Here is a 57,671-nt window from a genome sequence, read left to right on the forward strand (position 1 = left end):
ACTTGGTTGCGGGCATCGGCGTCATCGCTGAACACTAGGACATCGCAGTCTGCCTTGCCGCCAGCATGAAGCTTCTGCGAGCCGACATTGTGGAAGGCGCCGACCACGCGCGAGCTTGGATCAAGCAGCGACTGCGCTATCAGGGCTGCTGAACCAGCACTTGGGAGATGAACGACGGATACTTTTGGCGGCACGAGGGGCACTACCGCGGTGACGACAATCTTGCCCTTGGCAGGATCTTTGATCTCGGCCAGGCTTGCTTCATAGTTGGAGAAAGGAACCGCAACGACGACGATGTCGCTCTTGGCAGCTGCGACAGCGTTGGTGTCGCCGCTGACATTGGCGAACCCTTCCGACTTCAGGAGCGAGACTGTCTCCTGAGCACGGTCAATTGAGCGGGATCCGAGAATGACGGAATATCCGGCGCGACTCCAGCTGCGCGCAAGGCCAGACCCGAAATCGCCTGTGCCGCCGACGATTGACAAAATAGGACGGTTAACGTTCGACATGTGGATTGCACCTTCTTTGCTTACGGCATGACGTCTTCCGCGAAACTCTGCTTTGCTTGAGTGTGCCGGACCGTATTCACACCAGACCGAACACTCAACAGGTGAGTGGCTGCCGCATCATCACGTGCACAGGCTCTTCAAATCCAGCTCGCCGGCAGGTCAACAGTTTTGAGCCCCTCCTGGACGAAAGGATTTCATGCTAGCCACCCTCGAGATAGGGAAAGAAATTGAGTTCAGCACCGTCTTCGACTTCGGCGGACAACGGCACCACCACGTCACCAATCGACGCCAGCCAGACCTCATGCTCGGCGCTCAAGGAGTCGATCACGTTGAGAATCGTTGTTCCGTCGGGCAGGTCAAGCTGAATGGATCCAATTCCGTCGGGCAAGAAACGACGGAGGTTTCCATGCATATTGATCTCAACGCGGATCATGAGTGTTGCACCTGCATAGCGGCGGCAATCTTTTCAGCTGTCATGGGCAGCGAATTCGGCCAACAGCCGGTCGCCGCTGCGATCGCATTTCCGATGGCAGCCGGTGGCTCGATACAGGGCGGCTCGCCGACGCCCTTGGCCCCGTAAGGACCGGCAGCGGAGCGGCATTCCACGATGATGCTCTCGATCTCCGGGACATCCATCGCTGTCGGCATCTTGTAATCGGTCAGGTTCGCATTCATGACGCAACCGTCCTGATAAACGATCTCTTCCGACAGTGCCTGGCCGATACCTTGCGCCACTCCGCCCTCGATCTGGCCCTCGATATAGGTCGGATTGATCGCATATCCGACGTCCTGGGCCACGACATAGCGATTGATGGTCACTTTGCCGGTTGCTTGATCGACCGACAGGTCGACGGCATGGGCATGGTAACTCGGCGTATTCCATACAGGCAGCGGATGGTTCTGAACACGCGTTGGATCATAAGCGGGCGCGGGCGAAATGGCCGTGCCATGCGCGATGAGCCCGCCGCCGGCAAGACGCGAGATGCGCGCCAATTCCGCAATCGAAATCGACTTGTTGCCGGCCACCACATGCTTGTCCTGCAGCTTCATGTCCTCAATCGGTGCTTCCAGCTGCTTGGCTGCGAGCTCGAACATCTGGCGCCGCAGCTCGCTAGCTGCCGCAAGACACGCATTGCCGACCGAGAACGTCGTGCGGCTTCCTTGAGCGCCGAAGTCAAATGGAGCGGCCTGAGTGTCGACCCCGGTTACGTTGATGTCCGTCAGATCGAGGGACAGCTCCTCGGCCAGAACCTGAGCAGCGCCCGTGATGGCGCCGGTGCCAATTTCGACGGCGCCGCTCACAAGCGTCGCACTTCCATCAGGATTGATCTTAACATAGACGCCGGACGAGCCACCGGTTGTCATCCACCAGCTGCAGGCAATCCCCTTGCCACGTCCTGGCTCGGGATTGCGATCGTGCCAGCCGATCGCATCGGCCGCTTTGCGCAGGCATTCCTCGATGCTCACAGATCTATGAATCTCGCCGGAAGGACCTGGGTCTCCCTCCTTGACGACGTTCCGCAGGCGCATTTCGAGAGGATCCAATCCGAGGTCCTTCGCGATCATGTCGATCTGGCATTCCATCGCGAAATTCGCCATCGGCCCGGCAGGAGCGCGGAACGAGCCCGAATGGACCTTGTTAGTGTAGACAGCGATGCTTTCGAACGCGAGCGCTCCGGTCTTGTAAGGACCCGCCATGACCTGCAGCGCGATTGCAGCCGTGCCCGGACCTGAGCCTGCATAAGCGCCACAATCCACGATGATCCTGCCGCTTCGAGCGAGAAGATGTCCTTCCTTGTCGACAGCAGTCTTAAGCAGAACGATGGAGGCCTGACGGGGAAGCGCGGCTGTGAGCTCTTCTTCGCTCGTCGACATCACCTTGACAGGGCGCGCGGTCTTGCGCGCCAGGAGAGCCGCGAAATGCTCAACGCCGATCCTTAGCTTGCCGCCAAAGCCGCCACCAATGCCTGGCACGGTCACCCGCACACGCGCGGCCGGCAGATCAAGGATCTCGGCCAAAGTCGTTTGCGTATCGAACGGCAATTGTGTGTTACACCAGACGGTCACGATTCCATTCGCATCCCAGTCGGCGGTCGCGACCCGTGGCTCTGTATATCCAGGATGCTGCAACGCGGTTGAGAAACGATGCTCGTAGACCTTATGGGCTTTTGCGAATGCCGCTTCGGCATCGCCGACGCGAATGCGCGCTTGACCTGCGATATTGCGGTTTCTCGAAATGATCGGGAGCGCCTTGTAAGTTTCCCAATCCGGATGGATCCGGATATCGCTCTTGAGCGCCTCCTCCGGATCAAACAGCGGTGGCAAATCCTCGTATTCGACCTCAATGGCTGCAAGCGCGCGCTCGGCGATCTCGAGAGAGGTGGCGGCAACAGCGGCTATTGCGTGTCCGGTGAACAGCGCGCGATCAGTTGCGAACACAGTTGTATCGCGCACTGCCGTTCCGTAACGGATCTGTGGAATATCGGCCGAGGTGATGATTCCCCGCACGCCCGCCATTGCAGCCGCTCGGGAGGTATCGATCTTTTTGATCAGCGCGTGCGCTCGCGTACTGCGCAGAACCCTGCCGTAGAGCATGCCGGGGAGCTTGAAATCTGCGGCATAGACGTGCTTTCCGGTAACCTTGCCGACGCCATCCCGTCGGGGTAGGCGGTGACCGGCAACGCGATGGGTATGTGCGCTCATTGCTTGGCTCCCGAGAGTGCGATGCGGTCTGCCGCGGTTGCCACGGCATCAATGATCTTGCGATAGCCGGTACAGCGGCACAGGGTCCCTGCGATCGCTTCCCTGATTTCGTCGCGCGAAGGCCGGCAGCCCGGATTTTCATCGAGGAATGACTTTGCCGTCAGGATCATTCCCGGGATGCAGTAGCCGCACTGAACAGCACCGCATTCGATGAATGCTTCCTGCAGGGGATGCAGATGCTCGGGATCGCCAATCCCCTCGATCGTTGTGACAGAGCATCCCTCGACCTGGGCTGCGAGCAGGATGCATGAATTGATGGCCTTTCCATCGAGCAGCACCGTACAGACGCCGCACTCTGCTTCCAGGCAGTTCTCTTTCGTGCCCATCATGCCGATCTCGTTGCGCAGGACCTGCAGCAGCGTCCAATGGGGCTCGATGAGCACTTGATGGCTCTCGCCATTGACAACGATATTGAGAATTTTCCGGTTCATTGATCTTGTTCCCGAATTCGTTGCAAACACGTCGTCAGCGCGCGCTCAACCATGACGGCGACAAGACCGCGGCGATAACCGGCCGATGCGCGGACATCAGAGATCGGACTGCAAGCCTCTGCCGCGAGCCTGCCCGCCTCCGCAAAGCTTTCTTTCCCGGCAGGTTTGCCGATGAGGTAGCCTTCTGCCTGTTCGGGCCGGAACGCCGTGGGGCTTGCGGCGCCGATGGCCAGGCGCACGGAAGCGCAACGCGAGGTCGAAGCCTCTAGCGTCAAGCAAGCAGCAACACAAACGATCGAAATCTCCATCGCACGCCGACGCCCTTCCTTCAGGAAGGCGGTTGCTGATCTGGCTGGAAGCTTGGCAAATCGGATGCTGGTCACGATCTCTGCCGGTGAGAGATTGGTTCGTCCCGGGCCAACGATGAAGTCGCGCAAGGCGACAGAGCGCCGTCCCTGCGGGCCGGTAATGTCGAGACTCGCATCGAGCGCGAGCAGCGGCGGCACAAAATCGGCGGCTGGCGAAGCATTGACGATATTGCCGCCGATCGTGGCGATGTTTCGGACCTGATGCCCACCAACCACACTTGCAGCTTCCACCAGCACCCGCAAATCACCCCGAAACGCAGGATGGGTTTCCACGCTGCGATACTTTGTCAGCGCGCCAAGGGTGAATGCGTCAGTGGTCTCAGTGATCTCGCTCAGGCCGGGCAGGCAGGCGACATCGATCAGATGCGCGGGATCAATCTTCTTCCGATTGATCTGGATGACCGTATCGGTCCCGCCGGCGACATAGCGCGCGGTGGGCGCAAAACGTTGAGCGAGGTCAATGGCCTCCGTGACTGTCGCCGGCCGATGAAGATCAAAGCTCATGGCTTCACCCCTTCGTTAGCCTGTACAGCAGGCCAGACCTCTGAGCCCATCTTAGCGATCGTGTCCTCGATTGTACCTCCTTCGGCCGCGAAGGGCATGGTGATGATGCCATCAACCCCGGCATGGCGCAGTTCGATCACACGCGCCGTCACTTCCTCGACATTGCCGGCCAGAGTGAAGGCGTTGATGTGGCGGTCGGTCACGTATGGCAGCAGAGGAAGATAGGGCGTCACGCCGGCGGCGTAGTGGGCACCCTGAACGGTGGCGAGTATATCCTGCGGCAATGTGAGCCCCTGCTCTTCAGCTGTTTCAAACTTAAGACGTCCTGCACCGAGCAAGCGTGCAACCGTCGGCCGCAGAGCGTCACGGGCGGCCTGACTATCTGACGCAATACAGGCATTGAGCCGAACGATCAGTTTGACGGATTTGGGATCGCGGCCGGCCTTCCTGGCGCCCTCATCCAGTCTCGCACGGAACGCCTTGACTTCCGCGGCGTTGCCGCCTGCCTCCATGAACGCGGCATCGGCGCAAGCGCCCGCGGTCCGTTGGCCGAGCGGCCCGTTACTAGCCACATAGATTGGGATATCGGCGCGTATCGGGGTGAAGTTCAGCTTGCCCTCCCTGAACTGAATGACTTCACCTTCATAGGCGACAGTCTCGCCTCGCAGAAGCATGCGAATGACCTCGATCGCTTCGCTTATAGCGCGCGCGGGCTTCTTCCGATCGATGCCAAGCTCTGCAAAGCCCGAAATCCCGGCGCCGATACCCAGAATTGCGCGCTTGTTGGAAATCTCGTCAAGCGTCGCAATCGCCATAGCCGTCAACGCGGGGTGCCTTGCATAGGGGTCCGTTACACAAGGTCCGAGCCTGACCCGCGACGTGTTTTGAGCAAAGTAGCTCAGGCAGGAATAGACCTCCCGATAAAATCGTTCATCGGCAAGCCAGACCGTATCGTAGCCGCTCGCTTCGGCGAGCTTGACGCGATCAAGCATCTTGATCATGGGCGCGTTGCCGAGAATAAGCAGATCGAGGGTCATCTTGGTGTCCTGTTTTGCGGCTTCCGTCTTGGGTCAGGCAGAGCTCAATGCGACGAAGATGTCATTCTATCTCATCGCTGACGAAATAGATGTTCTTCGAGCGATCGAGAAACTTGCCATAAAGCTCCTCTCGCAGAGCAACGCCGGCCGGCGAGGCCAGATCCTTGTCATGTTGCTCGAGGCTCTTGACTTCGATCCGCTCGATGTACTGCCACGTTGAACTTTCGGCACCCTGGATGGGGCGGCGAATGCGGTGCACCTTGTAGCTCACATAATTGTCGAGGCTGCGCACAAGAGCGTAGTCGCGTTCGCGCACCCAGGCCTCGTATTCGGCTGGATCGACCCCAGGCTTTAGCGTGCTGATCAGGAAACGGACTGGCATGCGACTTTCTCCTTGGCTGTTTTCTCAGTACGGGTTGACTGAATATCTCCGACGACTTTGACGCGGACGCGCATCGCATTTCCTGGCAGATAGGCGATTGGGGTGTCCTCTGCCTCGACCAGAGCGAGCGAGGCCGACTCCGCACCCGCCTCCACCGCCCGGGTATCGGCAAGCTTGCGCGCCGAGGCGACGGCCTCATCTCGCGTCAGACCCTGGAAGACCTGGTCGACTTCACCACTGACCTGGGCGATGGCCGCGCCAACTGCATTTGCGCAACCTCCGTGCTGAACCCGGACAACACGCCCGACGCCCTGCAATTCTTCAGGAACAAGAAACGCGCCGCCACCGACCGCGATGAGGGTGACGTCTTCGGCGCTTGTCTTCATCCGATCAACGTTCTCTTCCAACATCTCCTTGCAGCGACGCAAAATGTTGCTCACCTCACCGGCAGTTATGTGCGCCACACGCTTGCGATCGCCGAGGTCGATCAATCCGGCGGCGACGCCAATGTCAGTTGCCGTCACGGTGTCCCCTCCAAAGACAAGCGCCTCCTTGGACAGGCGATACCCAACACTAAGTGGGCCGATCGTGCCCCCATCAAGATCGACATGGCTGCCGCCCCCAAGTCCGATGGACACGAGGTCCGGCATACGGAACAGCGTCCTGACACCCCCAATATGCACGACCGCGTTGGCCTCACGCGGAAAACCATTCCGCAGGTGGCCAAAATCAGCTGTCGTGCCGCCGACGTCGACCACCACCGCTTCTTTAAGGCCAGAAAGATAGGCCGCGCCGCGCATGGAGTTGGTCGCGCCAGAAGCGAAGCTGAACACCGGGTATGCGGCGGCACGTGACGCTTCTGCGACGGTGCCATCGTTCTGCGTGACAAAAAGAGGAGCGTTAAGTCCGACCTTTGACTTGGCGCGCTCGAAGGCCGTGATGGTCTCCTCGGCAAGCGCAATGAGAGAGGCGTTAAGAATTGCCGCATTCTCGCGTTCGAGCAAGCCGATCCCGCCAAGCAGATGTGCGCAGGTGATCGACACATCCGGGATTTCCTCGCGCAGGATCGCGGCAACCGCCTTTTCGTCAGAAGGGTCGAGCGGAGAGAATAGTGCGTTGACGACGACGTATTTGAGACCGCGATTGCGGATCTCGCGCGCAGTTTGTCTGGCCGCAGCGATATCGAGAGTAGCGAACCTGCGCCCATCATAATCGTGACCACCTTCGATTTGCCAGACGCCGCCATTGGCAAGCTCAGCGAGGCCAGCCGGCCAATCTGTGAAGGGCGGCAAGGAGCTGGTGGCGGGGAGCGCGATGCGGATCACCGCAACTTTCGTGAGATGGTGACGCTGAACTACCGCATTGATGAAGTGGGTCGTACCGATCATCAGAGCGTCAATGCCGGCAGTAAGGTTGGCAGTCAGATCGAGCGCCTCGATGGCCGCAGCCACGCCGCTGGTGACGTCGGCAGTGGTGGCGACCTTCACGCCTTGGACGACCTTTCCGTCGTCGATCAGCACGGCATCCGTGTTGGTGCCACCCACGTCAATACCAATGCGTCTCATGAGCAGAATACCGACTTGAAATCGATGTCATAGCCGAAGGCACGGGGGCCGACATGGTCGAGCCCGCGCGGCGAAAGGAAAACCGGAGCAGCCGGAAGGGCGATCACCGTCGTCCGCTGCCCGTAGCGAATGGTTTCAGTTCCGATTGCTTCACCAGATTCACTGTCGAGAACGCAAATGAGGTCGGGCGTCGACACGACCGCCTGTCCATCACGCCACACGACGATCCACTCGTTCTGGAAATCGATGCGAATTTGGCTACCGTGATTCTCGCCAAGCCCTTTGAGGACGGAGCGGCCGCGCAAAAAGCCCTCCGTTGTCCGACGCTCGACCTCGACGACTTTGCCTGAGAACAGGAGCTTTCCCGATTCCGCTTTCAGAATGGCGGCAATCGGATCGGCATGCTGCCGATTGGCTTCGACGACAGCCCTTCCGAGATTGATAGCCTTGGATGTGGTGCGCGGGATTGCCCATTTCTTCACTTCCGCACCAGTGCGCGGTGCCTTGCAAGTCGCAACAATGGATCCGAACTCTGTGCAAAGCTTGCGGCTCACGCGCTCCATCCATTTCCAAGAAGAGGTCTTGCCAACGATGGCCTCATTGCCGCGCGGATCGATCGAGGTCAGCGGATAAGGCGCGAGATTGCCAACCGCAAAGCTCGTCATCTGCGCTTCAGGGTAGGCGCGGCCCATCGCATCGGCATCGACAACCGGAATCTTGAGATGGACAGCAGCAAGCAAAGACTGCATGCCATTGCCCCCACCGATCTCGACTGGCATCACCGCCCTGAACTTGCGGCCAAGATGCTCCTCCATGGCCGAGACGGCGCGAGCGATCAGCCTGCTGTCGACCAGCCGCTCCTGGAAAACGAGCGGAGCACCCATGACCGAGACGACCGCAACCGCATCGTCATCATCCAACTCGTCCGGGTCAATGAGATTGATGCGAACGCCGTCATTGTAGAAGCGCCGCAAGTTCAGCAGCGCGTGATACGGACTTCCGCCACCACCCGTTCCGAGAATCCAGGCCCCGACCGAGAGCGCCTCGATATCCTCTGGACTCAATTGCCTCATCTATTGCCTCCAAGCCGCACCACTTGCAGCGATAAAACAAGTTCACGCGGCAGCCCCACCCCCGCCCAACGCGCGCTGCGCCCGCTGAGCGAGGAAATGGTCCCCGAAGCGGTGCGCGATACGCTGGGCAGCAGTCGTAAGCAGCGTGATCATGCGACTCCTCTCCTCGTCGCTCAGGTGCGAGGCGGGATAGGAAATACAGAAACCTACCGTCTCGCCGAGCTCCGGATCGGAGACACTCACGGAGATCGAACCAACTCCGGGGATCGCCTCATCGACGGCCTCGGCCCAGCCGAACCGACGCGGCTGGTCAAGAGCTGCCACCAGCTCATCGACATTTTGAGGCGCGCGCGGCGAAGGCGGAGCGACGCCTTCTGCATGAAGCGAGCGCACGACATTATCCGAAAACCGCGCGAGCAGGCTGCGCCCAATGGCAGTCGCAAATGCGGGGGCGCGCTGGCCAAGCGGCGTAAACACGCGCAAGGCGTGAGACCCCTGATACATCCGAATGACCAAAACATCCGCGCCATCAAGGATCGAGACATACCCCGTATGCCCGGTCTCTCGGCTGATCTCTCTCACGGCCTCATCGACCGCATCAATCAACGAAGAATTCAGCTTGTAGAGGCGCGAAATCTCAAAAAGCAGATTTCCGACCTTGTAGCGCGGCGGGTTCTCCGAGCGCGACAGCAACCCCTCTTGCAACATCGTTTTCAGCAGTCGAGATGCTGAACTTTTAGGCATCTTTAGCAGCTGGGAGACGTCTGTCACCGACACTTCGAGCCTGCTAGGCCCAAAAAGTCTAAGTACTTCAGCAGCGTTCTCGATTGCGCCCACTTTATAATCACCGTGTTTCGTATATTGAAACTGAGTTGACAATAACAGGACGATGACAATAATGCAAGCATCGCGCACCGGATGACCGGCAAATCTTCGCGCAACGTCGGGAGGGGAATTGAGATGAGAAGCACGCGCCGTCGGGATTTCTTGAAGCTTGCCGCAACCAGCGTCGCGACCCTCGCCTTCACCGGCACGGCCCGTTCGGCTGCCGCGCAAGAAAAGCGAACGCTGACAGTCGCCTGGGATGCCGATATCGACACGCTCGATCCGGCCTCGTTCAAGACGTCGGCAGGCTACACTGTGCAAGCCAATGTTTACGACAGTCCGCTGATGTGGAGGGTGCAGCCGGTCGCGGGAAAGCCGGGAGTGTCGCAAGCAAAGCCGGGCGAGATCGAGGGCGGCATCGCCCAGTCCTGGTCTTTCGAAAATGGTGGCGCCACGCTAGTGCTGAACATCCGCAAAGGCGTGAAATTACCGAGCGGTCGCGATGTCAACGCAACGACTGTGAAGTATCTCCTCGACCGCGGGCTGCAGTCGCCGGGCTATATGCGCATCCTGTTTCCGCGGCTTCTGGGCGTAACGCACCCCGAGCACTTCAAGGTGCGTGACGAGTTTACGATCGAGATCAACATGCCCTCGCCAAGTCCGATGGCGCTGGACACGATGGCGCTCATGAACAACGCGCTGCTTGATCCGGATGAGGTCAAGACGAATGGGACCGCGGAAGATCCCTGGGCTGCCAATTGGTTGAAGCGAAACACCGCTGGGCTCGGACCCTATCAGCTGGTGAAGAACCAGCCCGGGGTCGAGGTCGTCCTGGAAGCGCAGGCTGATCACTGGCGTGGTCGGCCCTATTTCGATCGGGTGGTCTTCAAATATGTGCCGAACGAAGCCGATCGCGTGCTGCTGCTCAAACGCAAGGCCATCGACATGGTGGTCGGCAGATCAACCCTGTCTCCGCGCAATGTGAAGAGTCTCGCGGCCGAGCCAGGTTTGAAGACCGTCTCCGTGCCGGACACCCTGTGTCACTGGCTTTGCATGAACACGCAGAAGGCGCCGCTTAACAACGTCAAAGTGCGTCAGGCCATCAATTACGCGATCCCGGTTCAGGCCATCATCCCGAGCGTGCTGTATGGCTATGGTACCGAGATGAAGAGCCCTGTGCCGAGTTTGACGCCCGGTTACGATAGCACGATTAGCCCCTACAAGTACGACATCACAAAGGCCAAGGAGTTGATGCGCGAGGCGGGCTTTGGCAAGGAGCCGGTTGCGATTGACCTTGCGGTACGCGCTGGATGGCAACCGCACGAGCAGGCTTCGATCTGGCTCCAGACCGAGCTGGAGAAGATCGGCTTCAAAGTGAGCATCGTCAAGGAAACCGAGGCCACCTTCCGCCAGATCGCGACCAAAGGCGAACACCAGCTTTCGATCGAGTCGTGGCAGTCTTGGATCAACGATCCCTTTTATCACCTGTTTTTCAACTTCCACAGCACAGCAAAAGGCACCAACACCTCATTCTATTCCAATCCGGAAGTAGACAAGCTGATCGATGAGAACATGCACGAAACCGACATTGGCAAGCGCCTCGCAGCAGCAAAACGCCTGCAGGAGATTATCATCGGCGACGCTGTCTGGGGGCACCTCTGGTACGAGAACTGGACCCGCGTCATGCGATCCGACCTCGTTGGCATTGAAAAGCGGTGGGATAGTTATGAGCGCTTTTTCAGCATGAAGCTCGCCTGAGCATCAATTCTCAATCGGGAGAGCGTTCCAATGGTTTTTTTCAATTATGTGGCGCGACGGTTTGCGCTGGCTCTGCCGACATTGTTCGGCGTCAGCGTGATCTGCTTCACCCTCACGTATTTGCTTCCCGGCAATCCAGCCATGGTGAAGGCGGGCCCCTTTGCCACGCCAGAACATCTCGCCGAGATGGAACGCCAAATGGGATTGGATCGTCCGTTTCCAGAGCAGTACTACCGGTACGTCTCCGGCATCTTCAAAGGCGATCTTGGCGAGAGCGCGTCGACGGGACGGCCGGTCTCGCAGGACTTTCTGCAGCGCCTGCCCGCCACTCTCGAGCTCAATCTGGCGAGCCTTCTCATCGCGATCGTGATCGGATTGCCTCTTGGCGTCTTATCTGCGGTGCATCGCGACACCTTGGTAGACCATATCGGACGAGTCGTCGGCATCATGGGGGTCGCGATGCCGAGCTTCTTGACCGGGCTGTTGTTCGTTTACGTCTTCTTTTACATGCTCGATTTGGCCCCCTCACCTCTTGGACGGCTGGGATCCGGCATCGAACCTCCCGCACACGTCACAGGGCTCTATGTGATCGACTCCCTGATTACCGGAAACTGGACCACCCTGCGATCAAGCCTGCATCAGCTCATGCTCCCTGCGGGGACCCTAGGGCTCAGCGCGATCGCGCCAGTCGCTCGCATGGTGCGGTCCACCATGCTTGAGATCCTCGAGTCCGATTACATTAAGGCGGCGTGGGCGGCCGGATTGCCGCGGCGCACGGTCATCTACAGGGATGCCCTGCGAAATGCGCTGATACCGGTCATCACGATTTCCGGAATCGTTTTTGGATTCCTGATGGCCGGAAATGCGGTCGTGGAGAGCGTGTTCTCATGGCCAGGTATCGGCAACTACGCGGTGACCGCACTGCTCACGAAGGATTCGGCTCCGATCCAGTCATTCATCCTCTTTGTCGCCGTAACGTGTGTCATGGTCAATCTAGCGGTTGATATTGCGTACGGCCTCATCGATCCCCGGATAAGGTTCAGCTGATGTCTTCATCGTTGTCTGTGTCCTCCTCGATTTCCAAACCAGTGGCTTCGTCTTTGGTATGGCAGCGGCTTCAGCGAAATCCAGTTTCGTTTGCGGCACTCTGCGTGATCGTGCTGATCGCAGCGGCTGCGATACTCGCGCCAATCGTGGCGCCCTACGCGCCCGATGCCACCGATCCCGCAGCTTCCCTGCAGCCGCCCTCCTGGCATCATCCGCTTGGCACTGACGAGTTCGGCCGGGATCAACTCTCGCGAATCATTTTCGCCGCACGCGTTGACCTGCTGGTTGCCTTTGCGGCAACATTGATTGCTGTCACAATCGGAGGGTTGCTTGGAGCGGTCGTGGGCTATAGCCGAGGTTGGGCTGATACTCTCGCGATGCGCGTAGTCGACGCTCTGATGGCCTTTCCAGCGTTCGTATTGGCCATGGGCATCACAGCTGGCCTTGGCAATTCCATCACCAATGTCGCGATTGCTATCTCGATCACCCAAATCCCGGCATACTTGCGGCTCACGCGTGGAGAGATGCTTCGGCTTCGCGAAATGGAGTATGCCGATGCAGCACGCACTCTCGGTAATCCAACCTGGAGGATCGTGTTGATTCACTTGCTGCCCAACTGCCTTCCGCCGCTGATCGTACAGGCCACCCTCTCGACGGGTTTCGCGCTTCTGACAATGGCGTCGCTATCCTTTATCGGGCTCGGAATTCAGCCTCCGCAAAGCGAATGGGGCGTTATGACAGCTGAAGGCGCCTCACAGATCGTCACAGGAGAATGGTGGCTCTTCCTGTTTCCTGGTCTGGCGATCATGGTTTCCGTTCTCGCATTCAACCTTATCGGTGATGGACTGCGTGATTTGCTGGACCCGCGCATGAGGGGGCTGAGATGACCGAAATGCTTGAGATCTCGGATCTGACGGTTCATTTTCAGATCAATCAAGGCGCGATTGAAGCCGTCGATCACATTAACCTGACGATTCGCCGAGGAGAGATTCTTGGACTGGTCGGTGAGTCCGGGTCTGGGAAGTCGGTGACGTCTTTCGCCATCCTGCGCCTGATCCGCCCGCCAGGGCGTGTGGTTTCAGGAAGCGTCCACTTCGACGGCATTGATCTTGGCTCGCTTCCTGAGGAGCAGATGCGCCGAATGCGCGGCGCGAAGATCGCGATGGTCTCGCAAACGCCGCGCACCGCGCTTAATCCGCTCCTGACCGTTGGAAGGCAGATTTCGCGCTTGCTGATGGTCCACGCAGGTTTGTCGACGCGAGAGGCCGAGAAGAGGATGCTGGAGATGCTGCGCCTGGTGCGCATTCCAGCACCAGAGAAGCGGGCCAACCAATACCCGCATCAGCTCTCGGGGGGAATGTGTCAACGCGTCATGATCGCGATGGCGCTTGCAACCTCACCTCAGCTTCTGCTCGCAGACGAGCCCACCACTGGTCTCGACGTGTCGATCGCGGCTAAGATTCTCGATCTGTTGCGTGAATTGAGCGCTAAGACGGGAGCTGCCATCATGCTCGTTACGCACGACCTGGGCGTTGTTGCCGATATCTGCGACCGCGTTGCCGTCATGCATGCGGGCCAGGTCGTTGAATGCGCGCCGGTGCGGGAGCTGTTTCATAATCCGGCTCATCCATACACGAAAGCGCTCGTCCGATCGATCCCGAGGGTAGATCGCGATGTCGTTCTTGAGCCGATACCGGGCTCGGTTCCTTCTTTGGTCAACCCGCCAAGTGGGTGCCGTTATGCAGGGCGTTGTGAGTGGGCGATGGATCGCTGTCGCGTTTCGCGGCCCCCGATGGTCGAGGCCGCTCCCGGCCATGTTGTAGCATGTTATGGATTTGAGGAACGTCGTGGCACTTGTTGAGATTCGTGATCTGCAGATGCACTTTCCGCTGGGCGGGATTAGCGGCACGCTCGCGCGGCTACGTGGTCGAGACGAGCCTGTGTTGCGTGCGGTCGATTCCGTCTCCTTCGACGTAGAGGCCGGCGAAACCCTCGGACTGGTAGGTGAGTCAGGCTGTGGCAAATCGACCGTCGCGCGTTGCCTGGTACGGTTACTGAAACCGACGGCGGGATCTGTCCGCTATGCCGGCAAGGAGATCGCGACGCTTGACGCGCAGACAATGAGGCCATTCCGCCGGGACATCCAAATGGTGTTCCAGGATCCCACCGCCTCCCTCAATCCCAGGCTTTCGGTGAGAAGCATGGTCGAGGAGGCGCTCACGCTTCATACCAAATTTGACGCAAAGGAACGCCGCGCACGGGTCGAAGAGCTCATGCAGGAGGTGGGTCTTGGCCGCGATCTTTTGGACAGGTATCCCCACGAGCTTTCGGGCGGCCAACGCCAGCGTGTGAATATTGCCCGAGCGATCGCGACAAATCCTCGCTTTGTTGTTCTCGACGAACCGACGTCCGCACTCGACGTCTCGTTGCGGTCGCGAGCGATTCTCTTGCTGGAGAAGCTGCGCGAACATCTCGGGCTATCCTACCTCTTCATTTCGCACGATCTGGCCACGGTGAAGTACCTCGCGAGCCGCGTTGCAGTAATGTATCTCGGCAGCATCGTTGAATTATCGGACACACGCGATCTGTTCGCGAAGCCCTTGCACCCCTACACGCGAGCGTTATTGGCGGCCGTTCCGGTGCCCGATCCCGACGCAAGGCGGGACGACTTCACGTTGGCAGGCGAAATTCCAAGCCCCATTGATGTCGCGACCGGATGCAGGCTGCGCGGGCGTTGTCCACTGGCCAAACCTATCTGCGCAGAAAAACCACCGTTGAAGGAGATCGCGCCGGGGCGATTCGTCGCCTGTCACCTCGTCTCAGAGCTCTCCCCTTGACGTCAGGTCCACCATAACAAAGAGTTACGATCCATCATGGCGATTGTCCGATTTGAGTTTGCCGCATTGAAGCCTGGTGTCAGTGCGGCAGACTATGAACGCTTCGAGCGCGAGGTAGACTATGTCACCTCCAAATTATTATCGTGAGCTATCGCACGCACCGCATTACGAAAACCGGAGTTTGCCTATCGGGCGGACCCTGGCACTACGTCGACCGCATTGAGGTGACCGTGCAGCCTATGAAGCTGAACTTGCCGTTGGCGGCAAGGGACTGATCGACGAATTTTACGAGAAGTATCTCGACAAATCCAATCCAGTATCGGTCTGGTCAGAGCGTATCGAACCCGGATCAGGTGAGCATGCAGCCATTTGCGGCGCTGAAATACCATCCCCACTGTATCAAACAAAATAAAACCTGTTCCAGTGACATCTATCTAAGCCCGCCTATTCTACGGTCGCCGATTTAGCGAGATTGTGCGGCTGATTCACGTTGGTGCCCATCACCACCGCGGTGTGATAGGCTAAAAGCTGCATCGGAATGTCATAGACCATCGGAGTAAAGGTTGCCGGCATGTCTGGCAGCACGATGGTCACGAGCGGGTCTACGATCGCCTCCCTCGCGCCCTTTGCATCGGTCATCAGGATGATATTACCGCCTCTTGCTGCAACTTCCTGCATGTTTGAGACGGTCTTTTCGAACACCCCGTCATAGGGCGCGATGACGACCACAGGCATGGTCTCATCGATCAACGCAATCGGGCCGTGCTTGAGCTCGCCGGCGGCATAGCCTTCGGCATGGACACAAGAGATTTCCTTCAGCTTCAGCGCCCCTTCCAGCGCCAGCGGGAACGAGGTGCCGCGGCCGAGATAGACCACGTTGCGACATTTCGCCATGTCGCGCGCGAGCTTTTCGATTTGTGGCTCGGTGGCGAGCGCGGTCGCCATCAGCCTCGGAACCTCGATCAACCTTTGCACGAGCCTGGTCTCGTCGGCGTCGGACAATTCACCGCGCGACTTGCCGGCGGCGACCGCGAGCGCGGCGAGCACCATCAGCTGACAGGTGAACGCTCTGGTCGAGGCGACGACGACTTGGGGCCCGGCCAGCGTCTGCAGCATGGTCTCGCTCTCACGCGCAATGGCCGAGGTAGGCACGTTGACGACCGAGAGCGTATGGAGCCCTTGCGCCTTGGCGTAGCGGAGCGCGGCCAGCGTGTCGGCCGTCTCGCCCGATTGCGAGATGAAGATGGCAAGATCGCCTTTGCGCAACGGCGCCTCGCGGTAGCGGAATTCGGAGGCGACATCGAGCTCGACTGGGACGCGGGCTAGACGCTCGAACCAATATTTGGCGACATAGCCAGCATAACTCGAGCTGCCGCAACCCGTGATCAATATGCGGCCAATGTCGTTGAAGTCGAATGGCAGTCTCTGCGGCAACGCGATCCGCTCGGCGGCCATGTCGACATATCGCCGGAGTGTATGGCCCACCACTTCCGGCTGCTCGTGAATTTCCTTGGCCATGAAGTGAGGATAATTCGCCTTGTTGACCAGGAATGACGAGCCCCCTGATTTCACCACCTCGCGATGGGCAACGGCGCCTTGCGCATTAAAGATCACGCCGGTCTTGCGGGTGAGCACGGCCCAATCGCCGTCCGCGAGATAGGTGATGGTGTCGGTGAACGGTGCAAGCGCAATCGCATCCGAGCCCAGATACATCTGGCCATCCCCCTGACCGATCGCAAGCGGCGAGCCCTTTCGGGCGCCGATCATGAGATCGTCATGGCCCTTGAACAGGATGGCCAGCGCGAACGCGCCACGCAATTTCGGCAGCGACGCTTTCACCGCTTCCGAGGGTGAGTAGCCTTTCGTCAGATAGGATTCGACGAGATGAGCGACCATCTCGGTGGTTTCGGAGGTGAATTGGGCGCCCTGCTGTTCCAATTCGGCACGCAGCTCGCGGAGATTCTCAATAATGCCGTTGTGGACCACGGCTACGTTATCGGTCATATGCGGATGAGCGTTACTCTCGGTCGGCTTGCCGCGGGTGCCCCAGCGGCTGTGGCCGATCCCGATATGGCCCCACAGCGGCTCGGCGCGCAGCCGGTTCTCAAGGTTTTTCAGCTTGCCCTCGGAGCGCCGCCGATCGAAGTGATCGCCTTCCAGCGTCGCAACGCCCGAAGAGTCATAGCCGCGATAATCCAGTCGCTTCAGCGAAGCGACGAGTTGGTCCGCGACCGGCGCGCGTCCCACAATGCCGACAATCCCGCACACGTAGAATCAACCTCCGCCAGCCGCTGCATTTGAACGATATCGTCGTCCCGCTTGAAAATGTGGGTGGCAAGCTAACGTGGCGCTGTCCGTCAGATTATCATGCCTTGCCACTTATTTGTTGAGCCACAGGCAGGCAATTAGCATGCCAGCACCAGCGAATTGATGATGTTATGCTTTTCGAGACGCGGCCGTTGACCTTACGACGTGTGTTGGGTCTCCGATACGGCGTTTGAGGGATTGCGGCGATTGATCGGCTGCCTTGCGGATCGCGCTGATCAAGTGTGACGCCCGCAACAATTGCATCGCGCTTCGCGCCGGCCGATCCGCCCGCAGCTTGGCTTCGATCGAGCACGATTTTTGAAGACTGCAATTGAGAACACCGGCGCTCTGGCCGGCTGAAGGAGGAACGCCTCTCACCGTGATAAAGGGCGGAACGAGGGAGGCGGGCCGGCTCAGGCTTCGCGAGGTTATCCCGCTAAAGTTCAGACGCAGATGGCCGAAGAGAAACGCGCAGCACCGTTCGTCCAGTACGTGTTGATCATTGCCCGGAAAGCGAAACCGCGGTGAGCCTCTCGCCGGACATCTCCATCGTTCGCTTGTCTCGCCGCCCCGTTAAGCTCAATTGCCTGCTCGACGCTAGCAAGGTGTCGGCTCCGTATGACGATATCTCGTAGAGGGACTCTAGACCGATGGAGATGGTCAGGAACCGCTGCGAGAAATGGCCGGTGAGCTGAGGGACCGCTCTCCCCGACGCGGCGCTTCGGGGTTCTCCGATAAGTCCCTGCTTGTACTGCATCAAATAGCCTCCATCGTGCCTGCGTGTTGTCGTGTTCAGCCGTGTCCTGAAGACCGCTATGTGCGGAACCCGACAGGAAGACGCAAGTATTCCACCGGCGCCTCGCCAAGCACATGGTTTTGCCCCTCTGCAGCCCAAGCTCGCACAATGTTTTTTTTGGCACGCTGATTGCTGGGAGATTGATGGGGATACACTACGACCACGGCCGTCTCGCAGAGACGGTCTCGGAGTTCAGATGAAATTCGCTCGATCAATCCAAATCAATGCCATAGACGCTGCACTTTGGAATGCGGTCCCGCCGATTGAAGCTTGCAGCATGCTTCATGGGTGCCGCTATCGTTCGCCCAGCAGGGGCTTTGGCACGATGTCGCGCGGTGAAGTACCTCGCGAGCGGCTTTGCAGTGACGTATCTCGGCAGCGTCGTGGAGATGTCTGACACACGCGATTTGTTCCCGACGCGCTTGCACCATTACGCGAGCCTGACCGGTCGCCGTTCCGTGCCCGATAGCGACGCAAAGCGAGACGACTTCACGTTAGCCGGCGAAATCCCAAGCTCTGTCGATTTCGCGCCCGGATGCAGGCTGCGCGGGCGTTCTTCCCATCTGAGCAGAAAGACCGCTCTTGAAGGAGCTCGCGGCCGGGCTATTCGTCGCCTGTCATCTTGGCTCAGAGCTGGTCGCTTGATTTCTGGTCCGTCACAACAAGGAGAAGGATGAATTATGGCTGTTGTCCGATTTGTATTTGCCGCATTAAAGCCGGGTGTCAGCGCGGCAGACTATGAACGCTTCGAACGTGAGGTGGACTATGTCACCGCTGCCAAAATGAAAACTATCGTCAACTATTGTACGCACCGCATCACCGAAACCGGAGCTGGCCTATCGGGCGGCCCGTGGGATTATGTCGAGCGCATTGAGGTGACGGATCGCGCGGCCTATCAAGCTGAATTGGCTGTGGTCGGCAAGGAAATGCTCAACGAACTCTACGAGAAGTATCTCGATAGATCCAAGACAGTGTCGGTCTGGACGGAACGCATCAAACCATGAGTTTGGCCGGCTGGGCTTCATCGGAAAGCTCGCCCTCGTCAGCGGTTCTTCCTTACGTCCGGGAGGAGCTCGCGCGTGAATTCGCGCGGCTCGGAGCCGCATGTGGCCATCGACTGTCGGTCCAATTCGAAGCTGCGCGGCAAGTCGTCAGGGCCATTCGGCGGGGACATGCGGCGGCCGCCTTTTGCTGCCGCCGAAGTCCAGCAGGTTGCCACCGATGCGGCCGAGCAGCTCGGGAGGGTTGCGATCCTTGTCAACAATGCGCGACCATTTACCGAGACTTCATTCCTTGAATAGAGGAGCGCAGTGAGATGCGGAATTGGCTATAACCTCAAGGCACGATCCTGCTCGTGTAGCGCTTGCGCAGGCAATGATACCGCACGGCTTGGGCGGGGTGCTCAGTATCGGCGCCAGGGATCGATCCTATCGCATTCGCATCTACGATCCAACACCATACGTTTCTGGTTGGAACGTAGTGAACCATGAATTTGCCCGGTCTGCACGCGCGTCGATGTCGTCAGCGCGTCGCCGGAGGCGAGCGCGGAGATCGCGGTGATATGCGAGCGCTCGAGGCCGCCGATCGGGATCACGAGCTTGTCTTTGGATTTACAAGAATCTCGGCGCGACCTATCTGCACGACGTCCTTTCGCAGGCTCGCGTCGCATCCCGCGGTATGGATGCGGATGTTGCAATTCGACTCACGGTCGTTCTCGTTCCTACCCGTGCAGCCCTGAAGATGGCGCTGCCGGCGGATGGATGTTGTCGCGAAAGATCGGTCAAGGTCCGATTGCTCCGCGATTGGCTCCTCGCTGAACATGCAAAAAAGACCCTGAAAACCTGTGCAACAGTCCGCCAGTCGCCGAAAATATGCCGAAAAGATGAGGCGCTTTCCGGCTGGTCGGTAGTGTCCATGATGGCAGATTCCCGGCCTGAATTGCAGTTGGGCTGGCGTGAGGTTTTCCGCAACCGGCCATTTCAGACGGGGAGGAAACTCACGGTGTCACAAACATTCATCCCGCACGCACCAACGGTCAAATCGCGCATCGGCGCGATTTTGCGTGCGACGAGCGGCAATTTCCTCGAGCAGTTCGATTTTTTTCTGTTCGGCTTTTACGCCAGCGCCATTGGGAAGGCGTTCTTCCCGTCTGAGAGCGAAACCGCTTCGCTGCTCAACACGTTCGGCGTGTTCTGGCTGGGCGCCTTGATGCGTCCGGTCGGCGCGATCGTGCTCGGAGCCTATATTGACAAAATAGGCCGTCGGCAAGGCCTGATCGTCACGCTCTCAATCATGGCAATCGGCACCGTAATCATCGCCTTCTGTCCCAGTTACGAGACAATTGGCATTGCCGCACCCGTTATCGTGCTGCTCGGCCGGCTGCTGCAGGGCTTTTCCGCCGGCGTCGAAGTCGGCGGCGTTTCGGTCTACCTGTCGGAGATCGCAACCCCAGGCAAGCGCGGTTTTTACACTTCGTTCCAGTCCTCCAGCCAGCAGGTCGCGATCTTTGTCGCGGCGATTGTGGGCTATGTGCTGAACGAATCGATGACGGTCGAAACAGTAGCCGCCTGGGGCTGGCGCATCCCGTTCTTTCTCGGCTGCCTAATCATTCCGCTTATCTTTTTCCTCCGCCGCACCCTGGAGGAAACGCCGGAATTTCTAGCGATGAAGAAGCATCCCATGGCTCGCGAGGTCTTTGCCTCGGCACTCGCCAACTGGCGCATCGTCATCCTCGGCATGATGATGGCGATCCTGACCACAACGACCTTTTATTTCGTCACCGTTTACACGCCCACATTCGGCAAGAACGTGTTGAAGCTGTCCTCCCAGGACGCGCTTTTGGTGACGCTTTTGGTCGCCGTGACGAACTTTATATGGAACCCAATTGGCGGCGCCGTCTCTGACCGAATCGGCCGCAAGCCGGTTCTGCTAGCAATTGCCGGCCTTGCGTTAGTGACCGCCTATCCGGCATTGCACTGGCTGGTAAGCTCCCCTACTTTCGGCAAGATGCTCGTGGTCGCTATGATGTTCTCGTTCTACTTCGGCATCTATAGCGGCACTATGCTGGGCGCTCTTGTCGAGATCGTGCCGAAGCATGTGCGCACAACCTGCTTCTCCCTGGCCTTCGCACTCGCGGCCGCCTTGTTCGGCACCTTTACGCCACTGGCCTCGACTTGGCTGATCGACCGGACCGATGATAAGGCTTCACCCGGCTTTTGGCTGATGTTTGCAGCCGTGCTCGGCATCATCGCGGCACTCACCGTCTATCCCGGGACCGCCAAGCCGTCGAGAGTTGCGAAGCCGTCACGGCCTGAGCGGCCCAACAGCGTTTTAGGCGTGCAAGCCACACCGCACTAGCCGGCGGTCCGAACCGCTGACCGGGCGAAGCGTCGAGCTTCTGTGACATCGCGTGCTCCTTGTCTTCGGTGCCCCTGCCAGCATTCGTTGCTGGCAGGGCGGGAGTACGGCCGGACTCTTCATTAACGAAAGGTGCGGCTCGACGACGAGATTAAAATAGCTGTATTCGATCTAGTTCTTAGACATGATCAGTTGTGATTTCCGGCACCACCAGAATGTCACAGCGTAGTCATCGCCAGTGTGATGGGCGCTCCCGCTATGGTCGCTTGATCCAGAACCGAAATGAGAAAAACTTCATGCTCTATGACATCGAAGTGTACCCTAACTGCGCCGTGTTCAGGTGAGAGGGCTTAAGATCATGGAGCTTCTTTTTCAACTCGGCCAACTCTCTCAACCTCGCCTGCTTATTGAAGAGCCACGTGGCCATGCCGACAATGCAGAGCACAGTGGTTGCGATGGCAGCTGAACTGGCAAACATATTCGTAGCGGTTCGCTCCTCTTCGCTTCCCGTTCGGGCGAACGATGACAAAATGCCCGATCATACCACTCCAGCAGTTCAGCAGAGCGGCCAAACAGCTCCCGAGTAAGCACATTGACCAATTTCTGCGAAAAGTTGGGCTAAACATCTTTTTAGCTTCAGTAGCCGCAACGGCGCGAGGGGGGGAGCGGGATTGGAGTGCGCGGCCAGATGGATCGAACCAACGAAGATCCTTGTTAGGCGCCATGGCAGCTGCCCAATCGTCACCGAAACTTGAATAGCTCGCCATAGCGGCCGTGTCGCTAGCTCCATTCGATGTCGCGGGCGCGGTTCGCCGGTGACCCGGGAGGGCCGCATTCGATGCGACCGTCAGCGGCAGTCTCGGCCTTGGTGTTCGACCCGTAGCGGCGTGGCAACAGCATTCAGCAGGAGCGACTGCAGTGACGGACTTTCGTGAGGCCGCCCCTTGATGTAGGCAGGTCGGGCGTCCGCAAATAACGGCTGTAGGACAGCTTGTCCTTAGCGCGTACCGAAAGTCACTTCCCGAACACAAAGCTAATTGGGTGTTGCCGGCGTTGCGGCGGATGGCGTGGCGCCTGGCTGCCCTGCCGCTGGCGGCGGCGTCGCGCCCAATGGCGCGGTGGTCGACCGGGCTGCGGCCAGTGGGGAGCGGCCGACGATGACAGTGAGCAGACCCTGGCCCCACAGCCGCTGCGCCGCCTTCTTGGCATCCTCCAGCGTCACCGCATCGACGAGCGCGCTGTGCTTCTCGATATAGTCGATCGGCAGCTTGTCGAGCTGATACTGCAGCAGCGCCCGCGCAAGCTTTGACGAGGTATCGAGCGCCAGCATCTGCGAGCCCTTCAGGTACGACTTGGCATCATCGAGTTCCTGCTGGGTCGGGCCTTCCTCAACCATGCGACGGACCTGCTTTTCGATCTCTTCCACCGTCTCGCCGGCCCGATCGGCGCGGGTGGCGGTATTGCCGACGAACAGGGCGGAATGATCCATCCACAAAAGCGTCTCATGGACGGAATAGGCGAGCCCGCGCTTCTCGCGGACTTCGCGGAACAGCCGCGATGACAGACCGCCGCCGCCGAGGATGTGGTTGACGACATAGGCCGCCATGAAATCCGGCTCGCTGCGGCGGACGCCGGGGCCGCCGAATGTCACGACCGTCTGCGGCACGTCCAGCGGAACGACAACGAGCTGCGGTGGCTTTGCCGCGACCACATCGGCTACCTGTGTCAACTCCGCCTTGGCCGGCAGGCTGCCAAAGGTCTTGTCGAGCAATTTGCCGAGGGCCTCCGGATCGACATCGCCGACGACGGCGATCTTGAGCGTGTCCTTCGCGATCACTCGGCGGACATAGTCCTTGAGATCGGCTATGTCGATTTTCGGCACGCTGTCCAGCGTACCATGAGATTGCCGCCCGTAAGGATGGCCGTCGAAGGCCACCTCGAGGAACTTGCGATTGGCGAGCGAGCTCGGGTCGGTGGACTGGCGCTGCAAGCTCGAGAGCACGTGCGCGCGGATCCGCTCGACGTCCGGCCCGTCGAAATGCGGCGAGGTCAGCGCCATCCGCAGCAGGTCGAAGGCATCGTCCTTGTTGTCCTTGAGCATGCGCAAGGAGCCGCCGAACTGGTCGCGGGTCGAATGAAAGCTCAGCTCAATGGCGCGACGGTCAAGCCGCTCGTGAAAGGTCTTGGAATCGAGGTCGCCAGAGCCCTCGTCGAGCAGGCCGGCGACCAGGTGACCGACGCCGGGCTTGTCGGCGGGGTCCTGGGTGGCGCCGCCGCCGAAGGCATATTCCATCGCGATCAGCGGGACGGTGGCGTCCTGCACGAACCAGGCTTCGATGCCGCCGGGCGAGACTAGGCGCTGGATCTTGATTGCGGCCTGCGACGGCCGCGAAGCGAGCATCGTCGTCAGCGCGAGCGCACTGCCGCCGATCAGAACCGAACGCCGTGTCAGAAAATAGGTCACGAGCGCTTCTCCTCGCTTTTGGGCGCAACATCCTTGATCAAGTAACCGGTCACCGAACGTTTCTTGTCGAGCCATTTCTGCGCGGCCTCGCGCACCTGCTCGGCGGTGACGGCGCGGATGCGATCCGGCCAGCTCCGGATGTCGTCGACGCTGAGCCCCGTGGTGAGCGCGCCGCCATACCGGACCGCAAGCATTACCTGATTGTCCTGGGAGTAGATCGCGCTTGCGATCAGCTGGGTCTTGACGCGTTCAAGGTCCTCGGCGCGCGCGGGGTTTTGCGCGAGATCGGCGATCACCTTGCCGATGGCGTCCTCGAGCTGGGAGAACTCGACGCCGGGCTTCGGCGTGGCCCAAATCATGAATTGCGAGGAATCGAGCGAGGTGCTCTGGTAGCTCGCGCCGGTGCTGATGGCTAGCTGCTTGTCGATCGCCAGCGAACGATAGAGATGGGAGTTGGCACCGCCGCCCATCAATTGCGCGAGCACGTCCAGCGCAGGACTCTTGCCGGCGGCCGCAGTTGAAGCCGACGGCACGAGATAGTAGCGGTGCAGAGTCGGCTGCTCGACGCGCGGATCGGACAATGTCACCGTGCGCGGGGCCGCCGCCGTCGGCTCCTGTGGCCGCAGGCGTTTTGCAGGGATCGAAGGCTGTGCGGGAATGTCGCCAAAATTCTTCTCCACCATCGGGCGGATTTCATTGGGATCGACGTCGCCGGCGATGATCAGGATCGCATTATTCGGAGCGTAGAAGCGCTTATAGAAGGCGAGCGCGTCCTCGCGGTCGAGCTTCTCGAGCTCCTGGCGCCAGCCGATAATGGGGCGGCCGTAGGGGTGGTTCAGGTAAAGCGCCGCCATCATCTGCTCGGTGAGCCGCGCATCGGGATTGTTGGCGACGCGCATGTTGAATTCTTCGAGCACAACATCGCGCTCGGACAGCACGTTCTCATCTTGGAGAACGAGACCGGTCATCCGGTCGGCCTCGAATTCCATCATCTTCGTCAGCTGCTCGCGAGGCACGCGTTGGTAATAGCTGGTGTAGTCCATCGAGGTGAAGGCGTTCTCGTCGCCGCCAACGCGCAGCAAAGTCTGGGAGAAGGCACCCGCCGGATGATTGGCCGTGCCCTTGAACATTAGGTGTTCGAGGAAATGCGCAAGCCCCGACTTGCCCGGCGTTTCGTCGGCGGAACCGACCTTATACCAGATCATCTGCGTCACGACGGGCGTGCGGTGATCGGGGATTACTACCACCTGCAGGCCGTTCGCAAGCGTGAAGCTTGCAGGTCGCTCCGAAGCGACTGCGATCTGGGCAAGAACGCTCCTGCTTTCAGGAACGTCTCGGAGGCTGGGATTGCTGCTATTATCCTTTTTGTATTCGACTTTGTGTTCGACCGCCAGCGCGGTGGGCGTCATCAAGGCCATTGCAATAGTTGCCGTGCCTAGCACCTTGGTTGTCACCGAACTCCAATTCTTCATGGCATCGCCTTTGGTCGCATAGAGATCCACATTCTGCAGCGCACGACTGACAAAGCAGAGAGCCGCACGCCGTTGGCAAACAAGGGAGCAAACGCCGGGCCAATCGCCTGATGCTTCCGCGCACGGGCAGCTGGATGCAAAACGAAGCGCCGCGCGTTCTTTCTCTCCGAAAGCCAAAGCCCGCACTTGTTTAGTATCCGCCAACATGTTGCGAACACGACGTTGCACACAAACCCGCGACAACTCGCCGCCTCGCGCTGGCCTAAATCCTGCGACGCGACATACCGCATAGAGCCTTGATCTCGCGCCAAGGCACTGCTCCGCCGTTTCGCGGCCGCGCCAGCGTCCGCGAGGAAACATCCAAAGCTTGTCGCGGCGCCGCCGTACCAGGAGTACCCGGCCGCGCTTCGACGCCTGCCACCCGCACGTCCAACCGATCATCGTTTCTGTCGATCAATATGCGGAGAAAGCGTTTGCAACCGAGACTATTTCCGAAATAAGGCCTCCCGGTTTCAGGGGCCGGAGTGACCAAATCCCGAGGACGGCGTCGTCTGGGTCTATGGCGCCGGCGAACACGGCGCCATGGACTTCACCGACTTCGGAATCGAAAACCTGATCGAGTTCGTCCGGATGCACAAAGAAGATCCGCTTGGCTGGCGCTGGTCGCTCGACTAATCCAATCAGCCTGCGGCCTACGCCGGATAGCGTACCACCGAACGCTCGAAGTTCATGTTTCTGGCGTCCATGTTTTCGCTTAAGCTAGTGCTAATTCAGCGCCAGGCGCGCGGCAAGCGGAACCCATCGCCGAAGAGTCCGGTCCATGACCACACATCGCCAACGGGTTTTGAGTCCGGCTTCTCCTCCCCCGCCTTTGGCCTGCCACCGACGCGCGCGAAGTTCAGGATCGCCTTCGAGACGAGCTGGGGATGGGTGAGGAGAAAGTTGTCCGGCTGCGTGTGCATCAGCGCCGGCATATCCTTGTACTTTTTCAGATCCTCATACGACTCATGCAGCATCTTCTTGTACAGTGAAAAACTATTCGAGGTGCTGCGACCGCCGCGCGACTTCACACGGAAGATCGCTTCCGCGGCAATTCGTCCAGAGATCATCGCAACGTTCAGATGCCCACGATGGCTAGTATTATTGAGTTCGGCGGCATCCCCAACCACCACCCAGCCCTTGCCGTAGAGCTGGGGTATGGTGTTGTAGCCGCGTTTCGGGATGAGGTGCGCGGAATATTCCTTGAGCTCTGAGCCGTTGATTAGCGACACCACTGACGGATGACGCTTGAAGCGATTGAGTAGCCCGTAAGGCGTTTCGCCCGTTCGCTGGAGATCGGAGAGAAGGCAGCCGATGCCGACTGAGATGCACTCCCTATTCGCATAGATGAAACCCATGCCTGTCATGCCGCGCGAGATGGAGCCGGCGGCCTCGATCACGACCCCTTCGTCGCGATTTAGATTGAAACGGGCTTCGATGGTCTCGCGCGGCAAAAGGTGCATTTCCTTGACCTGCAGCGCAACTTGGTCGGGCGTTGGCCGCTCGCGCCAGCCCGCACGCGTCCCCAGCAAGCCATTGAAGCCCTCGGCGAGCACCACTACATCGGCGTGGATTATGCCATCCTGGCGGTCGGTACGCACCCCAATGACGCGGCCGCGGCGGTTCTGCGCCAGCTCCGTAACGGTAGTTTGGTACAAGACGGTGGCGCCGGCCTCCCTCACCTTCCCCGAGAACCATTTATCGAATAGCGCGCGGATAACGATATACCGGTTCGGTCGCTCGTCGTTGGAGTGATTGAAGCGGTACCGCAGCCCGATATGGGAGCGGCTATCCATTAACCAAAAGCGCTGCTCGACAAGGCGGCGCTCGAGCGGCGCGTCCTCGCGAAAATCTGGGGTCAGCTGTTCGAGGATGTCCGCATCGAGCATGGCAGCCTGCACGTTCTTTGATCCGGAATATTCGCCGCGCTCGAGCTGCAGTACCTTCATGCCACGCTTGGCCATGGTCAGAGCCGCCGCGTTGCCGGCCATTCCGGCGCCAACCACGATGGCATCGAACCTCTCTTCGATCATGAGCCTCTCCTTTGCTTGGTGGCGAATGTCCTCAAAACGTGCGCTCGCCTGCGACGTGCTCGCGTGAATGCGGTGACGCCCGAGGCGGCGAGATCACGGCCCAAGATCGTGGCTCGCAACAGCAGGATCTCCGGCTTGCGGATGTTGACAAGATCGGTCAACGCCATGCTGTAGGACTGGCTGCGGTAATCTGCGAGCAAGTTGTCGGCGACGAGATGGACAAGGTCTCGGCGTAGGAGAAGAATTCGACCGCGGCGCTGCGTGTCGCCTCGCCCTCCGGACCGATCACGACCGCCGCGAGATCAAGCTTCCGCTTCTCGGCGAGCTTGCGGCCCGCGCCCGTCAGCTTCCAGGAAATTGGATGCACCTGCCCGGGCTCCTGTTCGATGAAGACCAAGACATGCTTGTCAGCGCTGAAATGCCCCCCGGCTGCGCCTTCTTGACGGCGCGCCGTTCCGCGGGCAACACGGGAGCTCTCATCACATCGCTCATCGCCAAGACCCTTCAGATCAGGCATCGCGGGCTAGCGCCGCAAGGTCGGTTTCAAGCTTGGGCTGGTGCTTGAAGATGGCATCGATCAATGCTTGCGCCGGCTGCTCGCCGGTCTCTACCAGCACCGCCTTCTCAGCGCGCGCGGACGGCGCGAAGACACGCTTGACGACGGTCGGCGAGCCCTTGAGACCGCATTTGGAGATGTCCTCGACACCGGCCTCCTGCGCGCTCCACTTCACGATCGGCGCCCGGGCGGCACGCAATGCGTCGGCCATGGCGCCGCGGCGTATCTGGTTGGTTGCCTCCAGCATGGTAATCAGACACGGCAGCCTGGTGCGGAGCACCTGGACGCCACCTTCGGAGCGCCGTTCCGTTTCAATTGTGCGTGCGGTGAGATCCAGGGCTCTGATCTTTGCGACGTAGGTAAGCTGCAGCACACCGAGCCGCTTCGCGACGCCGGGCCCAACCTGCGCGGTATCGCCGTCGATGGTCTGCTTACCGGTGAATATGAGATCCGGCGGGCCATATTCCTTGCCGATTTTGCGGATGGCGGTCGCCAGCGCGTAACTCGTTGCCAGCGTATCGGCGCCCGCAAAGCAGCGGTCGGTGAGCAGTACGGCGCGATCGGCGCCAAAGGTCAGCGCTTTGCGTAATGAGTCCTCGGCTGATGGCGGCCCCATTGTAAGGACGGTGATCTCGCCGCCGAACTTATCGCGCAGCTCCAACGCGGCCTCGAGCGCGAAGAGGTCGTATGGATTAATGATGGTCGGCACGCCCTGACGCATGATCGTGTTGGTCACGGGGTGCACGCGGATCTGCGCGGAGTCGGGAACCTGCTTGATGCAGACGACGTTGTGCATGTGCTTCTCCAGACGTTGCAACGGCTGGCGAAGAGAACAGCAAGTGTCGTACCATTGCGCGACTTTCAAAATCAGGCCGCGATGCAATGGCTTTTGGGATGCTTGATGTCACTGTAGCCTGACGTTCGCCGACGGAATTGCGACATTCGTCGTGACTACGACAGCCAGGTTGGCGCGGCGTGATCTGCCGTTAATTGGATCAAAGGAGAGCGGCCCAAAGACGAGATGCGCTTTGCTTGGGTTGATCCATACGCGATCCCGAGTCTCCGCAGCGGCCGCTGCGCTCACGGGAGCCCTGAGCCGACTTGCACGGGACTATGCTTCGCATCAGCACCGCAATAAGCTTGCGGCGCCTGCGACCGCGAGGCACATGGCGGTCGCTTTCGAGCGCAGGCGCCGCATCGCGCAGCGGTCGCCGAGCGAATTGAACGTGATCGAACACCACCCGATGGTCTCGCTGACGCTATCCGGCCGTGAGCTGATGGTCGATGGCAACATCGCCAACGGATTCGCGATGACAGCGTGGCGTTCGCACGAGCGTAGCGGGCATGGGATCGCCGGTGGTCGGGCGGCTGCTCTCGATCATGACGGAGACGGCGCTGACGCGGTGGTCGCATCCGATCTTGATCGGGTCGAAGTCCGCGCCAAACTATCAAGCCTCTATTTTGTTCCTCCAGCTATTCGCCTTAAGCGGCGATAGTCACGGCCCCGACACAACAAAGTCCGACACTGCCGTCAGAAGCGCTTGATCTCGACGCCATATTTTCTCAGGGCGTAGCCAATTTGGCGGGGCGTAAGTCCAAGCAGGCGCGCCGCCTTCGCCTGCACCCAGCCGGATCTTTCCATTGCCGCGATGACACGCTCGCGATCTGTCATCTTCGTACCACCTACGAGGGCTGCGCCGACTGGCGCCAACGGAGCGAGCTCGCTGCCGAAAGGCGGGAGCGATGTAGCAGCCTCGGCCGGCGACGTGGCCGGCTTAGCGTGCACTGGTACGACCGGCCGCGGCTGCAGCGCCATCTCCTCCGATCCGCTCTTCCACAGCATCGCGGAAAGGCACTGGCCGTGGCAGCAGGCAAAGTCGTCTCTCACGATCGATGGTCCCGGTGCCAGAGTCGCGGTCCGCTGCACGCAATTCTCAAGCTCGCGGACGTTTCCGGGAAAACCGCAGTTCATCAGTACTTCAACCGCGCTTGCATCGAAGGTAAGCGTGCGGCCGTTCTCTCTGTTGAAATTCCTGAGAAACTCGGTCGCGAGGAGCGGAATATCACCGCGCCTTTCGCGCAACGGCGGCAGCAGCAAAGGGACCACGCTGATGCGATAATAAAGGTCGGCGCGGAACTCGTTCCTTGCCACCGCCTCTTCCAGGTTCTTATTCGTGGCGGCGATCACGCGAACATCGACCTTAATGGTCTGGTTGCCACCGACGCGCTCGAATTCCTGCTCCTGCAGTACGCGCAACAGCTTTGCCTGGAATGAGGCCGAGATCTCGCCGATCTCGTCCAAAAATAGTGTTCCCTTGTCGGCAAGCTCAAAGCGGCCCTTGCGCGCAGTGAACGCGCTGGTAAAGGCACCCTTCTCATGACCGAACAATTCGGATTCCAGTACCGTCTCAGGCAGCGCCGCGCAATTGAGTTTTATGAAGGGCCGCTTGGCGCGCGCCGACCGCTCGTGAATGGCCTTAGCGACCAGCTCCTTTCCGGTACCGGACTCGCCGCGCAACAGCACCGTACTGTTTGATTTGGCTACGACCGCGATCTTCTCGAGCAGCCTGCGCAGCGCCGGGCTGTCGCCAATAATCCCCTCGACATGAACCTTCTTGCGCTCCCGCGCAGGCTGTTTGAGCTCGGTCAATTCCTTTTGCAGCCGGTCCTTCTCCGCCATCAGCCGCTCGCGGTCACACGCGAACAGGCGATGCAGCTTCACTGTCTGCCCCGCTAGGTTGGCGATCATTGTTAGCAGCCGGACGTCGTAATCGAGCCGGGCGCTCGACGCGTTGTCCAGGATGCGGTCGATCGTCAGCGTGCCCACGACATTCGCGTCGATGCGAATGGGAACGCCGATGAACGATACTCGCGTGTCGTCGGAGGCGCCGAGCACCTCTCTGTCCGCAGCACTAAAGGCCGGATGCACTGCTACGTTTTCGGCGACGAGCGGCTTGTCCGAGGCCATGATCTCGTCGATTACCTTCTGCGGCAGGCGCATCCGGAAGCGCTCGTCGCTGCCTTCGCTCCAGCCGGCGCCCACGGTAATGTCCGGCACGCCATCATCGTGGAACAGAGAGACGATGCCGTGCCGCATCTGCACAAACGATTGCAGAAGATCGACGACGTTGGCCAGCGTGACTTCCAGCCGGCAGGGGGCGGTGAGTACTTTCGATATTTCGAAGATCCCGATAATCGCGCTCTCGTACAACGGCACATCAGGGAGCGCGTCGTCCGTCTCGGAGTTTGAGTTAGGCCTTTCGCGTACGGAAGGGATATGCAGCATGACGACGTCTCCGTTGTTATGACCATCCTCCCTGTCGTCCTGTTCGGATTTGCGAATATTGTGTTGCATGTCATCCTCGATCTCGCCCCCATTTTAGGATGACGCAAGAGATAACTTCTTATTATGGCACGATGGTAAAACTGCATCGCGACACGACGGTAAACTTACAGTGTGCTTTGACTTGCTTATTCTCTGCTCTTCCGAACTCGTCGCGCGCATTCCGTGGGAACACGAATTCCATTGATGTAGATCAAATCAGCTGCGACTTGTTTCTTGCAGTTACAGTCGATCAGAGGTGTTGGCCGCCATTGATCGGCACCTCGGTGCCCGTGACATAACTTGCCGCATCCGAGCATAGGAAGAAGATGACCTTCGCGACTTCTTCGGGTGTGCCCACTCGGCGCAGCGGAATATTTGGTACAAGACGCGCTTCCGTGTTCGGCGACAAAATATCGGTCTTGATCTCGCCGGGCGCGATCGCATTCACGCGAATGCCATGCGGTGCATAGTCGTGCGCCATTTCGCGCGTGAGACACGCGAGCGCAGCTTTCGAGGTCGCATAAGCGGAGCCGGCAAACGGGTGCACCCGGGACCCTGCGATTGAGGTCACGTTAACGATTGATCCTGACGCTGCTTTTAGCTCGTCAAACAGGCCTTGCGCGAGCAGGATCGGCGCCACCATATTGACGTGGAACACCTTCATCCAGGTTTCGACTGACGTCGTCAACGCCGTCAGTCGTGCGCCATTCGGCGTTTTCGGTGAAATGCCGGCATTGTTGATCAAGCCGTGCAATGGCGCGCCTGCGAGGCGCTCCTTGATCTCGGCGATGGCGCGCGGCAGCATGCGATGGTTGCTGAGGTCGACCTGGACATGGTTGTCGGCCCCCGACTCCCACGGGCAGCGCCCGCCATCAAACGGTTGGCGCGCGCAAGAAATGATGCGCCAGCCCGCTTCCGAAAACAGCTTTCCGGTGGCGTGACCAATGCCGCGCGACGCGCCGGTTAGCACCAGCGTCTTCTGTTCTCCCTGCTGGATGCGGACTCTATCGGTGTGAAACGGACAGCCCACGTTGGTCGCCGACGGTGGACTAGCGACCGCTTCATCGTTTCTCACATCGAGACTCAAACGCGCCTCCCAATTCTCTTGCCCTCGCCCGTGAACGCGGTGCAGGATTTGGGCCAGTGCGATGCAAAGGAACGCTCACACGTTTTGCGGCCCAATGTCGCGTTCGCAACAGCTTGGCGGGTTCCCCACATCGGGCGCGTTTGCTTTCGGACAATAGCAAGCGCAAGTGCATAAGCCGATTTTCGAGTCTCGCGTAACGTGCGCGGCACGACCAGTTTGGCTCCGTCTTGCTCCATGGCCCTAATGCGCGCTGGTTGATCGCAAGTATTGTCAATGCGGTCGGGCCAGGTCCGTCAGCTAAATTGCTGCGCAGATCAGAACCGCCGGCGAATTCGTTTAGTTCGCTCTCACACCGTTCGATGCGCTGGAATGAGGTATTGCTGTTGAGCAATCCGCCCCTCCTCTACCGGCCACGTCATTCCAATTCATCATTTCGTGATCGAACTGGGTCTCACGATAGGCGGCAGCAAGCTCTCCCTTGCAGGCGTTTCTCGACGGCCTTCCGCCATTGCAGTCCTTCTTGAGCGTGGCGATGGCTCACGGTCGGCTAGCTCGGCTTGCTGCTGCGGCGGCGGAGCTGCCAGGCAGGCATAATCTCTCGTCTCGATCGCGCAATCGACCGCGGCGACGGCCAAACAGCAATTGACAGTCTTCGCATCAACGGCCGCTTCACAGCTCGAGGCCGTACCTTGCGAGCACCTGGCGCGTTAGCGCACCCTTGATCCTGCTGGCGATTTCGTTGCGGATCTGGGCTCCGAGCTCCCGCTCGGCATCGGGGTCGCCTGTCAGGCCATGCTCGGCAAGACGCTGGTTCAGGCGAGTTTGAAACTCCTCGCCCATCGCATCGATGAGCCGCTCCTGCATCGCTGCATGTTCTTCGGGGGCGATGCGTCTCAACACGCTATCCCAAGGTTGCCAGCCCCTTGCCAGATAGTCCGCGAATCCCGTCGCCTCTTGGTCCCGCACCGCCCCCGCGGCCCAGTCAACGTCGGCTTGTGTCACGTGAGAGACATTCAAGAAGCGCATGTCTGGGGCGACGTGCCGCAGCTCCAGGGGGTCGCGCAGCTGTGTCTGGTAGGCAAGATAGACCTCAATCTCGTCGATGCGGGCGTCCGGGTCGGCACCGCGGAGCGAGTTGACCGTCTCGCGCGCGATCCCGTCCAGCGCCCTCAAGCGGAACATCACACGGCCGTGCTGAAGCAGTTCGTCGAGCCGCCCGTCATAGACTCCGTCCTCGACATCAGCGTTCAGGCGTGCGATCTGCATGCCGTTCCAGGCCAAAGTGACGCGATCCTCGCACCTATCGCTCGCTCCCAACGCCGCGGCGAAGTACTGCTCGCGCAATCGCGGCCTGACCGCCGCCTGCCGCAGATCTTCGGCCACCGCCTGCCGGAACGCGTCATTGCCATAGTTCACCGTGCCACGGAGCCTGTCGAGGAAGCGTGCGTAGTCCTGAGCACCTGGCTCTTGGGCGAAGCGCTGCCAGGCGGCCACTGTCTCAGTGTCGCCCTCGAGCCAGTGCGCGACAACCTCGTGCAGGGCCTGCGGCTCGACTTGCACCGCTCCCTCGGCCCCAGACAAAAAGATCTGCGGGCCGGCATAGCCCCCGGCATGCATGGCTGTCGCCAGGTTAGTCAGTACCCCCTCGGGCAGCGGATTATTCTCCAGATCAACGCTGGACTCACGGCCCAGCTGCGTCAGGAGGGTCTCTGGCACGCTGGTCAGCTGGTTGTTGCTGGCGCCGAGCCATAGGAGCTCGGCGGGGATCGTCTCGGGCAGGCTAGTCAGCTGGTTGTGGCTAGCGCTGAGCCATTCGAGCTCAGCCGGGAGGGGCTCGGGCAGATTGGTCAGCTGATTGTTGTCGACGTTCAGGCGCTGGAGCCCAGCTGGAAGGTCGGGCAGACTGGTCAGCCGGTTGCCGCTGACGTCGAGCTCCTGAAGCGTTGCCGGAAGATTATCGGGCAGACTGGTCAGCTGATTGTTGTCGACCCTCAAGCGCCGGAGCCCGAGCGGCAGGTCTGCGGGCAGGCTGGTCAGCCCGTTGCCGATGGCGTAGAGCCGCCGAAGCCCGGCCGGAAGGTCGGGCAAGCTGGTCAGCCGATTGTTGCTGGCGCGGAGCCGCTGGAGATCGGCTGGAAGGTCGGGCAGGCTGGTCAGCTGATTGTTGTCGACGTTCAGGCGCCGGAGCTCGGGCGGGAGGGGGACGGACAAGGCGGTCAGGGACAGGGACGACAGATCCAGCGGCTCATCGATATCGCCCGCCTCCCGCCAAGCCCTCGTTCGACTTACCGCCTCTTGCCGATTCTCGTCTTCGCCCTGCCCCTCTTCGGCAGCCCGGCCCGTCAGGACCTGGTCCTGCGACGAGGCGGGGTCGGCGGCGGACGCCTCCGCCTCGGTCAAGACGTCGACCCACTGCGCCGCGGCCGGGGACCCTGGTCCGGAGGTTTCTGATTCGGAAGTCTCGGAAGGAGTGCCAGCGCCAAGCTGGGCCCGTTCTGCATTCATCGATGCCGTCTCCTCGGTAGCCAAGTGAAGGGAATGCGCCGGAGCCGTGCTTCTCGAAGCCGGTAGCTCTCACCAGGGATGGTGATCACCGACTAACGAGGAAGCAGGCGATCACGGAGCGCGGTTGCAACCACAGAACCGCCGAACACGCTGCGCCATTCGCCCACAGGGCAGTTGCAGCAAGATCAGCACGTCCGGACGGAATCGACGGTTAACGAACGGGTTCAGGGTTGTTTCGTTAGGGTAATACATCCCCCTCTCCTCTGCAGCAGATCAAGCCGGACATCGCAGTCCAGATAGACAGTATCTCAATGCTATAAGACTTACCTGTCCAAAAACTGACGAGTTTCGGAAGACTCATAATGCGCCAGAAAGTCCATCGACGTCTCGAAGCTGCAGCGTTAATGGGGTCTACTGAAGAAAAACTGGTGACGGTCTGGCGTTCGGGACGCCTTTCGCGTAAATCCGCGCCCACTCGTCGTCTTGGCTACAGCCTGCTCCGCAAACAGCTCGTCTTTAGTGGCGCCAATTTCCAGCTCTTCGAAGGTCAGCGCCAACTGGTCGATCAGCCGCGATGATCGCTCCAATCGATGACCGTAGATGTGGCGCTCGAGCTTGGCGATCCTAAGTTTCTGATGGGCGATCAGCGCTTCGTCTTCCGAGGCTTTTGCACGGGCAAACGCGAGCGGCGCCCAATACCTTCACCAGCATTCGCATATGACCTCAAAGCTAGACTTATGGTCAGATCCTCACAAAGATGACCGAACTTCACAAACGGCCGCCACCGAAGCGATACCTCGAGCGCGATGAGCAGATTTAGATGATCGACGCCCTGAACGCATGATCCGGACTTATCCAGCGCGTGGATGCATTCCATCAAAACAATCGATTTAACAATTGGAAGAAACGGATAGCAAAAAGTCAGTTGGAGAAATTGAATTCAGGCATCCAGAATGGCTATCGATCTTCACCGTGGCTCTGAGAAGATTTCTCAGGTGCAGGGGCGAGCATCAACCGAGGCGCATGCCCATTGCGGCCACCTTCTCCGGCGGCCGCAAGCTGCACCGCGCCGGCTCAACGCGACAAGCGCCCCCCGCGTCGCAAGCACTTGCCTCCGATAAACCTCCGTTTAGCTGTTCCAACCTTTTTTGTATCACCCGCCTATCTACGTACAATTGAACCAACTCTCGACGTCGTCTTTGCTTTGCGAGCAATCAGGAGCTGCCGATTGCAGGTGCCAAATGCTTCTGCGATCCGGCCAAATGGATCGAATTCCATAGCTCCCAGATCATGCGGAAGACGCAGGCGAAGTCCTCCTCATGTCACGATGCTGCGCACGCGGTCACATGTGGAACAGCACGGCTGCCGTTATTTCTTTCAACGGGACAAAGGGAGGCTCGGGCGGCCGCTCGCGTCGTCCAAGCATAAGGGGGTGGAATCATGAGCCGAGATGCCAACGATTTGCCTGCGGTCTGCTTTCTCCTCGGCCTTCCCCGGTCGGGGACGACGCTGCTGTCGCATTTGCTCCAGCAGCACCCAGATATTGTGGCGCCGCCTGAGCCCTGGTTAATGCTGGCACTTGAGGCATTTGGCCGGGTGGACCACCGTCACCCAGCGGGGGCATCACTGGTTCAGGACGCCACCTCCGAGTTTTTGGGCCGAATCGATCGTACTATCGTCAGTCGCGCTTTTGCTGATGCGGCTTACGGCCAATATTTGGCAGCAGCGGGCAAGCGTACCTTCGTAGACAAGACGCCGCGTTATTGGATGGTCCTCGATTTCTTGGATTCTCTCTATCCAGAAGCGCCACACATCCTTCTATTACGTAATCCCTACGCTGTTGCCGCTTCACTGAAATCGACGTGGGGCATCCCGCTGGTGCCAGAAAGCTGGCCGCCCGCCAGCCTATCTGATCTCTCCGATCTTGTGCTTAGCCTGCCTCCCGACATCACATCTTCTCTCGCCGATGTCGTTCTGGGCCTACCTGCGCTCGCCGCGCACCGACGTCGGCGGCAGACGCAGGTGGTGCGGTATGAACATTTGGTGGCGCGCCCCGATGAGGAAATCCGGCGCGTCATCGCTGGGCTCGGTTACGATCCAACGGGCATTGCATCGGCGACGATGCAGCAGCCGGAATATCTTCGCTCCAGTCGCTTCGGGGATCGAAAAATCTTCGAGAGAAAGGCAGTCAATGACCGCTCAGTCTATACTTGGCAAACTGAACTGAGCATTCAAGAGATGCAAGCAATAACGGATGCAATCGGCGATAAGCTTTTGATAGAGCTCGGTTATGAGCAGGAACTTCGGCACGTTCAGCAAGCCGGGATCGTGGATCGAGGTCGGGCCGTAACCGAACAATATCGTCAGATATTTCAAACCTGGTGGGATTTACGCCGCGCCTAGCGAGGAGCCCGTGCGGCATCTGGCGGAAACCGGTGCGCCAAACAGGCAAGCTGAAGAGCACTCCTCCTCGGCTTCGACCCCTCCATAGTTCGGAACGGCAACGTCTAGCCGAGCCCAACATGGAGGAGAACTTACGCCTGGCGAATTCGATAGCGGCTCAGTTGGAACAGGCGCTCACGCTGTCGGAGACCGATCGAGCTGCTGGATTGAATGCTATTCGTGATCGCGATGCGGCCATCGAGACGTTGCAGGCGACAATCGTATTGGTTTATCCGCGGGGAAGATCAGCGGGCGGAAGGGATATTCAGCTACGAGCGGTTTAGAGCAGCGCGTTCCCCTTGCGGGCGATCCGCGAGCTAATTGAAGCAGCGCTGAAGGAGCTGTCGGAGGGTTCCGGAGGCTTTACGCCGGGAAGCCGCTGGTCGATTCCGCCCGAGCGGCTCTTTGCGGGCTCTGCTGCTGGAAGCGTTCTACACGTGCGATGTGAGCGGCAGTTGATCGAGCAGCTCGACCACTATCTTTCTCCGCTAATTTGTCGGACTGTCGATCGATGATCCCTGTGGGATGCCACCGTGTTCCACACGAACCGTGACCGGCTGCTCGATGGCGATAGTGTACGACGTTCTTTGTCGCAGTTCTGGACCTTGACGAAAGATGACATCCGACATCACGAACGGCGATGCTGCGCAAATGCGAAGGGGCGCCGATATGATCGATGACGGTGCGGGTTGCAAGTTTCATAAAGCCAGGAGATGTTCGGAGGATTCATCAATCAAGATCAACCGACCAGGATCGTTCAAATCGAACTCAATAATGCGTGGCGCGAAGAGACGGGCATAGCGCGTGAAGGCGCTAGTCGGTGGAAAGCGAATCACGGTATCGCATCGCCCGAGAAGATACATCTCGATGAGAGCGGAGATCCCGCCGTCGGCTCCCAGTGCCGCACTATGCAATGGCCCGGCCTGATCCGCCTGGAAGCGTTTTGGGATCGTGAAAAGATCGGGAAACACACCAGACAACTTGTGAAGCACCTGCGCGCTGTCCGTACACAGTAATACCCTCACAGGTCCTCGATGTGATAGCGCTTTGGCTGTATCAATGGCAGTGCATACTTGCCGCAAGGCGAGCTCCGGATCCGCCCAGTAGGGCGTGTGCCCCATTATATCTTCGCCGTTGCCGTGCCGAACATGAACCCCGATTATGCTGCGCCCTTCAAAGTGCTCTTGATATAGGGCGTCAATCCGAGCTTGAATTTCAGGCCTCAGTTTGATGCTCCGAAATATCTGTCGTTCGGCATCCTGATCGCAACGCCACATCAAACAAGCATCGCACACCACGGTGTTGGCTTCACTATCATATTCGGCTTGGAAAAGCTCACTCAGCTCGTCACGTTCTCGGAAAATCTGTTCATCTGGGCGGTAAACGCAGTCGATCGATGGCTGATTCCACCATGACGGGAAGAAAGGCCCCGGGAATGAGAGCTGGTTGATCTTGTCATCGCAGATAACCCGTACGCCAGCGATGTCTTGAATTGGCTCGAAGAACACCGGAAAGGCGTTCGTGAAGGGTTGATCGAGATAACAGGAACCACGCCAATCAATGGCTAGAGTCCGCCCCGTCCGCTGCGCATAGCGCCAGGCTGACGCCAGTGACCACAGGCAATCACCGAAACCAGTACGTCGTCGAGAAACAACGAACCGGTCGTTCATCGAGCCAACAAGCATTTGTGTTCCTCGTTAAGGGAATACCGCCCGAGATAAGGACGCTACGGAAACTCTACGTATGGCCCCGCACGATGCTGTCGTCAGCGATCGTGATGTTAGCCAATTTGGCTGGTAGAACTTCATATGCCACTGCCATGGAGGAGCCGCGCGAAAATGTTGCCGCCGACATGCTTGATTTCAGCCCTATTCCCCTTGTTGCAACAGCTCTTCGAAGCACTTTCCGGCATGTACCATGTCGAACAGAATTTCTGCAGCTGGCGGCGCTTGCCGTCCTGAGCTGCTGCTGTGGCGCAGCGCCCAAGACTACAAGCATGAGCCCAGCTACCGCTACCGGATATGCCGCACTCAGGGGCCCAGCCGCCCCCCGGATTTGGAGACATGCACACGGCCATATTCATGATTCCCGTTATGCTTTCTCCAGCATTTGATCACAGTCTTGATGCGCGCGAGCAGCATGTGAAGGATGCAGCCGAATGCGGCGCTGCTCCCATAATCCCCGCAGTTCCTTCACGAGAGCTTCACGCCTAGCCCGATCGAACGTAATTGTATCCAGGAGATCCCCAAGCACGGCTTCGCCCTCGATCTGCATCAGTAGATCGAACGCATCCTGTGAAATACGCACACTGTCACCGCTGGCGTGCGCCGTACGGATTTCGCACACCGTCTCCTGGCGATCTAGCGCTGTGTAAGCGCGAACCCGATAGAGGCGTGCATAAGGCGGCAATGAAACCGCGAGCGCAGTCCAATCCTCCAACGTTGCCGCCCTCTTTTTGACGAGGAACGGTCCGACCACAAGTCCATCCAGCTCTGTCGTCAGAAATGTGGTAATCGCATCTGCAACCGAGTCCACGATCGGCTCGGCATTGTTGTTAAAGGACGTGTTGAGCAGAACTGGGATGCCCGTCCGCTTCTTGAACGAATTAATAACCTCCCAATAGGCGGGATTTGTCTTGCGCGATACTGTTTGCAGTCGCGCAGTGCCGTCGACGTGCGTTATGGCACCGAGCACGCTTTGCTTGGAGTCGCGCACGCGAACTACAAAGTTCATAAAGGGAAATTCGCGCGTACCGTCGGGAAGGTCGAAAAATTCGCTCGCATCCTCCTCCAGCACTGATGGCGCGAACGGTCGATAGCCTTCGCGCTTTTTTACCATCGCGTTGATCCGGTCCTTGTTTGTGGCAGGCCGAGGATCGGCAAGAATGCTGCGATTGCCAAGCGCACGTGGCCCGAACTCCGAACGACCCTGCACCCAGCCGATCACGGCGCCATTAGCCATCCAGTCGGCTGCGCAACCTGCCACGTCGTCACTGCGTTCGACGTCAAGGTGTCCACCCCATGCATCCAGTCCCTGCTGCACGGCGCGCTCGCTCCCGAGATCAGGACCCCAGTAGACCTCCTGCAGCCGCTCACGTGGCGCCGGCCGGCCCAGCTCGTTAGACATCATTAGTGCTGCGCCTAATGCGCAGCCAGCATCATGCGCCGCGGGTTGCACGAAGATGTCTTCGAAAAGCCCTGAATACAGCAGCTTGCCGTTCATGGTGCAATTGTGGGCTACCCCTCCAGCCAGGCACAACCGCTTCATACCGGTAGCCTTGCGATGATGCCGGAGAATGTGAAACACGATCCGCTCCAAGGCTTCCTGCAATGAAGCACTCACATCTCGATGCTGCTGCGTGAATGGCATTCCCTTTCGCCGGACATGGATGCTCCGGCGCAGCGTCGGACCGATTCGGTCGAGATAGACGCGGTAGCCACCGTTATCAAAGAGTTCGTAGAACTGCTCGAAGAGCTCACGATGGGGAGCCGGATCCCCGTAGGGGGCAAGCCCCATGACCTTGTATTCATCGAATAAGCCGTAGCCGAGATACCGGATCGTCTCGAGATAAAATAGGCCGAGAGAATTATTCTCTGGGAAGGTCCCGAGTTGGGTCACCTCGGTTCCAGACCCCACAGCCAAGAGGCCGGAGAGAAAATCACCACCCCCATCGATCGCGAGGATTAGACTTTGCTCGAAGCCAGACATCGCAAAGGCGCTCACGGCGTGCGCCTGATGGTGACTTACGAAAGAGACACGCGACGGATCGACCTCGGTACCAAACTCCTGCGCTAGTAAGCTACGCATCAACAGTTTGGCATCCAAAGGAATGGAGAGGTCAGGTCGGGACCCGAACAGGCCTTCGAGCATAGCGTTGCAATAGGCCTCGGTCGCGTAGAATGCGATACGATCGATATCGCTGAGCTGGATCCCTGCGGCTGCAAGGCAGTATTGTATCGAACGGCTTGGAAATTTGTTGGAGTGCTTAATCCGATTGAGGCGCTCCTCTTCAACGGCCGCTATCACGCGTCCGTCCCGGACGAGCACCGCAGCACCATCATGCAGAAATGTGTTCGAAAGCTCACGTGTATCTTCATAGACTTTGTCTAGTCCACCGCTCACTCCTAGACAAAACATCTCATTCTCCATTTATCGTCACACGAAATCCAATTGAACTGCCGAATTCGGAGGTACCGCATCATGTCTCTATCGCTTCTGCGGAATCTCGGGTTAACGCATCAAGCGTCGGCGAAACAGCGCGATTGAGAGGAAGAACGGCAGCACCGCGTACATGCACAGTGCACCGATATGCAGGCCGATGCCGCCGGCCGGGAGCCCAAGCATCGCTGGGCGGATGAGTTCGACCGAATGTGCCAGCGGCAATAAGCCCGCCACGCGCTGAAATGCGCTGGGCATCTGGCTCACCGGAAAGACTGCGCCGCATAGGAACACCATGGGTGTGACGACGAGCGTCTGGTAAAACACGAAGTAATCGTAGCTGGGCGCAAGGGATATGACGACCATCGCTAGGCTCGCGAAAACGAGGCCAGTGAGTGCGATTGCTGGTATCGAATAGAGGATGGATGCCCACGCTGCGTAGCCCAGAGTCGCGGCAACAACTGCAATTGCCGTTCCGGCCAACACGGCTTTGGTGGCTGCCCATGCCAATTCACCGAGAACGATGTCGCCGAGCGTGAGCTGTGTGCTCAGGATTGCTTCCCAAGTGCGCTGAGCACGCATGCGGGCGAACGCCGCATACATTGTTTCGAAGGTGGCGGCGGTCATGGCGCTAGTCGCGACCATCCCACCAGCCAGAAACGCGATGTATGAAGTGCCGTCAATGAGCCCCACAATTACTCCAAGGCCAAAGCCGAGGCCAAACAGATTAGTCATGGGATCGGCGAGATTCCCGAGAACCGATGCAAGCGCGACTTTTCTCCACGCCAGAAAGTTGCGACGCCAGACAGCGACCCAGTTGTACGCGTTGGCGGGCATGACGGCAGCGTAACCTTCACGCATCGTTCATCTCTCCATTTCCCGCCCGGTCAGCCGCAAAAAGACATCCTCGAGATTCGCAGGACGCTGCAGAAGGCGTAGACCTGCGCGCCCGCGCAGCTGCACGAGCACCTGCTCTGGATCTGGCGCATAGCAAAAAAGCGTCTCGCCGCTCACTTCGATATGCCGCGCATACGGCCTGATCAGAGAAGATAGCTCGTGCGGATTGCCGCCATAGATCTCAATCACTTGGCAGCCGATCTGCTCATCGATCAACGCGCGAGGCTCGCCTTCTGCGATCTTGCGTCCTGCTTCAAGCACGCACAGCCGATCGCACAACCTCTCAGCCTCTTCCATGAAGTGGGTAGTCAGAAGAATCGTCTTGCCTCGCGCCAGCAGCAATCGCAGGCGTTCCCAGATTTGGTGGCGCGCGTGCGGATCTAGACCGGTGGTCGGCTCGTCCATCACCAGCAGATGTGGGTCGTTGATCAGCGCACGCGCCAAGGTCAGCCGCCGCTTCATGCCGCCGGATAGTTCGGCGACGCGAGCATCCGCCTTGCTCTCCAAGCGAGCGAACTCGAGCAGTGCTGGCACAGCTGCTTCGACCTCGCGTGCGCTCATGTTGAAGTAGCGGCCAAACACCAGCAGGTTCTCGCGGACGGTGAATTCTATTTCGAGGTTGTCGAACTGCGGCACCACGCCGATGCGCGCGCGTGCCAGGCGAGCACGCGCCGGGACGGGCTCGCCGAGCACGGTCATCTTGCCGGTGTCTGGCGCTACCATGCCGAGAACCATACGTGCAATCGTGCTTTTGCCCGCCCCGTTTGGTCCGAGGAGGCCAAAGCACTCTCCCGACGCGACAGCAAAGGACAGCCCGTCGACGACGATTTTGTCGCCATACGACTTCCTTACGCAGCTAAGGTCGATTGCTACGGTGGACATATGTTCATCTTAGACTGACAGAAGGCGTTCGGCCGGCGATCGTTCACTTACGACCGTTTTGGTCCATAGCAGGCCGTCACACCATATGTGTTCAACGCGTCCCCACTGGCAGGCTGCTGCGGCATCCGGAAAAAACCCACGTCCATGGTGGTTGGCACTCGTATTGCAAAGCAGCGGAATGCCCGTAAGTTCTTCATATGCGACGAGGAGCTCCGCGATCTTGTGCGGAGAGGTTCTGGGAACGGTCTGCAATCGCGCAGATCCGTCCAGGTGCATAATAGCGGGGACTTTGTTCCACCATTCTGCCCGTGTCTGGTGATCGAAAAGCATGTAAGGGTCCGGCGTTCCGGGGCTGAAAATTTCCGGCGCACGATCCTCCAGGCATATCGGCGCGACTGGCCGAAAGAGTTCGCGGAGCTTGATGTCGTTGAGATGATCCTTCATTGCCGGCGAAGTCGCGGCTGCCAGAATGCTTCTGCCACCCAATGCTCGTGGTCCAAGCTCCGCGCGACCGGCGAGGAAAACCACGGGCTTGTTGCTCGCGAGGATGGTCGCAAGTTCACGCATGCTGCATGGCGCAGCGTTCCATTCCGACGACACATCGCTGCGTATCAGCGCCGGGCCACTGTAGACTGACCATTGCAGCGGCACGAAGCCGTTCTCCGCCGCCATTGCGGAGCAAGCGGCACCGATTGCCGAGCCGCTGTCATTCGGAAAGGGCGGCACCCAGACATCATCGAACAGGCCGGTCGCACGTAGTGCACTGTTCCATTTGATATTGAGACCGCAGCCACCGGCTATGCACAAATTGCGCGGACCCGGAGAACACGCATGCCGCTCCAAAGCACTGGCCATTTGGCGGATAAGAAGACGCTCGAGGAAACAATGAAACGATGCAAGTACATCTTCGGGCAGCTTATCTTTCAATCGGAGCTCGCTCGCGTCGAAGAAGTCGTGCATAGCCTCCAGTGAGGCCTCCTCGCTATTGACCTCCGCACGATGACGACGAGCATACTCCGTGTCGCCCGCAAAGCGCTCTTCGTAGAGCTCCTGAAACACCGCCACGATGTCTTCATCAACAGACCCGAGCGCGATATAGGCCATCAGCTTGCCGGCAACACCTAGGTCCCAGCTAGTACGGCTCGCCTGCCTATAAGGTCCGAAGTGATGGCCCGCGACAGCATAAGCATGGCCTATGATCGGAAACAGGCGTTCGATGAAGTGCGTACCGCGGGGTTCTACGTAGTAGAGACGTGGAAAGATGCAGCCGTCCCACACCAGGCAGAAGGCGGGTTGTCCGGCTTTGGCAAAAGGGCTCGTGCAGTATGCGGAGGCCACATGGCCTGTGACGTGCGGATAGCTTTTATAAGGAAAGACCCGGCCGTCGAGCATCAGGTTAAAGCCGTCGCGCGAAGTGAGAAGGCCGTGGGCATTCCGTTCAACATACGGCGCCCCTTTGAGAGTGATAGGCGTCACTCCGCTGAGGACTTGGAATTGCGACTCGACCCGCCCGTCCCAGCCGTCGATGACGAACTGATCAACATCCTGCGGATCCAGACCATGCTCCGCCAAAGCGACAACAACTGCGTCAAGATTCTCGATGGTTTGATACCGCGGATTGTTGCTCCGTTTCTCCTGCTCGATGCAAAAGACCAGCCGTCCGTCCTCCACCAGAGCAATCGCCCCGTCATGCGTCAGTTTGATGCCGCAGATGCGCATAGTGTATCCTCAGCAATTGGATTCAAATGGAACTTCGAATCGGATTTCGAAAGTAAACGAGCAAGCAGTCTTCATCAGCCGACTTACCCTGGCACTGAACGCGCTCGACCTCGATCAACATTTCATTCAGCATAGTGATGACCGCCTCGGCACCAGCAGCGTGCCCCCAACGCCTGCAGGCGGCATCACGCGCTGATCCAAAGAGCAGAACCCCACCTGGTGCAAGCATCTGCACCAGATTGCGGATGGCCGCGCGTATCTCAGTTAAGTCGTCGAGGTAATAGAGAACTTCCGCCACGACGATCAGATCGAACAGCTCTTGGCTCGAGAACTCTTGGATATCGGAAGTTATCCACGTAATGTGCGACCACCTCTTCGTCCGTTGGCACGCTCGACCGATCGCTCGCGGCATAACGTCAACCACCGTTAGCCGTTGACAGTGGGGTGCCAGCTTTTCTGTGAATGCGCCGGCTGCGCACCCGACCTCGAGACCATGTGTAATAACCCCTTGGGCAAGCGACAGCCGGAGCATTTGTGTGTGACGCTCCCGCTCGAACGGATTACCGTCGAGTCGCCACGGATCGTCGCTCGCCAATTCGAGATCTAACGATTGATACTTCTTGTTCCGGCTCACGACTTGTGCACCTAAGTAACGTTCAAGGTCACTTGCCGCTGCAAATACTGTTCGACGTCACGAAACTCGAAGACCGGCGCGAAAGGTCCTTGCGAACTGACCCAGCAATGACCGAACCTCCCTTAGCGTTTGGTCCAGCCATCGGGTTTGGGATGACGATCTGTCTTTCACTCTCATTTGGTAAGTTTGCAGACTTGCGTGACAGCCAATCGCTATTGCTCAATGTACACAGCGCATAGGCTTTAACGGGGAGTAACAGAAAGATGTTGATGAGTGTATGCAGAGAAAAGCCGAGAAAGCGCAGTTCGCGAGCACGAAAGGCTGCGACGCTGCAGCGAACCACGGTCATTGATGCGATAATCAGTCCTGTCCACCACGGTACTGTGGCTGTGATTGCGAGCTGCGCGAGCGCCGCTAGCGCTGAAACGGCGAGAAGTAGCGGGCCGAGATTCTGTCCGACTACATCTAGCGTGAGATAGCGATCAAGTTCGGGCAACAGGCGCAGCGCAAGGAAGGTGTCACGGAAAGTGCTGCGTGCCCAACGGAGTTGTTGGCGCAGATACGGCCCTAGCCTATCCGGAACCACTGTCGCCGCGACGGCGTCGGGAATGTACTCCGTTCGAAACCCTGCTTTCAACATGAGGATCGTGAGGTGGCGATCCTCACCGAAGTCGCTTGGCTTTCCGCGAAAAAACTGCGTCTCGTACTGATCTAACAGCAAAAGGAGCGCGGAGCGGCGATACATGGCACATGGGCCGCAGCAGCACATAACGGCGCCGAAGCGAGCCTGTGCCGCGCGCTCTTCGTTGCAAGCCAACCAGTACTCCATGTCGATGAGCCGGGTTAACCAGGTGTCGTTTCGGTTACTCGCCGTCAACTGACCCATGGCCGCCCCGATCGCTGGATCTTGCATCTTTCGTGCAAGTTGCGTGACTACATCGGCGGCGAGTATCGTGTCCGAATCGACGTTGAGCACCAAATCTCCGGACGACCTGCGTATCGCAGCGATCTGCGCCTTCCGCTTTCCGACATTCTTTTGCAAAAGAATAAAGTTGAACCTCGGGTCTTCAGCGTAGGCGTCGTGAACGGGTGCTAGGGCTTCGAGATTTCCGGAACCGTCATCAACCACATAGACCTGCAGTTTCCCGCCGTAGTCTTGGCCAGCAATGGATCTCAGACACGCCGATAGCGTGCGCGGGTCCTCGTTGAAGCAGGGGACGATGACATCCACGCTCGGCAAAGCGTCGGAGACGACCACGTCATCCGAAGCCGATGAAACGTTTGTTGGTAGAGCATAAAGCACCTGCGCGCTCTTATAGAAAGTCGAGAGCAGCGCATACAATGAAATGGCGACAGTGCTGGTCGTAGCAAGAAGAGTCATGGGTGTGTCGATTTGTTTAGTGAGGTTGAGGAAGCGAGCGGATCGAAAATCCGCGACCATGCAATGCTGGAATCAGGCGGGAAAGCGCCAAGACGGTCTGGTCGCGCACACGAGCATGAGTGGCCCGTCCCAACTCCTCGGGAGGACATCCATCGTGCAAGAGCACGATTGCACCCGGCCGGACAGAGGCCATCACAGCGTCGACAATCGCGCTAACACCGGGACGAGACCAGTCTCGCGGATCTACCGACCAGTGCAGGGCGGCCAGTCCAGCCCTCGCCGATGTAGTGAGCACCTCTTCGCTCCACATCCCATAAGGCGCACGCATGTGCCGCGGCGCGGCCTGGGGGCACGCCATTTTGATGACCCTGCTCGCCGTTAGTATTTCATATTGCACTTCGGTGAGTTCGCATCTGGACAGATCCGGATGCGTCATTGTGTGGTTTGCGACCTCGTGCCCTTCTGCGATCATTCGTCGGATCAGTTTCGGCTGGTCCGCCGCGTACGCCCCGATAACGAAGAACGTTGCGGGCGCTCGGTGTTCCGCGAGCACATCCAGGATATCCGGCGTGCAGAGTGGATCGGGACCGTCGTCAAACGTCAGATAGACGCCGCGACTTTCAGTGCGGTCAGCGTATTCGCTGCGCACCTCGCATAAGCGGTCGAGGTATGTCACAGCTCAGGCCCGTTCCGATCAATCACCGTACCAGCCGGCCACTCGCTGATCGGCCGTCCAATCGGTATAACCAGGACAAGCACGTCCTCGACGCGCGTGGGCGACAAGTTCAGATACACATCCGGAAGGGTGGACCGCACGCGGACCCCGGAGATAATGGTTGCCAGACCGCGGCGGGCCAGCAACCTTGTAAGATGTTCCTTCAGCGCATGCCGAACCGTACCGAAACAGAATGGAACGCCGAGCTTCTGCAGTACTGGATACATCACGCGCATTGAGTGAGTGATTCCGAGTCCCTCAAGATCCGGACGTACCCCGTACAATCCGAGCTCGGCCACTAGTAGATCGACCTCTCCGATCTTGATGAAGCGGCGTAGCGCGCCCAGATGAGCCGCTACGCCGCGTGCGTCGTAGCCGATTACACGGAGCTCAGGTCTCGCCCCGGCCCAACTTCGATAGTCTCCGAATGGTTTGGCATTGAATTCCCCGGTGGGACCATAGGTCTTTCGGAAGAAGTCGGAGAGTTCGATATGGTCGGCGAGGCGCAGTTCATTCTCCCAGACCACCCTCCACCGCACCGGCGAGCGCATGGACACACCTGCCGTAGAGCTGGATAAGGCAATATTCATAATTGCCTCGCATGCACTGTCTGGCGCTTGACGATGGAGTTGATGCACGCGAGCCGTTCGCTTTCGATGAATGGCTTCACCGGGGAATGGGAAAGGCTGGCTGCGGCCAGATGCTGGCATAGCTCGAGCCCGGCCACTCCGGGCCACTGAACATTCGCTATCAAGCAGGACGTGCTGCGAGAACGGCTGAATTGCGAGAACTCATCTGCGCACTGGACAGATTCGCAATTTTCGCCTGTCAAACAGAGTGCGCCTGTCAGCGCTTTACGGACCGATGCATCGCTATCCACGACGGAGATTACATCGAGCGCATGTGCCATTCGCACCAGATCCACTGGGGACTTCTCCTGCATTCTGCGCACGATTTGACTGCTATGGACACGCGATAGATTTGGCCGGGTCGCAAAGGCATTTGGCGCCTTCAATCGACAGCTCCTGACTGGTTGCGACGTTAGAGCGAACTGGCGGGCTGGATCAATTCTACGGAGGTAAACGGCCAATATAGAAACAGTTGGAGACGCTATACGAACGTTTATCGGTAGTGTGTGGCGATGCGACTTGCGGCACGCCTGTCGCGTCAAGCCACTGCGATGCAGTTTGCGCAACCCGTTGAAAACTCTGGCTCCAATGGACATGCGCTTCGATCGGCGCTCGGGGTGCAGCTGAGACTTTTTCGCGGAGCCGGGGCAAAGACCGATAAGCATTCCTGATATGCCTGAACTTTGTGTTTGTCCCGACCGACGGCTTTGCTATCCGCCATTCGGCACAATTGGTAAAATCGATTGTTTTTATTGAACTCATCCAAAGGATGGATAACTCCACGCTATGCGCTTCAAAGGACTTGATCTAAATCTTCTCGTCGCGCTCGATGCTCTGATGACCGAGCGCAATCTCACCGCGGCGGCACGCAGCATCAATCTGAGCCAGCCGGCCATGAGTGCGGCCGTCGCCCGGCTACGCGCTTATTTCCGCGATGAACTATTTACGATGAGGGGCCGGGAGCTTGTCCCAACACCACGAGCGAAGCGGCTCGCAGCACCGATTCGCGAGACTCTGGTGCACATTCAGCTCTCCATTATTTCCCGCGACACGTTCAACCCAGCCGAATCGGACCGCCGTTTCAGGATCCTGCTTTCCGATTTCATGACAGTTGTTTTCTTTCGAAGGATCGTCGACCGTGTCGCGCAGGAAGCTCCCGCCGTCCGGTTCGAATTTCTGCCCTTTATCGATGAGCCAGATGAGCTTCTGCGGCGCGGCGAGGTCGACTTTCTTGTCTTACCGGAATTGTTCATGTCGAGCGCGCATCCTAAAGCGACACTGTTCGAGGAGACACTCGTGTGCGTAGGCTGCCGCACTAACAAGCAGCTGTCACGGCAGCTTACATTCGACAAATACATATCAATGGGACACGTTGCAGCGAAGTTCGGGCAGGCGCTTAGGCCCAATATTGAGGAATGGTTCTTGCTTGAGCACGGTCTTAAAAGACGTATCGAGGTCGCTGTGCAGGGCTTTACGATGATCCCGCCGATGCTATCGGGGACTGAGCGTATAGCGACGATGCCCTCAAGGTTGGCCCAGCATTTCGCAAAGACGATGCCCCTGCGGATCGTCGAAACTCCTCTCCCACTTCCCGCATTCACCGAGGCCATCCAATGGCCTGCCCTCCACAATACTGATCCGGCAAGCATTTGGATGCGGCGGATAATGTTGCAGGAGGCGGCCCGCATGGCTTCTCCGCGTGAGACCCCCCGAAATCGCAGGCGCTGCTAGGTTTTGCTCGAGGCCTCTTAACACCTGGTCTCGGCCATCCAGATGCTTCAAGATCACCTGCTCGCTCGGGCCGCTCTCGTATGCCGCATGTCTCGGAAGCCCCCCACTGCAAGAGGCACCTACGCCACTTCTGCCTGCAGAAGAACCCCTGCAGTTCGATGTCAGCCGCGGCGCGCCCGAATTGGCGGTTAAGCAGCCGCTGATCAAGTAGCGATATAATCTTACTTCGCGCCAGCCGCCTGGCAGGTCTGCCGCAAGATGTTCTTGGAACTAGGCAAAGAGCGCAGCGGAGGGCTTTTTACGCGATTGTGGCGGGCTGCATTGGCACCTGTGCCTGCGAGGTGGTTCAGATATTCCGACAGACGCATTTGTCGAATGAAATGATGTTCAGCTACACCAATGAAATTGCTTGAATCGCACACTGCGTCAGGTTGTAGGCTCACAAACGACGAGCAAAGCTATGCCACGCGGAGCGTCGATAGCGCATCTGCGGCGCTATTGGCGTAATGGTGGGCAACGCGCCCTACTCTCAGCGGTTCATAGTGATCGATGTAGCGCTGGGAGCGATTGCTGAGCGCACCAAAGGCCCTACTTCAAGCCGCGGGCGACTTCCTCGCCCGCTCGCATCCTCCGTTGCGCAACCAACATGCTTGCGACGAGTACGAGAGCGATCGCGCGGGTAGCCCGGAAAGAGCCTAGCTCGGGGGGCGACTGGGACCTTCATCGAAGTAACCATTATTGCTCAATGTTTACAGCGCAAAGGCTTTCAGCGGGAGACGATATGCGTTTTAAGGGCCTTGATCTAAATCTTCTTGTTGCGCTCGATGCTTTGATGACCGAGCGTAACCTCACCGCGGCGGCACGCAGCATCAAGCTGAGCCAGCCGGCCATGAGCGCCGCCGTCGCCCGGCTACGCGCCTATTTCCGCGATGACCTATTTACAATGAGAGGCCGGGAACTGGTTCCCACACCGCGTGCCGAAGGGCTCGCCGCCCCTATTCGCGAGGCTCTGCTGCACATCCAGCTCTCCATTATTTCCCAGGATGTGTTCAACCCTGCCAAATCGGATCGCCGCTTCCGGATCCTTCTGTCCGATTTCATGACAATCGTATTCTTTCGAAAGGTCGTGGACCGTGTCGCACGGGAAGCTCCCGCCGTCAGCTTCGAATTGCTGCCACTCGCCGATGCGACGGACGAGCTTCTCCGGCGCGGTGAAGTCGATTTTCTTATCTTGCCGGAATTGTTCATGTCGAGCGCACACCCTAAAGCCACATTGTTCGAGGAGAGACTCGTGTGCGTCGGATGCCGCACGAACAAGCAGCTTCCAACGCCGCTTACATTCGAGAGATACATGTCCATGGGACATGTTGCGGTCAAGTTCGGGCTTACGCGAAAGCCCTCCATTGAGGAATGGTTCTTACTCAAGCACGGTCTCAACAGACGCATCGAGGTTGTCGTGCAGAGCTTTAGCATGATCCCCCCGATACTATTGGACACTGACCGCATAGGTACGATGCCCGCAAGGCTGGTTAAGCATTTCGAAAACACGATGCCCCTGCAGATCGTCGAACTTACGCGGTCACTTCCCGCGTTTACCGAGGCTGTCCAATGGCCCGCTTTTCACAATAGTGATCCGGCAAGCATCTGGATGCGGCAGATATTATTGGAAGAAGCGTCCCGCATGAGTCCTCCGTCTGAGATCACGAAAGATGCTGGCGCCTCTAAATTCACTTAAAGCGTCTTCTCACCTCCTCTTCCATCAATCGGGGTTACCCCAACTGAGCCTTATTCATCCTAAGCGCGAATTCGCAAAGCGTGCTATGTCTCTAATATCTATACGCATATCTCAGCCGTCTCGCGCGCGCTTAACATAGGCTCCTCTCGGCTTGACGCCATTCTCTGTCGAGCTCGATGGCGACAATTTGCGGCGTTGAAGATTAGTGACCCATTGCAAATGCCTATTGAACCTGCCACACCGGCAACGTTCTCAAGCCAGCGGTTGGGCTCGCTCGAGAGGATAGCGCCCCAGTCCAGCAGAGACGGAGCGCGACATGCAAATGACCTACGCGATCAACGACATTTCCTACACATGGTCGGCGGCAGTTCTGGCACGAAGTCAGCTCCGATATCTACATTCGCTGGACATTCATTCTCCAGGGGCGCCTGGTCTCTCCCTCCCCATCTCCAACAGCGCATCATTTGCAAATCGAAGCGGTTGCAGGACTGATTCTGCGACGGCAAGCACGCGCTCCTGGCGACCCAATTGCGCAACTAACTCGCAAGTGCGCTGATATCAGCAGAACTCGACATTCGCCTGCAGGGTTGCGAAGAACAGTGAGACTAGCTAATCGGCCCAGATGCGCGCAGCGCACTGGCATCGATTATTCGCAGGCATTGCCCGTCTGCGTGTCCGGCATTTGGTATACATTAAGACAGCGGGAGCCAAGCTGAGCAAGATACTTGGATTATCGTCGTTGGATCAGCATTGGCTGCCGACCGATGCTCGTATCGGCTGCGCGCTTTCTTGCAGCAATGACTTAGAATAGCGGCCCACCGAATGTAGGAATTGTCTTCTTCGCCGCGCCAATCCGGCTGCACAGGGCACTCGATGCTCGCAAACGTTCCGAGAAAAGCTAGTCGAGTCCCCCGCGCGGCCTTGAGGCGGAGCAAAGCGCGACCGTGTTGCGCAACAGCATCACTTCAACGTATACCGCATCTTCGTCGCTGTACGCCGGCGGCCTGTCTTCTTTTGGCCAAACGTCTTAGCCACGTGCGGCCGCCTTAGCGTTAATCAAGGAGCCGAATGTTGCAGCAATACAGTGGTGTCTACGATCCGGAAGACCTCTCGGTCTTGGGAAGGATTTTTGATGAAGCAGTCGCGGCTTTACCGGCCTCCATGCGAACTCCTGAAAATCGAACGGCAATCGCCACGCTTGTTCTGCAACGTGCAGCAGCCGGTGAGGCCAACTTAGCGTCCCTGATGAACTTGATGGGCGCCATTGCTTCTGCTGCTTGATCAGGCGACTCTCTGAGCGCAGCACGTTGCTGGCGACAGAAGAGCCGCTTCGCTTGCGCCTGACTCGAAGCCGGTTTCAGGTAGACCATTGAAATAGCTTGAATCTCACGCGACGTCAGGTTGTAGGCTTGAAATTAGAGAACCATGACAAAAGCTACACCACGAAGGCGTCGATGGCGCATTGGCGAGCTCGCAGAGGCTACCGGAGTAACGGTACGCACGCTGCATCACTATGAGCACACGGGCTTACTAACTGCGTCGGAACGCACCGACGGCGGTCACCGCATGTACGACCGCGAAGGCCTCAAACGGGTACATCAAATCCGAGCGCTACGTGAGCTTGGCTTCTCGCTTTACGAGATCCGTAGAGCGATTGAGGGCAGAACGTCGCTTACTGACCTATTGCGCAAGCATTTGGAGAGAATTGAACTTCAAGTCGCGCGTGCAACCCTGTTGCGAGATCGTTTGCGCAACATGACGACGGATAGTGAATTACAAGTCAGTGTAGATGAGCTACCTGCCACTTTGGATGCAATGTCGCGGGTCGAGGAAGAACGCCCTCAGCCTCTCCCATGCACATGCGTCATAGACTCAGATCGAGAGGAGCGGTGGCGGAAGATCCGCGACGAGCTGCGTGATTGTGTGGATCGGGGCGAGCATCCCTGCAGCGAACGGGCAAATGCTGTGGCGCTTAGAGCGCGCTTGCTGATCACAGAAATTGCAGGAGCTGATTCGACCGTTTCAACCATACTGAAAGTTCTTGCGCGATTGAGCGCGCCACGCAGTATGGCTGGCTGGGATCCCTGCCTGATGCAATATCTCGACCGCGCACTTGCCGCCTTGAACGGATGAACTGCGCTGAACCTGCCGCGCATAATGCGTGCGCCCCTGCTGTGTTCTCCATCTATGAGAATGAATTGAGCTTTATGGCGCCAGGGACGCGCCGGTTGTGGTTTGCCTCAGATGGTTGAGGACCCCTGTCGCTCTTCTCTAAGTTTTCCAGCGACGCTCCCTTGTCGAGACGTGACTTTGACAAATTCATCGAGACGAGCCCCCGAAGGGGCTTGAATCTTACGTGGCGTCAAATTGTAGGATCTCAATACGACCTAGCGACAACTCCGCCTAGGCGGGAGGACGCATGGACCTGCAGTACGTTCAGAGCTTCTGGGCGAGAGCTCCGGCATTCTCGACGCACTGGATGATCATCGTTGCCTTGCAAGTGCTTGATCGGCGCGAGCCGTTCCGGTCCGGGTGATCGCGGGGTGTACTGGATACCGACGCAGCGTTCGTTACGACTAGTCGGGCTTCGACTCGACATCATGTTGTTGGCTCATCGGTTGCTGCTCCAACAGTTAAGTTAAGGATTACGTATGTCTCTAGCTGCTAGGCTCACGCGTCACGAGACGGTCAGAAGGCTCGAGCACTTCCGTAAGGAGCGGATTGTCAAGACGGTCTATGCGCCGGATTCGGTGCTGCCGTCGGCATACTTGCAGCTAAAACGGGACGACCAACTAGAGATCAGGGCGGCATGTATTCACGTCGCCGTTGCCGGACAGGAACGGAAGCTCGGTCCGAGTTCGGCATGTGACGTCTCAGGCGCCGGTCCTTACAAAGTATGGAATGCAGGCGACAAACCCGCAGACTCCACATACGTGACGCCGCCGCGGGGATGGACATGCGAAACGTTTGCTGTGTTCGATCGATTGCAGCGTCAGCAGCGCGTCGGACGTGATGGAATTCCGCTTATCGCCGCCTCTTTCGAAGGCAAGCCAATGGTTGTTTCGCTCTGTCACGGCAGCTCCGGAGGGTCGGCCGGCCGCGGCCTATGCGCTGCCTTGAGGCATCCAAAGGTAGCGTTATCTCATAACCAAGCGGCGCCCGCACATGCGCAGGAACGGCGAGGCTGATAGCAAACTCAAGCGAACATCCGGAGCTCTAAGTGTCAATTTCTCGAATCACTTCAGCTGCAAGTGCAGCAATCCTCTCTTGTGCTTTGGCTTCGACCGCGCCCGCTGCCGACGTCAATATCGCCGTGGTCGGCCCGATGACCGGAAGTACTGCTGCGCTTGGCGTACAAATGCGCGATGGTGCTACTGCGGCTGTCGATGCGTTAAATGCTTCGGGCCTACTTCCCGGTATCAAGGTCATATTGAGCGTCGCCGATGACGCGTGCGATCCCAAGCAGGCCGTCGCAGTTGCCAATCGGCTGACGATGGATCAGCCCAAGTTGGTCGTTGGCCACTTTTGTTCGTCTTCCTCTATCCCCGCTTCCGACGTTTACGCCGAAGCGGAACTCATTCAGATTTCACCTGGCTCAACGAATCCTCAGCTAACAGAGCGTGGTCTCAAGACGGTGTTTCGGATCTGCGGCCGAGATGATCAACAGGGAGTCGTGGCAGCCGAATATATCCTGCGACACTATCGGCACAAAAAGATTGCCGTCCTTGACGACAAGAGCACCGCCGGCAAGGGCATTGCCGATGTCGTTGCGTCGCGCCTTCAGGAAGCTGGCGAAAAGGCCATTCGGCAAAGCTATGTGGCCGGCGAGAAGGACTACACGGCCCTGGTCTCAAGAATGAAAAGAGACGGAATCCAGATCGCCTATATCGGCGGCTATTACAACGAGATCGGCTTGATTGTGCGTCAGGCCGCAGAAGCAGGCGCAGGTCTCACTGTGATGGCGAACGATCCGTTGATGACCAGCGACTTTTCGGCGATCGCTGGCGAAGCAGCAAACGGCACACTGTTCACCTTTATGCCCGACCCCACCAAGAATGCTCAAGCGGCGGACGCCGTAGCTAGGCTCAAGTCTTCCAACATGTCAGCGGGAGGCTACACGCTCTACGCCTATGCCGCCGTTCAGGCGTGGGCGGACGCGGTCAAGCGGGCTGGGACCTTCGATGGTCCGCAAGTAGCAGCTGCGCTTCGTTCGCAGCCAATCCAAACAGTAATCGGGCCGGTCCGGTTCGACACCAAAGGAGACAATGCCGCTCCCGGCTTCGTCGTCTACCGGTGGAATAACAACGTTGTCGAAGCGATCGAGTAAAACTCATCGCTGCGAGCGCACACGAGCCTAGATATTCTAGCGAAGTAATGGAAATGATGAAACGTAATTCCGGATATGACATGCTACTCGGGTCGGTTCTCGCGCTCGCGGCACTCGCGTCGTTTCTCGCGCTCGCGGTACTGGTCGTAGCGCTATCCAATGACATCGACACACCAACGGATGAGTTTGTGCCCAACGGAACAGCTCGGCCGATGTCGCTGCGTAATCTCTGTTTAGCTCTTTGCCGAACTTCCAGTGTGCGATTTGAGGACGACTTATTGCGGACTAGTATTTGGTACCCGGACCAACGCAGAGTGATATTGCGGCCAACGCAGAAATGACAGCAATGCCACTCCGTGATCGAGGCGCCTGATTGCTGCACGCCACCTGATCCGCTCGACAATTATTCTCTCGGCTTATTCAGGGTGGCGTGGAGCGACAGGTTCATCCTAGCTTCAAACAACTGGGCATGCACTTCGAGCTGCCCGCAGGGAATTTTGGATGGCGGCCGCCCTCGCTGTCCCAACAAACACTCGACCTCTGTCTCCGGCCATCTACCGGACTGACCGACCGGCATGCTGACAACTGCCAGCGCCATCGGCGGTTCAACGGGAGAAACCTATGTCCGATGCCAAATTACAGAATGTGCTCTCTTCTCTTTCGCAGGCAGCGAGACAGTTAGATGCTCTGCCGTCCGGCCGGCCTGCGCCGGCCGCTAACTACGTCAAACTAAACACGAATGAGAACCCATTTCCGTTGCCAACAATCGTATGGCAAAGTGCAATTGCGGCGCTTGAGCGGCAGTATCTGTACCCAGAAGATGACAACATTAGCCTGAGGGAAGCAGCGGCCAACACCTACGGCGTCGCGCTCGATCATGTGATTGCCGGCAATGGATCATCTGAGCTTCTCGGGCTCATCTACAGAGCATTTCTTGCCCCGGGCGACAGCGTCGCAATGCTGTCGCCTGGTTTTTCATTCAATCGCAAACTTGCTATGTTGCAGGGAGCTCAACTGCTTGAGATCGGATGTAACGAACCTCAGTCGTTGCCGATAGAGCAATTGCTCTTTGGGCCAGCAAAAGATGCCAAGTTCATTCTGTTGGCCAATCCGAACAATCCCACCGGAACGTTCATCCCTATCGCCGATATCGAACGCCTCCTGGCACAATCGGACCGCCTCGTCGTGTTGGACGAAGCCTATGTCGATTTTGCGCCTGATAATGGCCTGCGGCTCCTCAGCCATTATCCGAATCTTCTGCTCTTAAGAACACTTTCGAAAAGCTATGCCGCCGCTGGCGTTCGCGTCGGCTTCGGGTTCGGCCACCCGCAGCTTATTGGAAGGCTTCGTAACATCCAAAACGTCTTCAACATGAATGTAA

46 protein-coding genes and 2 pseudogenes (2 of these 48 cut by a window edge) are annotated in these 57,671 nt (G+C 58.7%); 18 read left to right on the plus strand and 30 right to left on the minus strand.

Annotation, left to right across the window (positions count from 1 at the left end; translation table 11 throughout):
* From npdG to J6524_RS09625, 10 genes are all read right to left on the minus strand, one after another.
* Positions 1-509, minus strand: the 5' portion of a protein-coding gene (gene npdG, locus J6524_RS09580) for an NADPH-dependent F420 reductase (RefSeq protein ID WP_225670102.1). The gene continues 154 nt to the left of window position 1, outside the view; 509 of the gene's 663 nt are visible here — the first part of the coding sequence; it begins with the start codon at positions 507-509; its stop codon lies off the left edge, out of view.
* Positions 510-708: 199 nt separating this feature from the next.
* On the minus strand, positions 709-942 hold the full coding sequence (locus J6524_RS09585) for a MoaD/ThiS family protein (RefSeq protein ID WP_225670103.1): 234 nt from the start codon (positions 940-942) through the stop codon (positions 709-711).
* Complete coding sequence (locus J6524_RS09590; RefSeq protein ID WP_225670104.1) at positions 939-3,212, minus strand: xanthine dehydrogenase family protein molybdopterin-binding subunit; 2,274 nt, start codon at positions 3,210-3,212, stop codon at positions 939-941. The genes J6524_RS09585 and J6524_RS09590 overlap by 4 nt, the downstream gene beginning before the upstream one ends.
* Positions 3,209-3,703 carry a (2Fe-2S)-binding protein gene (locus J6524_RS09595; protein WP_225670105.1) on the minus strand — a complete coding sequence of 165 codons (495 nt, stop codon included), beginning with the start codon at positions 3,701-3,703 and terminating at the stop codon, positions 3,209-3,211. The genes J6524_RS09590 and J6524_RS09595 overlap by 4 nt, the downstream gene beginning before the upstream one ends.
* A complete protein-coding gene (locus J6524_RS09600) occupies positions 3,700-4,575 on the minus strand; it encodes an FAD binding domain-containing protein (RefSeq protein WP_225670106.1) in 876 nt (291 codons plus the stop codon). The genes J6524_RS09595 and J6524_RS09600 overlap by 4 nt, the downstream gene beginning before the upstream one ends.
* The gene (locus J6524_RS09605) at positions 4,572-5,612 is read right to left on the minus strand and encodes an LLM class flavin-dependent oxidoreductase (RefSeq protein ID WP_225670107.1); all 1,041 of its coding nucleotides are present in this window, start codon (positions 5,610-5,612) and stop codon (positions 4,572-4,574) included. Before J6524_RS09605 ends, J6524_RS09600 begins: the two co-directional genes overlap by 4 nt.
* A 61-nt stretch (positions 5,613-5,673) precedes the next feature.
* Positions 5,674-5,994 (minus strand): RedY/HapK family protein, encoded by a 321-nt coding sequence (locus tag J6524_RS09610; RefSeq protein WP_225670108.1) that lies wholly within the window; start codon positions 5,992-5,994, stop codon positions 5,674-5,676.
* Positions 5,976-7,559, minus strand: a complete 1,584-nt coding sequence (locus J6524_RS09615) for a hydantoinase/oxoprolinase N-terminal domain-containing protein (protein ID WP_225670109.1) — start codon at positions 7,557-7,559, stop codon at positions 5,976-5,978. Before J6524_RS09615 ends, J6524_RS09610 begins: the two co-directional genes overlap by 19 nt.
* A complete protein-coding gene (locus J6524_RS09620) occupies positions 7,556-8,632 on the minus strand; it encodes an S-methyl thiohydantoin desulfurase family protein (RefSeq protein ID WP_225670110.1) in 1,077 nt (358 codons plus the stop codon). Before J6524_RS09620 ends, J6524_RS09615 begins: the two co-directional genes overlap by 4 nt.
* Positions 8,633-8,674: 42 nt before the next feature.
* Complete coding sequence (locus J6524_RS09625) at positions 8,675-9,547, minus strand: IclR family transcriptional regulator (RefSeq protein ID WP_312002367.1); 873 nt, start codon at positions 9,545-9,547, stop codon at positions 8,675-8,677.
* A gap of 45 nt (positions 9,548-9,592) precedes the next feature.
* Here J6524_RS09625 and J6524_RS09630 point away from each other — a divergent pair, with 45 nt between their 5' ends.
* From J6524_RS09630 to J6524_RS38255, 6 genes are read left to right on the plus strand one after another with little or no spacing between them, the layout of a single operon-like run.
* A complete protein-coding gene (locus tag J6524_RS09630) occupies positions 9,593-11,215 on the plus strand; it encodes an ABC transporter substrate-binding protein (protein WP_225670111.1) in 1,623 nt (540 codons plus the stop codon).
* 30 nt (positions 11,216-11,245) lie between these two features.
* Complete coding sequence (locus J6524_RS09635) at positions 11,246-12,262, plus strand: ABC transporter permease (RefSeq protein ID WP_225670112.1); 1,017 nt, start codon at positions 11,246-11,248, stop codon at positions 12,260-12,262.
* Positions 12,262-13,149, plus strand: a complete 888-nt coding sequence (locus J6524_RS09640) for an ABC transporter permease (RefSeq protein WP_225670113.1) — start codon at positions 12,262-12,264, stop codon at positions 13,147-13,149. Before J6524_RS09635 ends, J6524_RS09640 begins: the two co-directional genes overlap by 1 nt.
* On the plus strand, positions 13,146-14,123 hold the full coding sequence (locus tag J6524_RS09645) for an ABC transporter ATP-binding protein (protein ID WP_225670114.1): 978 nt from the start codon (positions 13,146-13,148) through the stop codon (positions 14,121-14,123). Before J6524_RS09640 ends, J6524_RS09645 begins: the two co-directional genes overlap by 4 nt.
* Complete coding sequence (locus J6524_RS09650; protein WP_312002368.1) at positions 14,110-15,099, plus strand: ABC transporter ATP-binding protein; 990 nt, start codon at positions 14,110-14,112, stop codon at positions 15,097-15,099. Before J6524_RS09645 ends, J6524_RS09650 begins: the two co-directional genes overlap by 14 nt.
* A gap of 36 nt (positions 15,100-15,135) precedes the next feature.
* Complete coding sequence (locus J6524_RS38255; protein WP_512699561.1) at positions 15,136-15,246, plus strand: RedY/HapK family protein; 111 nt, start codon at positions 15,136-15,138, stop codon at positions 15,244-15,246.
* Between the two features lie 297 nt (positions 15,247-15,543).
* Here the strand turns inward: J6524_RS38255 and glmS are convergent, their stop codons facing one another.
* Complete coding sequence (glmS, locus tag J6524_RS09655; protein WP_225670115.1) at positions 15,544-17,367, minus strand: glutamine--fructose-6-phosphate transaminase (isomerizing); 1,824 nt, start codon at positions 17,365-17,367, stop codon at positions 15,544-15,546.
* A 1,515-nt stretch (positions 17,368-18,882) separates the two neighbouring features.
* Here glmS and J6524_RS09660 point away from each other — a divergent pair.
* From J6524_RS09660 to J6524_RS09670, 3 genes are all read left to right on the plus strand, one after another.
* Positions 18,883-19,206: a RedY/HapK family protein gene (locus J6524_RS09660; protein WP_225670116.1), complete on the plus strand. Its 324-nt coding sequence runs from the start codon at positions 18,883-18,885 to the stop codon at positions 19,204-19,206.
* 75 nt (positions 19,207-19,281) lie between these two features.
* Positions 19,282-19,503: a Rossmann-fold NAD(P)-binding domain-containing protein gene (locus J6524_RS09665; protein WP_225670117.1), complete on the plus strand. Its 222-nt coding sequence runs from the start codon at positions 19,282-19,284 to the stop codon at positions 19,501-19,503.
* Between the two features lie 439 nt (positions 19,504-19,942).
* The gene (locus J6524_RS09670) at positions 19,943-21,559 is read left to right on the plus strand and encodes an MFS transporter (RefSeq protein ID WP_249789368.1); all 1,617 of its coding nucleotides are present in this window, start codon (positions 19,943-19,945) and stop codon (positions 21,557-21,559) included.
* A gap of 1,033 nt (positions 21,560-22,592) precedes the next feature.
* Here J6524_RS09670 and J6524_RS09675 read toward each other — a convergent pair.
* The 5 genes and pseudogenes from J6524_RS09675 to J6524_RS09695 all read right to left on the minus strand — a co-directional run bounded on the left by J6524_RS09675 (position 22,593) and on the right by J6524_RS09695 (position 28,919).
* Positions 22,593-24,023, minus strand: coding sequence for a M16 family metallopeptidase (locus J6524_RS09675; protein WP_376711995.1), 1,431 nt, complete (start codon positions 24,021-24,023; stop codon positions 22,593-22,595).
* The gene (locus tag J6524_RS09680; protein WP_225670118.1) at positions 24,020-25,495 is read right to left on the minus strand and encodes a M16 family metallopeptidase; all 1,476 of its coding nucleotides are present in this window, start codon (positions 25,493-25,495) and stop codon (positions 24,020-24,022) included. The genes J6524_RS09675 and J6524_RS09680 overlap by 4 nt, the downstream gene beginning before the upstream one ends.
* Positions 25,496-26,265: 770 nt before the next feature.
* A complete protein-coding gene (locus J6524_RS09685; protein WP_225670119.1) occupies positions 26,266-27,567 on the minus strand; it encodes an FAD-binding protein in 1,302 nt (433 codons plus the stop codon).
* Positions 27,568-27,638: 71 nt separating this feature from the next.
* A pseudogene (locus J6524_RS09690) lies at positions 27,639-28,059 on the minus strand (electron transfer flavoprotein subunit alpha); the annotation flags it as partial.
* Between the two features lie 17 nt (positions 28,060-28,076).
* A complete protein-coding gene (locus tag J6524_RS09695; RefSeq protein WP_225670120.1) occupies positions 28,077-28,919 on the minus strand; it encodes an electron transfer flavoprotein subunit beta/FixA family protein in 843 nt (280 codons plus the stop codon).
* Positions 28,920-29,289: 370 nt separating this feature from the next.
* Here J6524_RS09695 and J6524_RS09700 point away from each other — a divergent pair, with 370 nt between their 5' ends.
* Positions 29,290-29,619, plus strand: a complete 330-nt coding sequence (locus J6524_RS09700) for a hypothetical protein (protein WP_225670121.1) — start codon at positions 29,290-29,292, stop codon at positions 29,617-29,619.
* A gap of 35 nt (positions 29,620-29,654) precedes the next feature.
* On the opposite strand, the gene nifA is transcribed toward J6524_RS09700, so the two are convergent.
* From nifA to J6524_RS09720, 4 genes and pseudogenes are all read right to left on the minus strand, one after another.
* Positions 29,655-31,478, minus strand: coding sequence for a nif-specific transcriptional activator NifA (gene nifA / locus J6524_RS09705; protein WP_225670122.1), 1,824 nt, complete (start codon positions 31,476-31,478; stop codon positions 29,655-29,657).
* A 220-nt stretch (positions 31,479-31,698) separates the two neighbouring features.
* On the minus strand, positions 31,699-32,478 hold the full coding sequence (locus tag J6524_RS09710) for an SDR family NAD(P)-dependent oxidoreductase (protein WP_225670234.1): 780 nt from the start codon (positions 32,476-32,478) through the stop codon (positions 31,699-31,701).
* Positions 32,479-33,204: 726 nt separating this feature from the next.
* A complete protein-coding gene (locus tag J6524_RS09715; RefSeq protein ID WP_225670123.1) occupies positions 33,205-35,040 on the minus strand; it encodes an NEL-type E3 ubiquitin ligase domain-containing protein in 1,836 nt (611 codons plus the stop codon).
* Between the two features lie 433 nt (positions 35,041-35,473).
* A pseudogene (locus J6524_RS09720) lies at positions 35,474-35,732 on the minus strand (IS66 family transposase); the annotation flags it as partial.
* Between the two features lie 748 nt (positions 35,733-36,480).
* On the opposite strand from J6524_RS09720, the gene noeE reads away from it, so the two are divergent.
* Positions 36,481-37,443, plus strand: coding sequence for a nodulation protein NoeE (gene noeE, locus J6524_RS09725; protein ID WP_283843283.1), 963 nt, complete (start codon positions 36,481-36,483; stop codon positions 37,441-37,443).
* Positions 37,444-37,562: 119 nt separating this feature from the next.
* Positions 37,563-37,766: a hypothetical protein gene (locus J6524_RS37320; protein ID WP_283843284.1), complete on the plus strand. Its 204-nt coding sequence runs from the start codon at positions 37,563-37,565 to the stop codon at positions 37,764-37,766.
* Positions 37,767-38,180: 414 nt separating this feature from the next.
* Here J6524_RS37320 and J6524_RS09730 read toward each other — a convergent pair whose 3' ends face one another.
* From J6524_RS09730 to J6524_RS09775, 10 genes are all read right to left on the minus strand, one after another.
* On the minus strand, positions 38,181-39,167 hold the full coding sequence (locus tag J6524_RS09730) for a nodulation protein NodZ (RefSeq protein WP_283843285.1): 987 nt from the start codon (positions 39,165-39,167) through the stop codon (positions 38,181-38,183).
* A 406-nt stretch (positions 39,168-39,573) separates the two neighbouring features.
* Positions 39,574-41,619, minus strand: a complete 2,046-nt coding sequence (locus J6524_RS09735; RefSeq protein ID WP_225670236.1) for a carbamoyltransferase family protein — start codon at positions 41,617-41,619, stop codon at positions 39,574-39,576.
* 93 nt (positions 41,620-41,712) lie between these two features.
* Positions 41,713-42,501: a nodulation factor ABC transporter permease subunit NodJ gene (locus J6524_RS09740; protein ID WP_225670124.1), complete on the minus strand. Its 789-nt coding sequence runs from the start codon at positions 42,499-42,501 to the stop codon at positions 41,713-41,715.
* Between the two features lie 3 nt (positions 42,502-42,504).
* Entirely contained in the window at positions 42,505-43,419 is a 915-nt protein-coding gene (gene nodI / locus J6524_RS09745; RefSeq protein ID WP_225670125.1) for a nodulation factor ABC transporter ATP-binding protein NodI, read from the minus strand.
* A gap of 9 nt (positions 43,420-43,428) precedes the next feature.
* The gene (gene nodU / locus J6524_RS09750; RefSeq protein WP_225670126.1) at positions 43,429-45,138 is read right to left on the minus strand and encodes a nodulation protein NodU; all 1,710 of its coding nucleotides are present in this window, start codon (positions 45,136-45,138) and stop codon (positions 43,429-43,431) included.
* Between the two features lie 22 nt (positions 45,139-45,160).
* Positions 45,161-45,772, minus strand: a complete 612-nt coding sequence (gene nodS, locus J6524_RS09755; RefSeq protein ID WP_225670127.1) for a nodulation methyltransferase NodS — start codon at positions 45,770-45,772, stop codon at positions 45,161-45,163.
* A 28-nt stretch (positions 45,773-45,800) separates the two neighbouring features.
* A complete protein-coding gene (gene nodC, locus J6524_RS09760; protein WP_225670128.1) occupies positions 45,801-47,153 on the minus strand; it encodes a chitooligosaccharide synthase NodC in 1,353 nt (450 codons plus the stop codon).
* A gap of 16 nt (positions 47,154-47,169) precedes the next feature.
* Positions 47,170-47,829 carry a chitooligosaccharide deacetylase NodB gene (gene nodB / locus J6524_RS09765; protein ID WP_225670129.1) on the minus strand — a complete coding sequence of 220 codons (660 nt, stop codon included), beginning with the start codon at positions 47,827-47,829 and terminating at the stop codon, positions 47,170-47,172.
* Positions 47,826-48,458, minus strand: coding sequence for a NodA family N-acyltransferase (locus J6524_RS09770; RefSeq protein WP_283843286.1), 633 nt, complete (start codon positions 48,456-48,458; stop codon positions 47,826-47,828). Before J6524_RS09770 ends, nodB begins: the two co-directional genes overlap by 4 nt.
* Complete coding sequence (locus J6524_RS09775; protein ID WP_225670130.1) at positions 48,455-48,793, minus strand: response regulator transcription factor; 339 nt, start codon at positions 48,791-48,793, stop codon at positions 48,455-48,457. The genes J6524_RS09770 and J6524_RS09775 overlap by 4 nt, the downstream gene beginning before the upstream one ends.
* 490 nt (positions 48,794-49,283) lie before the next feature.
* Between J6524_RS09775 and nodD1 the strand changes: the two genes are divergently transcribed.
* The 6 genes from nodD1 to hisC all read left to right on the plus strand — a co-directional run.
* Complete coding sequence (gene nodD1 / locus J6524_RS09780; protein ID WP_225670131.1) at positions 49,284-50,228, plus strand: transcriptional regulator NodD1; 945 nt, start codon at positions 49,284-49,286, stop codon at positions 50,226-50,228.
* A gap of 781 nt (positions 50,229-51,009) precedes the next feature.
* Positions 51,010-51,963: a LysR family transcriptional regulator gene (locus J6524_RS09785; RefSeq protein ID WP_225670132.1), complete on the plus strand. Its 954-nt coding sequence runs from the start codon at positions 51,010-51,012 to the stop codon at positions 51,961-51,963.
* Between the two features lie 1,071 nt (positions 51,964-53,034).
* Entirely contained in the window at positions 53,035-53,244 is a 210-nt protein-coding gene (locus J6524_RS09790) for a hypothetical protein (protein ID WP_171583114.1), read from the plus strand.
* Positions 53,245-53,388: 144 nt separating this feature from the next.
* Complete coding sequence (locus J6524_RS09795) at positions 53,389-54,096, plus strand: MerR family transcriptional regulator (protein ID WP_225670133.1); 708 nt, start codon at positions 53,389-53,391, stop codon at positions 54,094-54,096.
* Between the two features lie 1,087 nt (positions 54,097-55,183).
* Positions 55,184-56,290, plus strand: coding sequence for a branched-chain amino acid ABC transporter substrate-binding protein (locus J6524_RS09800; RefSeq protein ID WP_225670134.1), 1,107 nt, complete (start codon positions 55,184-55,186; stop codon positions 56,288-56,290).
* Positions 56,291-56,911: 621 nt separating this feature from the next.
* Positions 56,912-57,671: the 5' portion of a histidinol-phosphate transaminase gene (gene hisC, locus J6524_RS09805; protein ID WP_225670135.1), read on the plus strand. 359 nt of this gene lie beyond the right edge of the window; 760 of the gene's 1,119 nt are visible here — the first part of the coding sequence; its start codon is at positions 56,912-56,914; the stop codon falls past the right edge of the window.

The organism is Bradyrhizobium hereditatis (assembly GCF_020329435.1).
Classification (GTDB): domain Bacteria; phylum Pseudomonadota; class Alphaproteobacteria; order Rhizobiales; family Xanthobacteraceae; genus Bradyrhizobium; species Bradyrhizobium hereditatis.

What these genes read in the sequence shown, in the direction of transcription:
- J6524_RS09695 (WP_225670120.1), bottom strand. Translation starts at nt 28,919, where the DNA reads ATGCACAACGTCGTCTGCATCAAGCAGGTTCCCGACTCCGCGCAGATC.
- J6524_RS09715 (WP_225670123.1), bottom strand. Translation starts at nt 35,040, where the DNA reads ATGAATGCAGAACGGGCCCAGCTTGGCGCTGGCACTCCTTCCGAGACT.
- J6524_RS09635 (WP_225670112.1), top strand. Translation starts at nt 11,246, where the DNA reads ATGGTTTTTTTCAATTATGTGGCGCGACGGTTTGCGCTGGCTCTGCCG.
- nodD1 (WP_225670131.1), top strand. Translation starts at nt 49,284, where the DNA reads ATGCGCTTCAAAGGACTTGATCTAAATCTTCTCGTCGCGCTCGATGCT.
- noeE (WP_283843283.1), top strand. Translation starts at nt 36,481, where the DNA reads ATGAGCCGAGATGCCAACGATTTGCCTGCGGTCTGCTTTCTCCTCGGC.
- J6524_RS09605 (WP_225670107.1), bottom strand. Translation starts at nt 5,612, where the DNA reads ATGACCCTCGATCTGCTTATTCTCGGCAACGCGCCCATGATCAAGATG.
- J6524_RS09600 (WP_225670106.1), bottom strand. Translation starts at nt 4,575, where the DNA reads ATGAGCTTTGATCTTCATCGGCCGGCGACAGTCACGGAGGCCATTGAC.
- J6524_RS09595 (WP_225670105.1), bottom strand. Translation starts at nt 3,703, where the DNA reads ATGAACCGGAAAATTCTCAATATCGTTGTCAATGGCGAGAGCCATCAA.
- J6524_RS09730 (WP_283843285.1), bottom strand. Translation starts at nt 39,167, where the DNA reads ATGCTTGTTGGCTCGATGAACGACCGGTTCGTTGTTTCTCGACGACGT.
- J6524_RS09680 (WP_225670118.1), bottom strand. Translation starts at nt 25,495, where the DNA reads ATGAAGAATTGGAGTTCGGTGACAACCAAGGTGCTAGGCACGGCAACT.
- J6524_RS37320 (WP_283843284.1), top strand. Translation starts at nt 37,563, where the DNA reads ATGGAGGAGAACTTACGCCTGGCGAATTCGATAGCGGCTCAGTTGGAA.
- J6524_RS09735 (WP_225670236.1), bottom strand. Translation starts at nt 41,619, where the DNA reads ATGTTTTGTCTAGGAGTGAGCGGTGGACTAGACAAAGTCTATGAAGAT.
- J6524_RS09700 (WP_225670121.1), top strand. Translation starts at nt 29,290, where the DNA reads ATGGCGGTCGCTTTCGAGCGCAGGCGCCGCATCGCGCAGCGGTCGCCG.
- J6524_RS09615 (WP_225670109.1), bottom strand. Translation starts at nt 7,559, where the DNA reads ATGAGACGCATTGGTATTGACGTGGGTGGCACCAACACGGATGCCGTG.
- J6524_RS09620 (WP_225670110.1), bottom strand. Translation starts at nt 8,632, where the DNA reads ATGAGGCAATTGAGTCCAGAGGATATCGAGGCGCTCTCGGTCGGGGCC.
- nodC (WP_225670128.1), bottom strand. Translation starts at nt 47,153, where the DNA reads ATGACTCTTCTTGCTACGACCAGCACTGTCGCCATTTCATTGTATGCG.
- J6524_RS09770 (WP_283843286.1), bottom strand. Translation starts at nt 48,458, where the DNA reads ATGAATATTGCCTTATCCAGCTCTACGGCAGGTGTGTCCATGCGCTCG.
- J6524_RS09585 (WP_225670103.1), bottom strand. Translation starts at nt 942, where the DNA reads ATGATCCGCGTTGAGATCAATATGCATGGAAACCTCCGTCGTTTCTTG.
- nodU (WP_225670126.1), bottom strand. Translation starts at nt 45,138, where the DNA reads ATGCGCATCTGCGGCATCAAACTGACGCATGACGGGGCGATTGCTCTG.
- J6524_RS09795 (WP_225670133.1), top strand. Translation starts at nt 53,389, where the DNA reads ATGACAAAAGCTACACCACGAAGGCGTCGATGGCGCATTGGCGAGCTC.
- J6524_RS09660 (WP_225670116.1), top strand. Translation starts at nt 18,883, where the DNA reads ATGGCTGTTGTCCGATTTGTATTTGCCGCATTAAAGCCGGGTGTCAGC.
- J6524_RS09610 (WP_225670108.1), bottom strand. Translation starts at nt 5,994, where the DNA reads ATGCCAGTCCGTTTCCTGATCAGCACGCTAAAGCCTGGGGTCGATCCA.
- J6524_RS09640 (WP_225670113.1), top strand. Translation starts at nt 12,262, where the DNA reads ATGTCTTCATCGTTGTCTGTGTCCTCCTCGATTTCCAAACCAGTGGCT.
- J6524_RS38255 (WP_512699561.1), top strand. Translation starts at nt 15,136, where the DNA reads ATGGCGATTGTCCGATTTGAGTTTGCCGCATTGAAGCCTGGTGTCAGT.
- J6524_RS09785 (WP_225670132.1), top strand. Translation starts at nt 51,010, where the DNA reads ATGCGTTTTAAGGGCCTTGATCTAAATCTTCTTGTTGCGCTCGATGCT.
- J6524_RS09630 (WP_225670111.1), top strand. Translation starts at nt 9,593, where the DNA reads ATGAGAAGCACGCGCCGTCGGGATTTCTTGAAGCTTGCCGCAACCAGC.
- nodI (WP_225670125.1), bottom strand. Translation starts at nt 43,419, where the DNA reads ATGTCCACCGTAGCAATCGACCTTAGCTGCGTAAGGAAGTCGTATGGC.
- nifA (WP_225670122.1), bottom strand. Translation starts at nt 31,478, where the DNA reads ATGCAACACAATATTCGCAAATCCGAACAGGACGACAGGGAGGATGGT.
- J6524_RS09670 (WP_249789368.1), top strand. Translation starts at nt 19,943, where the DNA reads ATGGCGCTGCCGGCGGATGGATGTTGTCGCGAAAGATCGGTCAAGGTC.
- J6524_RS09645 (WP_225670114.1), top strand. Translation starts at nt 13,146, where the DNA reads ATGACCGAAATGCTTGAGATCTCGGATCTGACGGTTCATTTTCAGATC.
- J6524_RS09590 (WP_225670104.1), bottom strand. Translation starts at nt 3,212, where the DNA reads ATGAGCGCACATACCCATCGCGTTGCCGGTCACCGCCTACCCCGACGG.
- J6524_RS09685 (WP_225670119.1), bottom strand. Translation starts at nt 27,567, where the DNA reads ATGATCGAAGAGAGGTTCGATGCCATCGTGGTTGGCGCCGGAATGGCC.
- J6524_RS09740 (WP_225670124.1), bottom strand. Translation starts at nt 42,501, where the DNA reads ATGCGTGAAGGTTACGCTGCCGTCATGCCCGCCAACGCGTACAACTGG.